We start from the raw sequence: 57,671 nt of genomic DNA, 5'->3' as shown, positions 1-57,671 counted from the left end.
CCCGCCCCCCGAGGGAGCCCATGGACCGGGGCGGCAGCGGCTCCGGCGAACCCTTCGCGAGCTGCGGCGGCTGAGGAAAGCAGCCCCCTGGCCGCAACTCGCCCCTCCGGGCCCCGTCGGGGACCAGCCCCAGACGAGACGGCCGGACGCCGGGACCAGAGAGGCACGTAGCGATCTGACGCGCCCACCCGCTTCCCTCGCCGCCCTGGTCAACATGTGGTGCGGGTATCAGCCCCGGACGGCCGCCGGACGCCAAGCCGGGAGGAGCGCATAGCGATCTGATGCGCTTGGGTGCTCCGCAGGGGCCTGGCGGGCCCCGGATCCGGACATGGCCGACGCCCGGCCGCCCGCCTCACCGCTGAGGGACCCGCCCCTCCCCTTCTCCTGCCCCGTGACCGTTCCTTTGGGGGTTTCCCGGCAGTCCTTGTCTTTCCGGAGCGGGACGGGCTGTCAAGGGTGGCCGAAGGCCATCGCGTAGCGACGCGACGAAGGAGCGCCCTTGACGGGCCGGCACGAACCGGAAGGACGATGGGACTGACGGGAAACCCCCACACCAGCCCTGAGACCGCCCCACAGACACCCCGCCCCCAGCCCCGCCCCCTACGCCTCCACCACCTCCACCGCCTCCCCCACCCGCACCCGGCGCCGGTGGCGGGCCACCCGTTCCCGGTTGCCGCACAGTTCGCTCGAGCACCACCGCCGGCGGTGGCCGCGGGAGGTGTCCAGGTAGAGGCGGGCGCAGCCGTCGCGCTCGCAGGTGCGCAGGAGGGCCAGGTCGCCGGGGTCGGTGAGGAGTTCCACCGCGTCCCGGGCCACCGTGGCCAGCATCCCCGCGCACTCCACCCCGCCGCACAGTTCCCGGACGAGGTGGCCCTCCTGGTCCCGTACCGCGCACACGCCCGGCGGTGGTCCGGCGGCGGCGGCGTTCACCCGGGCCAGGGCGTCCTCCTCCGGGGCGGTGCCGGCCAGTTCGGCCCGTACGAGGGTGGCCACGTCGTGGCGCAGGGCGCGGAAGGCCTCCACCCAGTCGGGCCCGAGCCGGCCGAGCGGGGTCCGGTCGGGGACCAGCCCGGCGCCGACCAGCCACAGGCGCAGCTCGTCGCCGTCGCGGATGCCCTCCCGGCATCCGGAACCGGCCGTCTGGGACGCGTGGGTGGCCAGCAGGTCGAGACAGACCCGCCCGGAGTCGAACCACATGCCCGTCACCGCCTCGTCGCCGTGGGACTGGGTCGCCTCCCCAGAGTGCCGTCGGCGGACGCGAAGCGGAAGCCCCCGCGCGGGGCCCCGTGGACCTTCCCCCTGGGCCTGCCCCCTCCGCCTGCTCCCTCCCCCTACACCCTCCCCGGTGCCTCGTCGTGCAGCACCCGCTGGAAGAGGCGGTGGTCGCGCCAGGCTCCGTTGATGTGGAGGTAGCGGGGGGCGAGGCCGATCTCGGTGAATCCGGCCTTGGCCAGGACCCGCATGGAGGCGTGGTTGTCGACCAGAGTCTGGGCCTCGATGCGGTGCAGCCCGAGCTCGTGGCGGGCGGTGCGGCAGAGCTCCTCCAGCGCGGCGGTGGCCAGCCCCCTGCCGTGCCGGCGCGGGTCGATCCAGTAGCCGACGCCGCCGCTGCACAGCGGCCCCCGGGCGATGCCGCCCAGGTTCATCGCGCCGACGACCGCGCCACCCGCCACCTCGACGAGCACGTACGGCACGAGCCGTCCCCCGTCGCGCTCCTCGAGCATGCTCTCGATGCGGGCCCGCTGCCCCGCCTCGGTGTAGTACTCCTCGGGCCGCGTGGGCTCGTACGGCGCCATGTGCGCGCGGCTGCGCAGCAGTGCGTCGGCCAGCCCGGCGGCGTCCTCGGCCGCGAGCCCCCTCATCTCCACCCCGTCAATGATCATCCGGGAACGCTAACGGACCCCCGCGCCCGGGTTCCAGCCCTCGCCCTCCCCCGCGTCGAGGGAGAGCCGGTATCCCCGCTTGACCACCGTCTGGATCAGCCGGGGCATCCCCAGGGCCGCCCGCAGCCGGGCCATCGCGGTCTCCACGGCGTGCTCGTCGGTGCCCGCTCCCGGCAGCGCCCGCAGCAGCTCGGCCCGGGACACCACCCAGCCGGGCCGCCGGGCGAGTGCCGCCAGCAGGGCCATCCCGGCGGGCGGGACCGGGCGCAGCCCGTCGTCGACGAGGACGGCGTGCCCCCGGATCTCCAGCCGGTGTCCGGCGACGGGCAGCACCCGCGCCCGGCCGGGGAGTTCCTTGCACAGCACCTGCACCAGCGGCCCGAGCCGGAACCGCTCCGGCTGTACGGTCTCCACCCCCTCGGCCTGGAGCGGCAGCGCGGTGACGGGCCCCACGCACGCCGCGAGGACCGGCCCGCGCAGCGCCTCCAGTACGGCTTCGCGCAGGCCCCGTTCGGCCGCCCGGGACAGCAGGGAGGCCGCGGCCGGCGCCGAGGTGAAGCTGACGGCGTCCACCGCCCCGACGGCCACCGCGTCCAGCAGCCGGTCCAGCGGGGCGGGGTCCTCGGGCGGCATCCACCGGTACACCGGTACCGGCACCACCTCGGCCCCGCCGTCGCGCAGCGCCTCCACGAACCCGGGCAGCGGTTCCCCGTGCAGCTGGAGCGCGATCCGCCGCCCGGCGACGCCGCCGGACAGCAGCCGGTCCAGTACCTCGGCGAGGGATTCGGACCGCGGGGACCAGGTCTCCACGAGGCCGGCGGCCCGTACGGCGCCCTTGACCTTGGGGCCGCGCGCCAGCAGTTCGGTGGCGCGCAGCCGCTCCAGCAGTTCCTCGCCGACGCCCCAGCCGTCGGCGGCCTCGATCCAGCCGCGGAAGCCGATGGCGGTGGTGGCGACGACGGCGTCCGGCGGGCTGTCGACGAGTTCCTTGGTGGCGGCCATCAGTTCCGTGTCGTCGGCGAGCGGCACGATCCGCAGGGCCGGGGCGTGGATGACGGCGGCTCCGCGCCGGCGCAGCAGGGCGATCAGTTCGTCCGCGCGCCGGGCGGCGGTGACTCCGACGGTGAATCCGGCGAGGGGACCGTGCGTAGCGTCGTCCATCGTGGTGACCTGCCTTGCCCTGGGGGTTCGTGCGTCGGGGATGTGCCGAGCCTGCCAAGGCGTCGTGTCAGGCTCGGTTCCACCGTATTTCAAGCCAGTTAACCGGCCTGACCACCGCCTCACACCGAGGTGAGCTGCGCCTTCTCCTCGTCCCCGGCGACGGCGGGGGACGGTGCGGTCGCGGGGCGGCGAAGGTATACCGCCCAGGTGACCGCGCAGCACACCGCGTAGAAGCCGAGGAAGGTGGTGAAGGCGGCGGTGCCGGAGCCGGAGCTGGTGAAGGCTTCGCGGAAGACCAGGTTGATGGCGAGGCCGCCGAGGGCGCCGACGGCTCCGATCAGCCCCATGGAGGCCCCCGACAGGCGCCGTCCGTGTGCGGCGGCCGCCTCGCCGTCCAGGCCCCGGGCGAGGGCCTTGGCCTGGAAGATGCCGGGGATCATCTTGTAGGTGGAGCCGTTTCCGAGCCCGCTGAGCGCGAACAGGGCGACGAATCCGACGAGGAACACGGGCAGGGACTCCTGTACGGAGGCCAGCAGGACCACTCCGGTCGCCGCGGCCATCGCCACGAAGGCGGCCAGGGTGATCCGGGCGCCGCCGAAGCGGTCGGCGAGCGCGCCGCCGACGGGCCGGACGAGGGATCCGAGGAGGGGGCCGATGAAGGTGAGGGAGGCGGCCTGGAGCGGGGTGCGGCCGAACTGGGTCTGGAGGACGAGCCCGAAGGCGAAGCTGTAGCCGATGAAGGAGCCGAAGGTGCCGACGTAGAGGAAGGCCATGATCCAGGTGTGGGCGTCCCGGGCGGCTTCGATGACGGCGCCGCCGTCGTTCCGTACGGGCGCCAGGTTGTCCATGCGTACGAGGGCCAGTGCGGCGGCCGCCACGATCAGCGGGAGGTAGACCGCGAGCAGCAGCCGGGGGTGTCCGGCTCCGGCGGTGCCGATGACCAGCAGGGCGACGAGCTGGACCACGGGGACGCCGATGTTGCCGCCGCCCGCGTTGAGGCCGAGCGCCCAGCCCTTCTTGCGCAGCGGGAAGAAGGCGTTGATGTTCGTCATCGAGGAGGCGAAGTTGCCGCCGCCGACGCCGGTGAGCGCGGCCACGGCCAGGAAGGTGCCGTACGAGGTGCCGGGCTCCATGACGATCAGCGCGGCGACGGTCGGCGCGAGGAGCAGCAGGGCACTGACGACGGTCCAGTTGCGGCCGCCGAAGCGGGCGACGGCGAAGGTGTAGGGGATGCGTACGAGGGCCCCGACGAAGGTGGCGGTGCCGATGAGGAAGAACTTGCCGGCCGGGTCGATGCCGTACTGGGGTCCCATGAAGAGCACCATCACGGACCACAGCGACCAGATGGAGAAGCCGATGTGCTCGGAGAGCACGGAGTAGAGGAGGTTGCGGCGGGCGATCCGCTCCCCGCTCTCCCTCCAGAACGTCTCGTCCTCGGGCTCCCACCGCTCGATCCAGCGGCCCCCCTTGCGCGGTGCGGTCGTACCGGTCATCACACGCCTCCACAAGCTGTCGCGTCCGTGGTGACGAGGCTAGGAACGGCGCGTTTCGGCCCCGGTCCCCGCCGGATGACCGGCGGGAAACCTTGCACTCACCCGCCGTCCGGGCCGGGTGTGAGCGCTGCCGGGAGCCAGCTGTCCGGGGGGACTTCCAGCCAGCCGCCGGCGGTCTGGAGTTCGGCGGCCGCGCGGTCGAGGGCGTCGAGCCCGGGGTGGCGCATGCCCTTGCGCCACACCATCGACAGCGGGGACAGCGGTACGGGGTCCACGAGCGGCCGCTTCACGCAGCCGGGCATGTCGAGGAAGCCGACGGTCGCGAGGACGGGGTTGCGGGTCTTGGTCATGACCCGGCGGAACTCCTCCTTGCCGATGGCGACGGGGGCGGGCGGGGCGAGGGCGATGCCGCGCCCGGCGAACAGTTCGCGGGCCAGCCCGGTCCACTCCAGGGTCCGCGGGTTCCCCGCCCCGGCGTACACGGTCTCCCCGGCGAGCGCGGCCAGCGGTACGGCGTCCGACGCGGCCAGCGGGTGGTCCTCGGGCAGCACCACGGCGAGGGGTTCGTAGCGGACGGGGCGGTGGGCGAGCCGGGCGCGCAGGGCGGGTTCGAGCCCGGCGGCGTACCCGAAGGAGACGTCGAGCCGCCCGGCGGCGATCTCGGTGGCGGCGTGGGTGAGGCCGCTCTCGAAGCGGGCCATCAGCTCGCAGCCGGGGGCCAGTTCGCGGGCCCGTTCCAGGACCCGCCTGCCGCTGCTGGGGCCGTCGGTGTTCGTGTCGACGAGCAGGGCGCGAGGCGGCCCGGCGAAGGCGGCGGCGAGTTCCTCGTGGGCGCGCAGCACGTCGCGGGCGTGGGGCAGCAGCCGCTCCCCGTCGGCGGTCAGCTCCACCGCGCGGGTGGTGCGCAGGAACAGCGGTGCGCCCAGGGCCTGTTCGAGCCGACGGACGTCGCGGCTGAGGGCCTGCTGGGCGATGTAGAGGCGGGCGGCGGCGCGGGAGAAGTGCAGTTCCTCGGCGACCGCGAGGAAGCCGCGCAGCAGCCGGGGGTCGACGTCACGGGCGGTCATCCCCGGAGATTAACAACAGGAGGGCGTGAATGGTCCCGGAAGAGGTGTTGGACCGCTGCCGGGGACGGGCCGCAGGCTCGTGACATGCCGTACGAATCCCCGCTCATGGCCGTGACGGGCAGCACCCTGGTCCTGGCCGCCCCCTCCCCCGCCCCCGGGCCGGCGCCGTCCCGCAGCCGCCCCCGCGTCACCACCCCGCACGACGACGCCGCGGCCGCCCGCACCCGCGGCCCGTACGCCCGCCTGTTCACCCGCCCCGGTACGCGCGGGTTCACCGCCGGGAACCTGCTGGCCCGGCTCCCCATGGGCATGTTCGGGGTCAGCGCCGTGATGATGATCGCCGGGCAGCGCGGCTCGTACGCCCTCGCCGGCGCGGTCACCGCCACCGGCCTGGCCGCCACCGCCCTGGCCGCGCCCTGGACGGCCCGGCTGATCGACCGGTACGGGCAGGCCCGGATCGCCGTACCGGCCACGGTGATCGCCGTGCTCGGCTCGCTCTCCCTGATCGTGTGCGTGCGTACGCAGGCCCCCGCCTGGACCCTCTTCGCCTCGTACGCGGCCACCGCGACGACCCCCAACATCGGCGGCATGTCCCGGGCCCGCTGGACCCACCTGCTGCCCCCGGCCGAGCACCACACCGCGATGTCCCTCGAACAGGCCGCCGACGAGCTGTGCTTCATGCTCGGGCCGGTCCTCGCGGCCTTCCTGTGCACCGCCGCCTTCCCCGAGGCGGGCACCCTGACCGGGGCGGCCCTGCTGCTCACCGGGATGCTGGTGTTCACCGCGCACCGGGCCACCGAGCCCCCCGCCACCGGAACACCGGCCGCCTCGCACGGTCCGTCCCCGCTGCGCGCCCTGCTCCCGCTGCTCGGACTGCTCCTCGCCGCCGGGGCGGTGTTCGGCTCGATGGAGGTCGCCTCCATCGCCCACCTCGCCGTCCTGGGCCTCGGCGGCGCCTCCGGCGCGGTACTGGCCCTCCAGGCGGCCGGCTCCTGCGCCGCCGGCCTGCTGTACGGCACCCGGCGCCCCCGGAGCCTGCGCGCGTGCCTGCTCGCGCTGGCCGCGGCGATGACCCTGCCCTGGGCGGCGGCCGCCGGCGAGTCCCTGCCGCTGCTGGCACTGGCGCTGCTGCTGGCCGGCATGGCCACGGCGCCGGCGATGGTGAACGCCATGGCGCTGGTGCAGCGGGCCACTCCGCCCGGTCGCCTCAACGAGGGCATGAGCCTCGCCGTCACCGCGATCATGGCCGGGATCGCCGTCGGCTCCGCCGGAGCCGGGCAGGCCGTCGACCGCCTGGGCTCCACGGCGGCCTACGCCCTCCCGGCGGCCGCCGCCCTGCTCGCACTGTCCGTATCGGCCGCAACCTCCAGATTTATCCGTATTGTTCCGGCGAGTGGGTGACACGCCCGCGTGGTTGCGCACCGCGCCTCCGCGTGATCCCCCATAACTGGGGGTGCTTTCCCCAGCGCCCTTCCTTTCGCGGAGGAACTCCCCTTGCCTGCTTCACGTTCCGTCTCCTCGGCCCTCGTCGTCGCGGCCGTCACCGCGTCCTGCCTGGTGCCGGCCGTACCGGCCCTGGCCGACGCGTCCCCCCTCCGGTTCTCGCAGCCGTACGTCCCCTCCATCGCCCCCGGCAAGACGGGTCGCGTCGTCATCGCGGCCCTGAACGGCCAGGACCCGGCCCGCAGCAGCACCTTCCGGATCACCGCCCCCGAGCGGACCACGTTCCCCGAGGCCCGCTTCTACTGGAACGGCCAGCGGGCGGGAGGCTCGTGCACGCGTTCCACGGACGCGCGCCTGCTGACCTGCGACGCCGGAACCCGCGCCGGCTTCGCCTTCCCGGCGAACACCCAGACGCGACTGGCGGTGACCGTCCGGGTCGACCCGCACGCCCCCGAGGGCACCACGCTCGACGGCGGCGAGTGGGCCAACGGCCAGGACGCCCCGGCCCTGTTCGCCGTGGCGACCCCGGTCAGGGGCCCCAAGGGCGACGACGGGCGACCGGGCCACGACGGGCGACCGGGCCACGACGGCCACGACGGCAGGCCCGGCCACCACGGCAAGCCGGGCCGCCCGGGCCCGAAGGGCGAGAAGGGCGACAAGGGAGACAAGGGCGACAGGGGCGACAGGGGCGAACGCGGCCCCAAGGGCGACCGCGGCGACACCGGCCCCCAGGGCGTCCAGGGCCCCAGGGGCGACACCGGCCCCGCGGGCGGCCCGCAGGGCCCCAAGGGCGACAAGGGCGACCGCGGCGACACCGGCCCGAAGGGCGACCGCGGCGACACCGGTGAGCGCGGCCCCAAGGGCAACACCGGCGACACCGGCGCCCCCGGCGTCCCGGGCCCCAAGGGCGACACGGGTCCGGCCGGCCCCCGGGGCCCGCAGGGCGTGCGCGGCCCCCAGGGCGTCCAGGGCCCCAGGGGCGACACCGGCCCGGCGGGCGGCCCGCAGGGCCCCAAGGGCGACAAGGGCGACCGCGGCGACACCGGCCCGGCCGGCCCGCAGGGCCCCCGCGGCCCCAAGGGCGACACCGGCAAGCCCGGCCACTGCAAGAAGTGCGGCGCCCACCACGGCAAGGGCGACCACGGCAAGGACCACCACGGCAAGGGCGATCACGGCCAGGGCGGCGGCAGCCCGAAGGCCCGTATCGTCACCTCCGGCAAGGGCCTCGGCATCCGCTCCGGCCCGGGCACGCACCACACGAAGACCGGCAAGCTCCCGGACCGCACCGTGGTGAACCTCCAGTGCAAGGTCAAGGGGGAGACCGTGGGCGACAACGCGATCTGGTACAAGCTCGCCGACGGCCGCGGCTGGATCCCCGCGCGCTACGCCCTGAACCTCAACAAGATCCCGTACTGCTGACGGAAACCACCCGCCGGGCATGACGAAGCCCCCGCAGCCGACCGGCTGCGGGGGCTTCGCCCACATGGGATGAGTGGAGATGGCGGGAATCGAACCCGCGTCCAACGGTGCAGAAGCAGGGCTTCTCCGAGCGCAGTCCGCTGCGCTTTTCTCAGCCCCGGAGATCACACGGACAAGTCTCCGACGGGCTCAGTCACTGTTTGGTTTCCCTCCAACCCCCGTGACCGGGGCTAGAGGTTTAGATCCCTTGTTGACGCCAGGATCCGGACCGGGACCACTTCCGGGCTGACGCTCCTCACAGAGGCTTCAGCTCACTGTTATTAGGCAGCGAGGGTGAAGCGGGAGTTATCGCTCTTGGAGTTGGCGATTATTTTTTGCGACATGTGGTTAGCGAGATCATTGCCGCTTCCTCGGCTCGCTTCCCCTGCATCGACAGCCGCTGTCGAAACCGATCATCCCCATGTTCACTGTTCAGTTAGGTACTGCTGGGTACTGCTCCAAGCAGCGCCGCCCCCGGAGGGGTGGTGCTCACGCCATGGTACGCGAAGTGGACCACCGCGTGCCAGGAGATTAAACCGTGCCCCGCTGCTTGCGGCGCACCGCCGAGATCGCGCGCTGCGTCTCGCGCGTGTCCTGCTTCTCGCGCAGGGTCTGACGCTTGTCGAACTCCTTCTTGCCCTTCGCCAGCGCGATCTCGACCTTCGCGCGGCCGTCCTTGAAGTACAGGGACAGCGGGACGACCGTGTGGCCCGACTCCTCCGACTTGCGCCCCAGCTTGTCGATCTCCTCGCGGTGCATGAGGAGCTTGCGCTTGCGACGGGCGCTGTGGTTGGTCCAGGTGCCCTGGCTGTACTCCGGCACGTGCACGTTGTACATCCAGACCTCGCGGCCCTCCACCGACACGAAGCCGTCCACCAGCGAGGCGCGGCCCTGGCGCAGGGACTTGACCTCGGTGCCGGTCAGGACGATCCCGCACTCGTAGGTGTCGACGATCGTGTAGTCGTGCCGGGCCTTCTTGTTCTGGGCGATCAGCTTGCGCCCTTTTTCCTTAGCCATAGTGCGGTCATTTTCGCACTACGGACCCACCCCGAGGCCACTCAATACCGTACGGGCCCGCTCCTCCGCCCCGTCGCCGGCCGGCAGGTCCGGGGTGATGCCGCCGCCGTCGAGGCTGCGGCCCGCCGGGGTGCGGTAGGTGCCCACGGTCAGCTCCGCCACCGCGCCGCCCGGAAGCTCGGTCGGCATCTGGACCGAACCCTTGCCGAAGGTGCGGGTGCCGACCGTCACCGCGCGGCCCCGGTCCTGGAGGGCTCCGGCCACCAGCTCCGCCGCGCTCATCGTGCCGCCGTCGACCAGCGCCACCAGGGGCCGGGCGGTGTCCCCGCCCGGGTCCGCGTACAGCGCGCGCTCGGAGCCCCGTACGTCGTACGTCGTCACGAGCCCGCCGTCCAGGAACGCGGAGGCCGCCGTCACCGCCTCGGTGACCAGACCGCCCGGGTTGCCGCGCAGGTCCAGCATCAGCCCGTCGCCGGGCGGGGCCTCGCGGACGGCCGCCCGGACGCGCTCCCCCGAGCCCCGGGTGAAGGAGGTCACCTTGATCAGGGTGATGCCGCCCGCGAGGCGGCGTACGGTCACCGGTTCGGTACGCAGCTGCTCGCGCCGGACGGTCACGGTGCGGTCGGCGCCGTCCCGGCTGAGGCCGAGCACCACCTCGGTGCCCGCTTCCCCGCGCAGCAGGGCCACCACGTCGGCCACGGCCAGGCCGGTGACGCTCCGGCCGTCCACGCTCAGCAGCCGGTCCCCGGCGCGCAGTCCGGCCCGGTCCGCGGGGCCGTCCGGCTGGACGCGTTCGACCTCGACCCGGCCGTCGCGGCGGCGCCCGGCCCAGAGGCCGACCCCGGTCCAGCGGCCGTCGAGGTCCTCGGCGAAGGCGGCGTACTCGCCCCGGTCGTAGACGGTGCCCCAGCGGTCGCCGCTGCGGCTGACCACCTCCTGGGCGGCCTTCTTGCCCGACTTGCCCTCGGCGACGGCCTCGGCGGCGGCCCGGGCGACGGCCTCCCGGTCGGCGGTGCCCGCGCCGGCACCGGCGGGCGGGTCCTGGCCGGTGGTGCCCGTGAGGGCGGCGGCCGCGCGCGTCCCGTCCGCTTCGCGCGGCACCCAGCACCCCGCACCGGCGGCGGTGCCCACGCAGACGAGGAAGACCAGCGTCAGGACGGCCCCGCGACGCGGGTCGCGGGGCCGGAGACAGAAGGCGGGCAGACCCGGCATGCCGCCGAGTCTAGGACAAGCCCGGCCGCGGCAAGCCGTGTTGGCGACAGGCCGCAGGAGGCGTTCGTCATACCTTCAGATACTTGCGCAGCGCGACGAACGCGGCGAGCGAGGGCATCAACAGCCCGATGACCAGCACCAGCGGCAGCTTGGCGAGGACCGCGTCCCAGCCGATGAAATTGATCAGTTCGAGCTTCTCGCGGAGCGCGATGCCGTGGTCGATCACGAAGTACTGCCCCGTGCCGAGCATCAGGCAGGCGAAGACGGCACCGATGAGGCCCGCGACGGCGGCCTCCATGATGAACGGCACCTGGATGTAGAAGCCGGAGGCGCCCACCAGCCGCATGATCCCGGTCTCGCGCCGGCGGCTGAACGCGGAGACGCGCACCGTGTTGACGATCAGCAGCAGTGCCACGATCAGCATGACCAGCATGATGCCGAGGGCCGCCCAGTTGAGGGTGCCGAGCAGGGCGAAGAGGTTGTCCAGCTCCTGGCTCTGGTCGGCGACCGACTGGACGCCGTCGCGCCCGGCGAAGGCGGAGGTGATGACCTCGTACTTCTCGGGGTTCTTCAGCTTGACCCGGAAGGAGTCGGGCATCTGGTCGGGCGTGACCACGGCGGCCAGGGCGGTGTGACCGAAGCGCTCCTTGTAGTGCTTGTAGGCCTCGTCCGCGGACTCGTACATGACGGTCTGGACGAGGTCCATCTTCTTGAGCTCGGACTCGATGCCCTGCTTCTGCTCGGGGGTGACCGCCCCCTTGGAGCAGGGCCGGCCGGTGGCGGCCGGGGCTCCGGCGGCCGCGCCCGGGGCGGCGGCGCCCGCCGCGTCCAGGGCGTCGTTCTTGGTGCAGAGGTAGACGGTGACGTTGACCTTGTCGTACCAGTACCCCTTCATGGCGCTCACCTGGTCGCGCATGAGCAGGGAGCCGCCGAACAGGGCCAGGGACAGGGCCACGGAGATGATGACCGCGAAGGTCATGGTGAGATTGCGGCGGAGGCCGACGCCGATCTCCGACATGACGAACTGGGCGCGCATGACGTCTCAGGGCCTTTCAGTGCTGGTAGCCGTAGACGCCGCGCGACTGGTCGCGCACGAGCCGGCCCTGTTCGAGTTCGATGACGCGCTTGCGCATCTGGTCCACGATCTGCTGGTCGTGCGTGGCCATGATGACGGTGGTGCCGGTCCGGTTGATCCGGTCCAGGAGCTTCATGATGCCGACGGAGGTCTGCGGGTCGAGGTTGCCCGTCGGCTCGTCGGCGATCAGCAGGGCGGGGCGGTTGACGAAGGCGCGGGCGATGGCCACGCGCTGCTGCTCACCGCCGGACAGTTCGCCCGGCATGCGCCCCTCCTTGCCGCCCAGACCGACGAGCTCCAGGACCTGCGGGACGGCCTTGCGGATCTCCCCGCGCGGCTTGCCGATGACCTCCTGGGCGAAGGCGACGTTCTCGGCGACGGTCTTGTTGGGCAGGAGGCGGAAGTCCTGGAAGACGGTCCCCAGCTGGCGCCGCATGTGCGGGACCTTCCAGTTGGAGAGCTTCGCGAGGTCCTTGCCCAGGACGTGCACCTGGCCGTGGGTCGCCCTTTCCTCGCGCAGGACCAGCCGCAGGAAGGTGGACTTGCCGGAGCCGGAGGAGCCGACCAGGAAGACGAACTCGCCCTTGGCGATGTCGAGGGAGACATCTCTCAGTGCGGGCCGGTTCTGCTTCGGGTAGGACTTGGAGACGTTGTCGAATCGGATCACGGGAGCACCACGGTCGCCGGGAGTAGGTGACGGTGACCATACGCGACCGGACGCCGGGTGGGGACCCGTCATCCGGAGTTGCCCGATATATCCCCGGGTGGGGAAGGAGCCCGACCGTGATTGCCCGGACGGGCCGCGCCGAATGCCGATGGAGCTGGCACAGTGGTGGGGGGAACGTACTCCGTCCCCGCGCCGTTGACCCTGACGAGGGGACGAGAGGAGGAGCGCATGACATATGACCGGCTCGTGTGCGCGAACTGCGCCGCACCCGTCAGCCAGGGCCGCTGCCCGGTGTGCCGGGCGAACCGGGAGCGCCTCCAGCAGGAGGGCCCCTTCGCCGGGATGAACCCGGCGGCACTCATAGCGCTTCTGGTGGTGCTGGTGGCCGCGCTGGCGCTGGCGGCCCAGGCCGCGTAGGGCGCGCCGCGTCCCGATCGAGGCGCTCGCGGTGATCCCGGCGGATCACCGGCCACACGCGGATCAGGCGTCATGGATCACGCGTGAACGGATCACACGTAATGGGGAAGGGCCCGGACACCAGCTGGTGTCCGGGCCCTTCCGCGTCATCACGCGCCGCGCGTGCTACGCGGTCTGCTCCTGCTGCTTGCGCCAGCGGATGCCGGCCTCCAGGAAGCCGTCGATGTCGCCGTCGAGCACCGCCTGCGGGTTGCCGACCTCGAACTCCGTGCGCAGGTCCTTGACCATCTGGTACGGGTGCAGGACGTAGGAGCGCATCTGGTTGCCCCAGGAGCTGCCGCCGTCCTTGAGGGCGTCCATCGCGGCCTGCTCCTCCTGGCGGCGCCGCTCGAGCAGCTTGGCCTGGAGGACGTTCATGGCGCTGGCCTTGTTCTGGATCTGCGAGCGCTCGTTCTGGCAGGAGACGACGATGCCGGTCGGGATGTGCGTGATGCGCACGGCCGAGTCGGTGGTGTTGACGCCCTGGCCGCCGGGGCCGGAGGCGCGGTAGACGTCGATGCGCAGCTCGCCCTCGTCGATCTCGACGTGGTCGCTGGACTCGACGACGGGCAGCACCTCGACACCCGCGAAGGAGGTCTGGCGGCGGCCCTGGTTGTCGTAGGGCGAGATGCGCACGAGGCGGTGGGTGCCCTGCTCGACGGAGAGGGTGCCGTAGGCGTACGGGGCCTTGACCACGAAGGTGGTCGACTTGATACCGGCCTCTTCCGCGTACGAGGTCTCGTAGATCTCCGTCGGGTAGCCGTGGCGCTCCGCCCAGCGCAGGTACATGCGCTGGAGGCGCTCGGCGAAGTCGGAGGCGTCGACGCCTCCGGCCTCGGCGCGGATGTTGACCAGGGCCTCGCGCTCGGCGTACTCGCCGGAGAGCAGGGTCCGGACCTCCATCTCGTCCAGCGCCTTGCGCACGGACACCAGCTCGGCCTCCGCCTCGGCGAGGGTGTCCGCGTCGTCCATCTCCTGGGCGAGCTCGAACAGCACCGCGAGGTCGTCGATGCGGCCGCGCAGGGTCTCGGTCTTGCGGACCTCTGCCTGGAGGTGCGAAAGCTTGCTCGTGATCTTCTGGGCGGCTTCCGGGTCGTCCCACAGGGACGGCGCGGCGGCCTGCTCCTCGAGCACGGCGATATCTGCCCTCAGCTTGTCGAGGTCCAGGACGGCCTCGATCGACCCCATGGTCGAGGAGAGGGACTTCAGCTCTTCGGAAACATCGACGACTGCCACGGGTCAAGCCTAGCCGGTCCTCGGACGGCACTGTCCGGTCAGGCCGGATCGGACCGTACAGAGGAGCGTTGGTACGGGCGTACGCTCCTCGTATGACCGTTCCCCTCGTGAAGCGCCGCCATGTGGACCACATGCGTGTGACCACGACGAGCTGTCTGCCGCCGGACCCCGCACAAGCCTGATCCACCCCGATCCGACTTAGGTCCTGTACGCGGCCACCCCGCCCCGGCGCCATCCCTGCCGGGGGCGTGCTCCCTCCGCCTGCCCCGCCATCTCTGGGGCACAGGACCCTGTGACATCCGAAACGGAGCCGTCATGCCGTCCGCGCACCCTTCTTCTTCCACCACCTCCACCACCACCTCCGCCGCGCCCGCCGCGCCCGCCGCGCCCGCCGCGCCCGCCCTCGCCGTGATCGACCTCTCGCGGGCGGACGACCCCGCCGAGCGGCCCGGCTTCCTGGAGCAGCTGCACGCCGCGGCCCGGGACACCGGCTTCCTGTACCTGACCGGCCACGGAATATCCGAGGCGGAGACCTCCCGCATCCTGGAGCTGACCAGGGCCTTCTTCGCGCTGCCGGAGGCCGACCGGCTGGCCGTGAGCAATCTGAACTCCCCGCACTTCCGGGGCTACACCCGCATCGGGCACGAGCTGACGGGCGGCGCCTCCGACTGGCGCGACCAGCTGGACGTGGGCGCGGAGCGGCCGGCGCCGGTGCTGGGGCCGCAGGACCCCGCGTACCTGTGGCTGGAGGGCCCCAACCAGTGGCCGGCGGCGCTGCCGGAGCTGAGGGAGGCGGTCCTGGGATGGCAGGCGCGCCTGGCGGGGGTGGCGCACCGGCTGCTCCAGGAGCTGCTGGCCTCGATCGGCGCACCGCCGGACTTCTTCGACGCGGCCTTCGCGGACCGCCCCCACCTGCACACGAAGCTGATCCGCTACCCGGGGTCCGCCCCGTCGGGCGCCGACCAGGGCGTCGGCGCTCACAAGGACTACGGCTTCCTGACCCTGCTGCTCCAGGACTCGGTGGGCGGTCTCCAGGTCGTCCGGGACGGCGGCTACGTCGACATCGAGCCCCGGCCGGGGGCGTTCGTGGTCAACCTGGGCGAGCTGCTGGAGATCGCCACCGAGGGGTACCTGCGGGCCACCGACCACCGGGTGGTCAGCCCGCCGGGGGCGGTGGAGCGGTTCTCGGTGCCGTTCTTCTACAACCCGAGGCTGGACGCGGTGGTGGAGACCGTCCCCGGCGAGTACCTGCGCTCGGCGCCGGGCGTCGCGCACGACGCGTCGAACCCGCTGCACGCGGAGTACGGCCGCAACGAGCTCAAGGGCTGGGTCCGGGCCCATCCCAAGGTCGCCCGCCGCTGGCACCCGGACCTCACCTCCGTGTAGTCCGGGCGCGAGGGCCGCCGCCGCGCGGCCTACCGGGGGTGGGGCTGGGCCGACCGGCCGCCCTTGCCGTCCTGCGGCGGGGGCGCCGGGTCGTCGCCCGACAGGGCGAGCCAGCTGCCCAGGCCCACCGCCGTCACCAGGGCCAGCGCCGACGCGGAGAGCACCAGGCGCCGCTTGCGGGCGGCCTCGGCCCGGTGCCGGGCGGAGCCGGGGCGGTGTCCGCCGGCGGGGCGCGGGACGCGGGCGGTGCCCCGGGCCCCGCCCGCCAGCTCCTCCGGGCCCGGGACCCGCATGGAGGTGTGGGTGTCCCGGTTGGAGTCGGTGGCGGAGCCCGGGACCAGCGGGACCACGCCCCGCCTGCGCACCGGGTCGGCGGCGGTGTCGGGCTCACGCTCGGGCTCGGGCTCCGGGTCGGCGTCGTCCGGCTCGTCGACGTCGAGCGGGGGCATCCCGGCGAGCAGCGGCAGCAGGTCCCGCAGCCGGACCGACAGCTCGGAGGCGCGCAGCCGCGAGGCGGGGGCCTTGGCCAGGCACTGGACCATCAGCTGCCAGAGCTCGTCGGGGATGCCGGGCAGCGGGACCACGGTCTCCGTGACGTGCCGGCGCAGTACCGCGCCCGGGTGGCCGCCGCCGAAGGGGGTGAAGCCGGCCAGCAGCTCGTACAGCACCGTGGCCAGGGCGTATATGTCGACGGCCGCCCTCGGCGGCAGGCCCTCCACTATCTCCGGGGCCAGGTAGTCGGGTGTTCCGATGATCCGGGTGGTCGGGGCGGCGCTGCGGCCGCCGGCGGCCCGGCGCGGGGAGTCGATGAGCTTGGCGACGCCGAAGTCGGTGAGCAGCGCGGGGTGCGCGCCGCCGGGGCCGAGCGGTCCCTGCATGTCGAGCAGGACGTTCTCCGGCTTGACGTCGCGGTGGACGACACCGGCCGCGTGGGCGGCGGCGAGCGCGTCGGCGACGTCCGCGACGATGGCCACGGCCGCCTCGGGGGCGAGCCGGCGTTCGCGGTCGAGGCGCGTGCGCAGGTCCGTTCCGCGTACGAGGTCCATGACGAGGGCGAGGTCGTTGCCGTCGACGACGAGGTCGCGCACGGAGACGACGTGCGGGTGCTCCAGTCCGAGGAGCGCGCTGCGCTCCTGGACGAAGCGTCCGACCAGTTCCTGGTCGGAGGCGAGGTCCTCGCGCAGCAGTTTGACGGCGACGGGGCCGTCCGGCCCTTCGCCGAGCCACACCGTGCCCGCGCTGCCGCGCCCCAGGATCTGGTGGGCGGTGTACCGGCTGCCGATCTTCCGTGCCACGACTGCTCCCTCAGCGGCTGGCGTAACGGACCAAAGCTACGCGGCCGAGCGGGGGTTGGGGTCGCCGGATCGCGGCGACCTTCACTTCTGCGGGCGAAATCACGTCCTGGATGTCGACAAATCAACAAGGTCGGCACTACGGGGTGCCCGCGGGCGCCCCCGGGCGGAGTCCGGGGAGAGGCCCTCAGGAGGTTCCGCCGCCGCCGCTGTCCGTCGAGCCTCCGATGGAGCCGATGAAGTCGGCGACCTCGGTGCCCCAGCTCCAGATCTGGTCCCACCATCCCTTGCCGGTGCCCACCCACTCCTGGAGCGGGGTGAGCTCCCAGATCAGCCAGCCGCCCACGAAGAGCAGAAGGATCATCACCAGGCAGCCCTTGAGGCAGCCGAGGCCGGGGATCCGGACCGGGTTCGCGCTGCGGCGGCGCGGCTCGCGCGGCGGGCGGGGCTCGCGCGGGGCTTCCTGCTGCGGCCGGCGCTGCTGCCGCGCGGGCGGAGGCTGCGGCGGCTGCTGCTGGGGCTGGCGGTACTGCGGCTGCTGCTGGGGCGGTTGCGGCTGCTGGTACGGCTGGGGCTGGTAGTGCTGGGGCGGCTGCTGCGCGTACTGCTGCGGCGGGGGCTGCTGCTGGTACTGCTGCTGCGGCGGCGGGGCCGGGCGGTACTGCTGCCGGGGCGGCTGCTGCGGGGGCGGCGGCATCTGCGGTGCCGGGCGCTGGGGACGCCGGCGCAGCGGGTCCTCGGCGGGGTCGAGGTAGTGCATCTGCGTCTGCTCGTTGCGGTCGCGCGCGGCCCGCATCTGCGACTGCCACGGGTGCGGCGCGTCGGGCTGCTGCACCGGGGGCATGACGGAGGTCGGGTCGGGAGCGCCGGGGCCGCCCGGTGCTCCGGTGGCCGGCAGCACGGTGGTGGCGTCGGCCCCGCCGACCGGCGGGAGCACGCTCGTCATGGCGTTCGGGTCGTACGCGTCGGCGGGGGCGGCGGCCGGGCGGCCGGGCAGCACCTGCGTCGGGTCGGCGCTGCCGGGGTTCCCGGGACCGGCCGGGACCGGGGCGGGCGAGGGATCGGGCGCGAGCAGGGCGGCGACCCCGAGGGCGGCCTCGACCTCGTCGGGCGAGGAGTGGACGCGGATGCCCGCGGCGACCACGCGCAGGCCGCGGGCCAGGCTCTCGGCGCTGGGCCGCTCGTCTGGCTCCTTGCGCAGGCAGTGCTCGATGACGATCCACAGCGCCTCGGGCACGGCGGGGGGCCGCTGCGGCTCCTCGCTGAGGTGGCGGTGCAGGACCTCGAGCGCGGTGCCGCCGGCGAAGGGCGGGCGGCCGGTGACCAGCTCGTAGAGGAGGATGCCGGCGCCGTAGATGTCGACGGCGGAGGTCTGCGGGCGGCCCTCGGCGGACTCGGGGGCCACATAGGCGGGGGTGCCGACGAACTCGTGGGTGCGGGTCAGGCCCGGGGAGTCGGCCAGGCGCGCGATGCCGAAGTCGGTGAGCATCGGCTTCATCTGGCCGTTGCTCTCGTCCAGCAGCACGTTGGCGGGCTTCAGGTCGCGGTGGACCACGCCGTCGGCGTGGCTGGCGGCGAGCGCGTCCGCGATCTGGGCGGTCAGCAGGCTCGCCGCGACCGGGCTGAAGGGGCCGTTCTGGCGGATGTACTTGTGCAGGTCCGGGCCGTCGACGAGGTCCATGACCAGGGCGAGCAGATCACCCTCGACGACGAGGTCGCGGGTGCGCACGATGTTGGGGTGGGTCAGGCGCAGCAGGACGGAGCGCTCGCGCAGGAAGCGCATGACGATGTCCGCGTCCTGGGCCAGCTCCTCCTTGAGGACCTTGATGGCCACGGTCTCGCCGGGCTGGCCGGCGACGGCGGCCTCCGCGCCGGCGGTCTCCCGCTGGCGGGCACGCCAGACGGTGCCCGTGGCGCCGCGCCCGAGCGGCTCCTCGAGCAGGTACTTGCTGCCGACTGGCCGCACGTCTCGCGCTCCCTGCTGTCGTCTTTCCGGCTGATTCCACCGGGTGGGTTTCCGGCCCAACTCTAGGGGGTGTCCCGCTGGAAGACGCGGGTCGGCGGAGGTTGGTTGCCGCACATATGTGCGAAGGGTGAGTTTTGTGGGGTATGCCGGGGGCGCTTTTCCCCGTGTTTCCCCCGCCGGAGTGGCGCGTTCCTACCGGTGGGTGAACCGCGCCACCACGATCCAAGATCATTTATTGGCGGGTGCCGGGCGTGTTGCGGGCGACAGGTGCGAGGATGCACCCGTACGGAACGGCCGGGACGGGAGCCCTGCCTTCCGGCAGACCTGAACGGACGAGGCGTCCGTGCCGGGCGGGGGTGTCGATCGGGCGGGCAGGTCCCGCCACTGCCCCTGCCGGGCGCACGCACGCACCGCGCACTGCGCTCCGCGCAGAAGGGACCGCTGACGGCGATGCAGATCCGGCTGACCGTCCTCGGGTCGCGCGGCGGCCACCAGGCCGCCACCGCGCCCGCCGGCTGTGACGTGCTCGTCACCGCGCCCGCCGGGACCCCGCTGGCCGCGGTGGCCTCCGGACTCGCGGCGACCGCGGGCGGCCCCGACACCGGCGGCACCGTGGTGCTGTACGCCGGTTCCCGCCGCCTCGACCCCCAGCGCGCCGTGCTCGGCGAGCCGCCCCTGGTGGACGGGGCCGTACTGGCCCTGCACACCCCCGGGCCGGACACCGCCGCCGTCCCGACCGGGGACGGGCCGGGCACGCCGCAGCTGCACGTGGTGGCCGGACCGGACGCGGGCGGGGTCCACCTGCTGCACCCCGGGGCCGTGCGGATCGGGCGCTCGGCCGACGCCGACGTGCCGCTGGACGACCCCGACGTGTCGCGGCTGCACTGCGCCGTGACCGTGCTGCCGGACGGCCGGGTGACCGTGGCCGACCTCGGCTCGACGAACGGCACCACGCTGGACGGCGCCGAGGTCGGGGCGGGCGCCGTCCCGCTGGCGCCGGGCGCGCTGCTGCGGATCGGCGAGTCCACGCTCCGGCTCGCCCCGCCGGGCGGCGATCCGGTGCTGGCGGTCGTCCCGGACCTGGAGGGCCACCTCGGACTGGCGGGCCCCTCCCCCGACGGGGACGCCGCCCTCTCCCCGGCCCCCGCCCCCGAGGCGGCCGCGGAGCACCCCGCGGCCGGGGACGCCGGTGCCGGCCCGGGCTCGGGCTGCGGCTCCGGCTCCGGCTCCGGCTCCGGCTCCGGCGAGGGCCTCTCCCCGCACCCCGACGGCACCCCCGGCGAGGAGCCCGGCGCCGCACGGCGCCGGCGCGGCGGGATCGGCGCCTGGGCCCGCAAGTGGGTGCGCGGGGAGGAGGAAACCCCCGGACAGCCGGCCGGACCGGAGGCGCCCGCGGCCGCCGCGCCGGACGAGGACGACCCCGCGGCGCTGCTGCTGGCGGCGCTCGGGCCCACCGGGCGGCTGTGGTCGCGTGGCGCCGGACACCCCCGGTTCCTGCAGGCGGGGCTCGGCGCGGGCTGCCGGGTCGCCCTGCCCGAGTGCGGCTCGCTGGGCATCGCGGGGCCCCGGGCACGGCTGACGGGGGTGGCCCGGTCGGTGGTCGCCCAGCTCGCGGGACTGCACGCGCCGACCCGGCTGGAGGTCGTCCTGCTGGCCGCCGACCGCGCCCGCCCCCTGGCGGAGCGCCGCCGCGACTGGGGCTGGCTCGGCTGGCTGCCCCACGTACGGCCGGCGCACGGGCAGGACTGCCGGCTGCTGCTGGCGTACGACCGCGACCAGGCGGCGGCCCGCATCGCCGAGCTGACCCGGCGGCTGGACGACAGCCCGCTCGGCGCCGGCTGGGCCTCCGCCGGCCCGGCCGCGCTGCGGCAGGCCGCCGCCGCGTACGAGGGCCCGCGCACGCTCGTGGTGCTGGACGGCGACCCGGGCACGGCGGCCCTGCGCGACCTCACCGGACGGCTCGCCTCCCACGGGACCGCGGCGGGCGTCCACCTCCTGGTGCTCGCGGAGACCCCGGCCGCCACCGCCGCCTCCCCCGTGGCGGCGACGTACGAGGCGGCCTGCGCGGCCACCCCGGCGTTCCGCGACTGCGGCCGGATCGCCCTGCTCAGCGGCGATGTGGCCACGGCCGTACGGAGCTTCGCGGTGAACGGCGGCCACCCGGTCGCGGCGGGCCGTACGGCGGTGGCCGACGGCGTCTCGGCGGCCTGGGCGGAGCGGTTCGCCCGGGCCCTGGCCCCGCTGCGCGCGGACGGCACCCCGCCCGAGGGCGGCGCGTCCCGCCCAGCCGCGGCCACCCTCCCGGCGGCGTCCCGGCTCCTGGACGAGCTCGGGCTGGCCCGCGCCACCCCGGCGTCCCTGATGGCCCGCTGGGCGGAGGCCACCGACCAAGGCCAGGGCGTCGGCGGCCTCGCGGAGATCGTCCTGGGGACGGGCCGGCGCGGGGCGGTCGGCGCCGAGCTGGTCCACGACGGCCCGCACCTGCTGGTGGAGGGCCCCGCCGGGAGCGGCCGGACGGAGCTGCTGCGCTCCATCGCCGCCTCCCTGGCCGCCGCGGCCCGCCCCGACCGCCTCGGCCTGCTCCTCCTCGACGGCGCCGGCGGCGAGCGCGGCGACGGTCTCCAGCCGTGCACGGAACTCCCGCACGTGTCGGCCCACCTCGTGGCCTCCGACCCGCTGCGCATGCGGGAGTTCGCGCAGGCCCTCGGCGCCGAGCTCAAGCGCCGCCACGAGCTGCTGGACGGCGTCCCGTTCACCGAGTGGCACGCCCGGCGCGAGCTGTCGGAGCGGATGGTCTCGCCCCGCCGGCCCTCCCCGGGCGAGCTGCGCGGGGACCTCGACCCCTCCCCCGGCACCGCCGGCTGGGGGGACCCCGTGCGCACCGGCACCCTGCGGCTGCGGGCGGCCGCCACGCGTATCGAGCCGGCTGGCGGGCCGACGCCGCTGCCCCGGCTGGTGGTGCTGGTGGACGACTTCGACGCGCTGGTGGCCCCGGCGCTGGGCAGTCCGGGCCGGCAGGCCGCCGGTTCGGTGGTGCGGATCCTGGAGGGCGTGGCCCGCGAGGGCACCCGGCTCGGGGTGCACCTGGTGGTGGCCAGCGCCCGCCCGGAGCGGACCGCCGACACCGAGCCGGCCCGGCTGGCGACGCTGCGGGTGGAGCTGGACGCCCCCGACCAGCCGGGGCCGGGCCGGGGGCGGCTGCTGTACGCCGACGGCCGTGCGGTGCCCTTCCAGGCGGGCCGGGTCACCGGCCGGATCCCGCGCACGGCGACCCTGAGGCCGACCGTGGTGCCGGTGGAGTGGGAGCGGATGGGAGACCCTCCGGCCCGCCGTCCGGTGCGCGAGCTGGGCAACGGTCCGACCGACCTCGCGCTGCTGGCCAGCGCCCTCGACCGGGCCTCCCACCTGGTCTCGGCGATACCGGTGCCGTTCCCGCCGGCCCCCTGACGCTCCGCGGTTCCCCCGCCACGCGGTATTGCGGGGGTGCGCGGGTCGGCGTAGACCTTGTGGCACGCAGCACACCACGGGCACGACGGCATCGGGGGCGAGAGCATGCGGGCACAGCACGGAACCGGCCACACGAAACGTACGGCGGTCAGAGCCTGGACGGCGCTGGCCGCGGCGGGCGCGCTGGCGCTCACCGCCTGCGGCGGCGGGGGCGGTGACGGCGGCGGCAGGGGCGGGCCGTCGCAGGCCGGCCGGCAGGACGAGCGCACCGTCGAGTTACCGCAGCTGCCCGGCGAGAAGCTGTCGGTCGCGGCGGTCTGGACGGGACCGGAGCAGGCGAACTTCACGAAGGTGCTGAAGGAGTTCGAGAAGCGGACGGGGGCGAGCGTCACCTTCGTCCCGGCGCAGGATCCGATCGTCACCTTCCTCGGCACCAAGATCGCGGGCGGTCAGCCGCCGGACGTGGCGCTGTTGCCGCAGGTCGGGGCGCTGGTGTCGGCGGTGCGCAACAAGTGGGCGCAGCCGCTGGGTCCGGAGGCAGGGGCGCAGCTGGAGGCGAACTACTCGCCGGGCTGGCGCACGCTCGGCGCGGTCGACGGCACCCAGTACGGCGTCTACTACAAGGCGGCCAACAAGTCGCTGGTCTGGTACAACGCGAAGGCCTTCGAGGCGGCGGGCGTGAAACCCCCGGCGACCTGGAAGGACTTCCTCTCGGTGGCCGACACGCTGTCCGCGTCGGGCACCGCGCCGGTGTCGGTGGCGGGTGCGGACGGCTGGACCCTGACGGACTGGTTCGAGAACGTGTACCTCTCGCAGGCGGGTCCGGAGAAGTACGACCGGCTGGCCCGGCACGAGATCAAGTGGACGGACGACAGCGTCCGGCAGGCGCTGACCACCCTCGGGCAGCTGTTCGGCCGCAAGGACTTCCTGGCGGGCGGTCCGAGCGGGGCGCTGTCGACGGAGTTCGCGAAGTCGGTGACGCAGACCTTCACGGGCGGGGACCGGCCGGCGGCCGCGATGGTCTTCGAGGCGGACTTCGTGGCGGTGACCATCGCGCAGACCGGGGCGAAGGTGGGCGAGGACGCCTTGGTCTTCCCGTTCCCGGCGGTGGGAGCGAAGGCGCCGGTGGTGTCGGGCGGTGACGTGGCGGTGGCCCTGAAGCCGGGGAAGGGGGCGCAGGCGCTGCTGACCTTCCTGGCGTCGGCGGACGCGGCCCGGATCCAGGCCCGGGAGGGCGGGTTCGTGTCGCCGAACAAGGCGGTGGACTTCGCGGTGTACCCGAACGACATCCAGCGGGGCATCGCCAAGGCGCTGATCGCGGCGGGCGACGACTTCCGCTTCGACATGTCGGACCGGGCTCCGGCGTCCTTCGGCGGGACGCCGGGCGCCGGTATGTGGAAGGCGCTCCAGGACTTCCTGGCGAACCCGTCGGACGTGGCGGCGGTGCAGGAGAGGCTGGAGGCGGAGGCGGCCAAGGCGTACGGGAACTGACGCCGTGACGGTGAAGACGGCGGCGCGGCCCGGTGCCGCGGCCGGGGCGGGGGAACGGGCCCGCCGCAAGGACGTCTCGCGCCGGCGGCTGGTGGCCGCGGCGTTCCTGCTGCCCGCCCTGGTGCTGCTGGGCGCGCTCGTGGTGCAGCCCATCGGCTACTCCCTCTACCGCAGCCTCTTCGACCGCTCCGGCGACGCCTTCGTCGGGGCGGGCAACTACCGGCGGATCCTGGACGACCCGGTGATCGTCACGGCCCTGCGCAACACGGCGGTGTGGGTGGTGCTGGCCCCGGCCACGGCGACCGCCCTCGGGCTGGTCTTCGCGGTGCTGACGGAGCGGGTGCGCTGGGGGACTGCGTTCAAGCTGCTGGTGTTCATGCCGATGGCGATCTCGATGCTGGCGGCGGGGATCATCTTCCGGCTCGTGTACGACCACGATCCGCAGCGGGGCGTTGCCAACGCGGTGTGGGTCGGGGTGCACGACACCTTCGCGCCGTCCTCGGCCTTCCCGGGGGCCCGCCCGGGCCGGGACTCCCCGCTGGAGCCCGCCGCGGGCGGGGACCTGGTGACGCGCGGCCCGGTACGGGCGGGCGTGCCGGTGCTGCTGCCGCTGGTCGGGGTGGCGCCGGAGGCCCTGCCGGCGGGGTCCGGGACGGCGGGGAACGCCGGGGCGGTGCCGGGGAAGGTGACGGGGACCGTCTGGCAGGACTTCGCCCGGGGCGGCGGCGGGCGGGTGAACGTGGTCGACCCGGCGGAGCCGGCCCTGTCCGGGATGCGGGTGGAGGCGGTGAAGGACGGCCGGGTGGTGGCTTCGGCGAAGGCCGCGCCGGACGGCACCTTCACGCTGCCCGGCGAGGCGGACGGCGCGCTGCTGCGGCTGCCCGCGGCCAACTTCCGGGCGGCGTACGCGGGGGTCGAGTGGCTCGGGCCGGTGCTGGTGACCCCGGCGGTGATCGGGGCGTACGTGTGGATGTGGGCCGGGTTCGCGATGGTGCTGATCGCGGCCGGGCTGGCGGCGGTGCCGCGCGAGCTGCTGGAGGCGGCGCGGGTGGACGGGGCGGGCGAGTGGAAGGTGTTCCGCCGGATCACGGTGCCGCTGCTGGCGCCGGTGCTGGTGGTGGTCCTGGTGACGCTGGTCATCAACGTGATGAAGATCTTCGACCTGGTCTTCGTGATCGCGCCGGGGGCGGTGCAGGACGACGCGAACGTGCTCGCGCTCCAGCTGTACCGCACGTCCTTCGGGACGGACGCCGATCCGGGGCTGGGCAGCGCCATCGCGGTGCTGCTGCTGGTGCTGGTGGTGCCGGTGATGCTGCTCAATATCCGCCGGCTGCGGAAGGAGTCGTCCCGATGAGCGCCCCGGACACCGGCGCGAAGGCCGCCGGCGCCAAGAGAGCCGACGCGCAGAGAGCCGACGCGCGGGCCGCCGGCGCCGGGAGCCGGGTCGCCGGCCGGATCGCGGCGCGCGCCGCGTCCGGCGCCGTACGCGTCTTCCTGGTCCTGGCCGCCCTGTTCTGGCTGCTGCCCACGCTCGGGCTGCTGGTCTCCTCCTTCCTGGCCCCGGCCGACCTGGGCCGGGGCGGTTGGTGGCGGGCACTGACCGAGCCGTCCCGGCTGACGGTGTCGAACTACGCGCGGCTGCTGGCCAACGAGACGATCACCGGCTCGCTGCTGAGCACGGCGGCGATCGCGGTGCCCGCCACGCTGCTCGTCCTCGTCCTCGGCGCGTTCGCCGGGTACGCCTTCGCCTGGCTGGAGTTCCCGGGGCGGGACTGGCTGTTCCTGGTCGTGGTGGGACTGCTGGTGGTCCCCGTCCAGGTGGCGCTGATCCCGGTGTCGGAACTGTTCGGCTCCATCGGCCTGTTCGAGACGACGGCGGGGGTGGTGCTGTTCCACACCGCGTTCGGGCTGCCCTTCGCGGTGTTCCTGCTGCGGAACTTCTTCGCGCAGATCCCGGCCGAGCTGCTGGAGGCGGCCCGGCTCGACGGCGCCGGGGAACTTCGCCTGTTCGCCCGGGTGGTGCTGCCGCTGGGCGGCCCGGCGATCGCCTCGCTCGGCATCTTCCAGTTCCTGTGGGTGTGGAACGACATGCTGGTGGCGCTGGTCTTCGCCGATTCCGCGCACCCTCCCGTCACGGTGGCGCTCCAGCAGCAGGTGCGCCAGTTCGGGAACAACATCGACGTCCTGGCGCCCGGCGCCTTCCTGTCGATGGTGGTGCCGCTGCTGGTCTTCTTCGCCTTCCAGCGGCAGTTCGTGACGGGGGTGATGGCCGGAGCCGTCAAGTAGCCCACCGCCGACGGGGAAACCCGCTCCGACATGGGGCGTTGACGCTGCGTGACCCAAATGCCGTACGGAGCGTAACCCGATCGCCGCGCGCGGGGTTCCTGGGCCATATGCCCGCGCCGACCCCTGGATGTGCCGTGCCCCGGTTCAGCGTCATCGTGCCCGCGTACAAGGTTCAGGCGTACCTCCAGGAGAGTCTGGACTCGGTCCTGTCCCAGTCCTACCCGGATCTGGAACTGATCGCGGTCGACGACGCCTCCCCGGACGCGTGCGGCTCGATCATCGACGAGTACGCGGCCCGCGACCCCCGGGTCACCGCGGTGCACCTGGCGCACAACCTGGGCCTGGGCCCGGCCCGCAACGCGGGCCTGGCCCGGGCGAGCGGCGACTACCTCGTCTTCCTCGACGGCGACGACACCCTCGCGCCGGGCGCCCTCCAGGCCATCACCGACCGGCTCAAGGCCACCGGCTCCCCCGACGTCCTGGTGTACGACTACGCGCGCACCTTCTGGACGGGCGAGACCGTCCGCAACCGCCTCGCGCACCGGCTGTCCGAGGAGGGCCCCGCCAGCTTCCGGCTGGCCGACCGCCCGGCCCTCCTGGGCATGCTGATGGTGGTGTGGAACAAGGCGTACCGCCGCGAGTACGTGGAGCGCGAGGGCCTCGAATTCCCGCCCGGCTTCTACGAGGACACCCCCTGGACGTACCCGGCGCTGCTGTCCGCCGAGTCCGTGGCCGTCCTCGACCGGGTCTGCGTCCACTACCGCCAGCGGCGCACCGGCTCGATCCTGACCACCACCAGCCCGCGCCACCTGGACGTCCTCGACCAGTACGAGCGGGTCTTCGGCCACCTCGCCGCCCGCCCCGAGCTGGAGCGCTGGCGCCCCGCGGTGCACCGGCGGATGGCCGAGCACTTCTGCGCCGTGTACGCGGACCCGCGCCGCCTCCCGCGCGCCGCGCGCGCCGAGTTCTTCGCGCGGGCCTCGGCCCTGCTGCGCCGCCACCGCGTCCCGGGCGGGTCGGGGGCGCTGCCGCTGTCCCTGACCCGCACCGACCGGCTCCGGCACACCCTGATGCGGCTCGGGCTGCGGCGCTGCTACCGGCTGGGCTCCGTCCTGCGCGCGGCCGCCCTGTCGGCGGGCCGCACCGGCTCGGCGCTGGGGCGGGGGCTGCGCGAGAGCGCCCTGCGCCTGCACTACCGGGTCCAGCGGCTGCTCCCGCTGCGGCCCGAACTGGCGGTGTTCTCCGCGTACTGGCACGGCGGCTACGCCTGCAACCCGGCGGCGATCGAGGCGAAGCTGCGCGAACTGGCCCCGCGCATGCGCACGGCGTGGATCTGCGACCCCCGGTACGCCTCCACCCTGCCGCCCGAGACCACCCCGCTGCGGCCCGGCTCGGCCGCGTACTGGAGCGCCCTGGCCCGGGCCCGGTACCTGACGACGAACGTCAACTTCGACCGTGCCCTGGTCAAGCGGCCGGGTCAGGTCCTGCTGCAGACGCAGCACGGCACCCCGCTCAAGCGGGTGGGCCTGGACCTCCAGGACCGTCCGGCGGCCACCCCGACCACGGACTTCGAAGGGCTGCTGCGCGGCGCGGACCAGTGGGACTACCTGCTGTCCTCCAACCGCCACTCCACCCTGGTGTGGGAGAAGGCCGTGCCCGCCTCCTACACCACCCTGGAGTACGGCTACCCGCGCAACGACGCCTTCCACCGGGCCGGCCAGGCCGAGGTCCTCGCGCTGCGCGAGCGCCTGGGCATCGCGCCGGGCACCATCGCGGTCCTGTACGCCCCGACGCACCGGGACTACCGCCGAAGCCGGCCCGTGCACCTGGACTTCGAGCGGGTGCTGCGGGATCTGGGCCCGCGCTTCACCCTGCTCACGCGCACCCACCTGACGTACGCCGGCAGCCCCGGCGGCTGGGAGCCGCACCCGCGCCTGCTGGACGTCTCGGACCACCCGTCGGTGGAGGAGCTGTGCCTGGCCTCGGACGCGCTGGTCACGGACTACTCGTCCCTGATGTTCGACTACGCGGCGCTGGACCGGCCGATCGTGATCCACGCGGACGACTGGGAGGCGTACGAGGCCGCCCGCGGCACCTACTTCGACCTGCGCTCCTGTCCCCCGGGCGTGATCGCCCGCACCGAGGACGAGCTGGTGGACATCTTCGCCACCGGTCACTGGCGGGGCTCCCGCTCGGCGCAGCTGCGCGCCGCGTTCCGTTCTCGCTTCTGCTCGTACGACGACGGCCACGCCGCCGAGCGGGTGGTGCGCCGGGTCTTCCTGGGCCAGCCCGTCGCGGTCCCCGCGGTGGTCCCGCTGGAGGAGCGCCGGCCCGCGCCGGCCGCGCCGGCTCCGGACCTGGCCCCGCTGACGGCGGGGCTGTGGCCCTGAGGCGGGGGCGGGGGCGGGGGCCGCGGGGTCAGCCGGCGCGCAGGCCGGCCACGACGGAGCGGGCGAGCTCGTCGAGGTAGCCCGCCGGGACGGCGTCCCGTACCACCACCTGCCGCCAGTACAGCGGCCCGATCGCCAGGTCGAGGGCACGCTCGGGGGAGGCGGAGCCCGGCAGCTCGCCGCGGGCGACGGCCTCGGAGACGATGCCCTCGGCGAGCCGGCGCTGGCCTTCGAGCAGGGCGCCGCGCACCGCGTCGGCGATCTCCGGGTTCCGGGCGGCCTCCACCAGCAGGTCGGGGATGACCGCCGAGGCCACCGGGTGCCGCAGCACGTGTGACATGACCTCCAGCAGGGCGCGTACGTCCCCGTAGAGGGAGCCGGTGGCGGGCACGGGGATGCCGTCGGCGGCAACCGCCCCGATCAGGTCGAGCACCAGGTGCAGCTTCGACTTCCAGCGCCGGTACACGGCGGTCTTGCCGACGCCGGCGCGCCGCGCGATGCCCTCGATCGACATCCGGGCGAAGCCCACGGCCGCCAGCTCGTCCAGCACGGCCGCGCGGATCGCCTTGGTGACGTCCTCGCGCAGGACGGCGGCGCCGGCGGGGGCGCGGCGGGCGGCGGGAGCGGCGGCGGGCTCGTTGGTCATGCCCAGAGCATAGCGGCGAGGTCAGCCCCCGCACGTCACGACGATACGGTTGCGTTCCGACGCGCGGGCCCCTACTGTCGACGTCACGACGATACGGACCCGTCCCGTCGTCGCCCGGCCGGGAGGCTCCCGGCAGGCGACGCCCCCGACCCCGTCGAAAGCGATCCCGTGACCACCGTGACCCTCGCGGACCCCGCGCCGCCCTCCGCCGCCGAGCTGGCGGCAGCCCACGGCCTGACCGTCAGCGGCGCCCGCCCCTCCCTCCCCCGCTACGCCGCGCAGCTGTGGAACCGCCGCCACTTCGTGACGGCGTACGCGACCGCGCGGATGCACGCCACGTACAGCACGGCCAGGCTCGGCCAGGTCTGGCACCTGATGACCCCGCTGCTCAACGCGGCCGTCTACTACTTCGTCTTCGGCATCGTCATGCGCGCCAGCCACGGCGTCCCCGACTACGTGCCGTTCCTGATCACCGGCGTCTTCGTCTGGGACTTCATCGGCAGCTCCGTCAACGCCGGCACCCGCGCCGTCCACGGCAACCTCGGCCTGGTCCGCGCCCTGCACTTCCCCCGCGCCAGCCTGCCCATCTCCTCCGTGGTCCAGCTCTTCCAGCAGCTGCTCGTCACCATGGCGGCCCTCGTCATCCTGCTCCTGGCCTTCGGCCAGACCCCCTCCGCCTCCTGGCTGATCGCCGTCCCGGTGCTCTTCCTGATGGCCCTCTTCTGCACGGGCTGCGCGATGGCCATGGCCCGCATCGGCAGCAAGAACCCGGACGTCAGCCAGCTGATGCCGTTCGTGCTGCGCACCTGGATGTACTCCTCGGGCGTGATGTGGTCCATCGACTCCATGCTCAGCACGGACCACCTGCCCCAGTGGGTCTCGCTGGTGCTCAAGACCAACCCGGCGGCCGTCTACATCGACCTGATGCGCTTCTCCCTGATCGACAGCTTCACTGCGGACTCGCTCCCGCACCACGTGTGGCCGATCGCCATCGGCTGGGCGCTGCTCGCCGGCGTCGGCGGCTTCGTCTACTTCTGGAAGGCAGAGGAGGAGTACGGCCGTGGCTGACACCGACACCCGCGTCCCCACCGTCATCGCGGACGGGGTCCACGTCGTCTACAAGGTGCACGGGAGCGGCCGCAAGGGCGGCGCGACCGCCGCGCTCAGCCGGATCGTCTCGCGCCGCCCGGCCCCCGGCGTCCGCGAGGTCCACGCCGTCAAAGGCGTCAGCTTCACCGCGTACAAGGGCGAGGCGATCGGGCTGATCGGCTCCAACGGCTCGGGCAAGTCCACCCTCCTCAAGGCCATCGCCGGCCTCCAGCCGGTGGCCCGGGGCGCGGTCTACTCGCACGGCCAGCCGTCCCTCCTCGGAGTGAACGCCGCCCTGATGAACGACCTCACCGGCGAGCGCAACGTGGTCCTCGGCGGGCTCGCGATGGGCATGACCAAGCAGCAGATCCGCGAGCGCTACCGGGACATCGTCGACTTCTCCGGCATCAACGAGAAGGGCGACTTCATCTCCCTGCCCATGCGCACGTACTCCTCCGGCATGGGCGCCCGGCTGCGGTTCTCCATCGCCGCCGCCAAGGACCACGACGTCCTGATGATCGACGAGGCCCTCGCCACCGGCGACGCCGCCTTCCAGCGCCGCAGCCAGGCCCGCATCGAGGAGCTCCGCGCCCGCGCCGGCACGGTCTTCCTCGTCAGCCACGGCATCGGCACGGTCCGCGAGACCTGCGACCGGGCCATCTGGCTGGAGTCGGGCGTGCTGCGCATGGACGGCCCCTCCCAGGAGGTCTGCGACGCGTACGAGGCCTTCACCCGCGGCTGACACCGCGACGGGCCGGGCCCGGAACCCCACAAGGGGGGTTCCGGGCCCGGCCCGTGTCCGGCTCCGCCGGCGACTACGCGTGCGAGCGCAGCAGCGAGCGCATCGTCCGCATCGCCACCGACAGGTTCGCCAGGTCGAAGTCGTCCGAACCCCGGATCTCGTCCAGGGTCGTCCGGGCCCGGCCGAGGATCGCCGCGTTCTTCTCCTCCCACGCCTTGAAGCGCTCCGCGGGAGTGGAGGAACCGTCGCCCACGGCCAGCACGTCGGCGGTCAGCGCCGCGTGCGCCGCGAACAGGTCCTCGCGGATGGACGCGCGGGCCATCGACTGCCAGCGGTCGGACCGCGGCAGCTCGATGATGCGGTCCATCAGCTGCGTGATGTCCAGGCGGTCCGCGAGGTCGTAGTACACCTCGGCGACGGACAGCGGGTCCACGCCCGTCCGGTCCGCGATGGCGACGACGTCCAGCGTCGGGAAGGCGGACGAGAAACCGGCCACCTTCGCCGCGAGCTCCTCCGGCACGCCCTCACCGGTCAGCTCGTCCATGATCGACTGGTACCACTCCAGGTCCGCGCCGCGCACCAGCTTCGGCAGCTGCGCCCAGACCTCCGACACCCGGGCGCCGAAGAGCTCGATGGTCTCGGTGATCTGCAGCGGCTGCGGCCGGTTGTTCAGCAGCCAGCGCGTACCGCGCTCCACCAGGCGCCGCGAGTGCAGCCGCACCCGGGTCTGGACGTCGGCGGCGACCTGGTTGTCCAGCGCCTCCACCGCGTCCCACACCTCGGCCAGGCCGAAGATCTCGCGGGCCGCGAGCTGCGCCCGGACGATCTCCTCCGTGGAGGCGCCGGTCTCCTCCCGCAGGCGGTGCAGGAAGGTCGAACCGCCGGTGTTGACGGTGTCGTTGACCAGCAGGGTGGTGATGATCTCCCGGCGCAGCGCGTGCGCGTCGATCTGCTCGGGGAACTTCGCGCGCAGGGCGGCCGGGAAGTACGCGTGCAGCAGGCGGCGCAGGTACGGGTCTTCCGGCAGCGCGGTGTGGATGAGCTCGTCCGCCACCGTGATCTTGGTGTAGGCGAAGAGCACGGCCAGCTCCGGCTGGGTCAGGCCCTTGCCGGCGTTGAGCAGCTCGCGGATCTGCCGGTCGTTGGGCAGGAACTCCAGCTGGCGGTCCAGCAGTCCGTCCCGGCCCAGGCGGCGCATGAAGCGCTGCTGGGCGTGGAGCAGGCTGGGGGCCTGGGCGGAGCCGTTGGCCAGGGCCGTGTTCTGCGCGTAGTTGTTGCGCAGCACCAGGGAGCCGACCTCGTCGGTCATCTCGGCGAGCAGCTTGTTGCGCTGCTTGACGGTCATGTCGCCGTCCGCGACCACCGCGTTCAGCAGGATCTTGATGTTCACCTCGTGGTCGGAGGTGTCCACGCCCGCGCTGTTGTCGATGGCGTCGGTGTTGACCTTGCCGCCCTCGCCGCCGGCGCCGACGCGGGCGAACTCGATGCGGCCGAGCTGGGTCAGGCCCAGGTTGCCGCCCTCGCCGATGACCTTGGCCCGTACCTCGGCGCCGTTGACGCGGATGGCGTCGTTGGCCTTGTCGCCGACGTCCGCGTGCGTCTCGGAGGTCGCCTTGACGTACGTGCCGATGCCGCCGTTCCACAGCAGGTCCACGGGGGCCTGGAGGATGGCCTGCATCAGCTCGGCCGGGGTCATCTTGGTGACGCCCGCCTCGATGCCGAGGGCTTCGCGCATCTGCGCGTTCACCGGGATGGCCTTGGCGCTGCGCGGGTGGACGCCGCCGCCCGCCGACAGCAGGGCGGTGTCGTAGTCCGCCCACGAGGAACGCGGCAGCTCGAACAGGCGCCGGCGCTCCGCGTACGAGGTGGCCGCGTCCGGGGTCGGGTCGATGAAGATGTGCCGGTGGTCGAAGGCGGCGACCAGGCGGATGTGCTCGGAGAGCAGCATGCCGTTGCCGAAGACGTCGCCGGACATGTCGCCGACGCCGACGACCGTGAAGTCCTGGGTCTGGGTGTCGTGCCCCAGCTCGCGGAAGTGCCGCTTGACGGACTCCCAGGCGCCGCGGGCGGTGATGCCCATGCCCTTGTGGTCGTAACCGGCCGAGCCGCCCGACGCGAAGGCGTCACCCAGCCAGAAGCCGTACGACTCCGCGACGCCGTTGGCGATGTCGGAGAAGGTCGCGGTGCCCTTGTCGGCGGCGACGACGAGGTAGGTGTCGTCCTCGTCGTGACGGACCACGCCCTTCGGCGGCACGACCTCGCCGCCGACCATGTTGTCCGTGATGTCGAGCAGCGCCGAGATGAAGATCTTGTACGAGGCGATGCCCTCGGCGAGCCACGCGTCGCGGTCCACAGACGGGTCCGGCAGGTTCTTGGCGACGAAGCCGCCCTTGGCGCCGACCGGCACGATCACGGTGTTCTTGACCATCTGCGCCTTGACCAGGCCGAGCACCTCCGTACGGAAGTCCTCGCGCCGGTCCGACCAGCGCAGACCGCCGCGGGCGACCTTGCCGAAGCGCAGGTGGACGCCCTCGACGCGCGGGGAGTACACCCAGATCTCGAAGGCGGGGCGCGGGGCCGGCAGGTCGGGGATGGCCTGCGGGTCGAACTTCATCGACACGTAGGAGTGCTGGCGGCCCTCCTCGTCGAGCTGGAAGAAGTTGGTCCGCAGGGTCGCCTTGATCAGCGTCAGGAAGGAACGCAGGATGCGGTCCTCGTCCAGCGAGGCGACCTGGTCCAGGGCCCCGTCCAGCTCCTCCAGCATCGCGTCGATCAGCTCGGTGCCGGCGGCCTGGCGGCCGGGCGACAGCCGCGCCTCGAAGAGCGAGACCAGCAGCCGGGTGATGTGGACGTTGTTGCGGAGGGTGTCCTCCATGTAGTCCTGGCTGAAGGTGGACTTGGCCTGGCGCATGTACTTGGCGTACGCGCGCAGCACCACGGCCTGACGCCAGGTGAGGCCGGCGCCCAGGACGAGGGCGTTGAAGTTGTCGTTCTCGGCCTCGCCGGTCCACACGGCCGCGAAGGCCTCCTGGAACCGCTCGCGCGCGTCGTCGCCGAGGTACGCGTCGCCGTTGCCCGTGGACAGCGGCATCCGCAGGCCGAAGTCGTAGATCCAGGCGCTGACCCGGTCGGCGCGGCGCAGCTCGTACGGCCGCTCGTCGGTCACCTCGACGCCCAGGCGCTGGAGGACCGGGAGGACCGCGGAGAGGGAGACCTGCTCACCGGTGCGGTAGATCTTGAAGCGGCGCTCGCCGGGGCCCGCGCCGACGGGCTCGTAGAGGGACAGCGCGAAGGGACGGTCGCTGGCGGAGAGCTTCTCCAGGTGGCACAGGTCCGCCACGGCCGCGCGCGGCGAGTGGTCCGCCTTGTAGCCCTCGGAGAAGGAGGTGCCGTACTTGCGCATCAGCTCGGCGGCACGCTCCTCGCCCAGCTCGGCCGTCAGCGCCTCGCCGAAGCCGTCGGCCCAGGAGCGGGCGGCCTCGACCAGACGGGCCTCGACGCGCTCGACGTCGGCATCGGTCAGCAGCGGCAGCTCGGTGCCCTGCGGGACGCGGACGACGAAGTGGATGCGGGAGAGGATCGACTCGGTGTTCCAGGCGGTGAAGTCGACGCTGGTGCCGCCGAGCTCCTCCTTCAGGATGTCCATCAGGCGCAGCCGGACACCGGTGGTGAAGCGGTCGCGCGGCAGGTAGACCAGCGCCGAGTAGTAGCGGCCGTACTCGTCCTGGCGCAGGTACAGCCGCAGTCGGCGGCGCTCCTGCAGGTACAGCACGGAGGTGGCGATCTCGCGGAGCTTGTCGACCGGGGTCTGGAACAGCTCGTCGCGCGGGTAGGTCTCCAGGATCTGGAGCAGGTCGCGGCCGTCGTGGCTGGACGGCGCGAAGCCGGCGCCCTCCAGGACCTCGCTGACCTTGCGGCGGATCACCGGGACGCGGCGCACGGACTCGGTGTACGCGGCGGAGGAGAACAGGCCGAGGAAGCGGCGCTCGCCGACGACGTTGCCGTTGGCGTCGAACTTCTTCACGCCCACGTAGTCGAGGTACGAGGGGCGGTGCACGGTGGCGCGGCTGTTCGCCTTGGTCAGCACCAGCAGACGGTGCTCGCGCGCCTTGGCGCGGGCGTCGGCGGGCAGCCGGTTGAAGGACGGCGAGACGGGGTGCGCGTCCTCCTGGCCGTGGTGGAGCGGGTCGGAGCGCAGGATGCCGAGGCCGGTGCCGGGCACGGCGGACAGGGCGTCGCCGTCGACGAGGTCGTACTCGCGGTAGCCGAGGAAGGTGAAGTGGTCGTCGGCCAGCCAGCGCAGCAGCTCGCGGGCCTCTTCGAGCTCGTACTCGCGCAGGTCCGGAGCGGTGGGCTCGTTCGGCAGCTCGTCGGCGATGCGCAGCGCGGCGTCGCGCATCTTCTCCCAGTCCTCGACGGCCTCGCGGACGTCGGACAGGACGCGCAGCAGATCGCCGGTGATCTGCTTGAGGTCGGCCTTGTCGGTCTCGCGGTCGATCTCGACGTGGATCCAGGACTCGACGAGGGAGTCGTGCGGGCGCGCGGTCCGGGGGCCGTGGGCGTCGCAGTCCGGGCCCAGGATCTCGATCAGCTTGCCGGTGACGTCACGGCGCACGACGACCTGGGGGTGGACCACGACGTGGATGCCGCGGCCCTGGCGGGACAGCTCGTTCGTCACGGAGTCCACGAGGAAGGGCATGTCGTCGGTGACCACTTCGACGACCGAGTGGCTGGAGGTCCAGCCGTTCTCCTCGACCGTGGGCGTGTGCACGCGGACGTTGGCGGTGCCCTGGGGCCGGTTCTCGGCGAGCCGGTAGTGGGAGAGCGCCGCGCCGAACACGTCGACCGGGTCCCGGTCGGCGAGGTCCTCGGGGGCGGTGTGCAGGTAGTAGCGCTGGAGGTAGGCGAGCGTCGCGCCCTGGCCAGGACGCTCCCCCTGTTCGGACCCAGTCGGAAGTAGCCCCCCGGCCGGGCTGTTCTCAGCTACCCGTGCCGCCCGCGCGAGCAGCTCGGCCTTTGCTTCGTCCAGCTTGGTCTGCATGTCCTCTGGCTCCCTGTCAACGCGCCATTGCGTGACGTAGGTGGTGAAGGAAGGAATGACAAAGCGCCGCTATGAGGCGGGATGTCCGTCCGGATCGGATGTGACGCCGTGGCGTCGGAAGAGCCGCCCGGGAAGGCTTCGACCATGATCGACAGGTCCCGGCGGCGGGGATCAGCGAGGGCCCGGCCGCGAGGACGCGCCGGGCGCGGGCCGGGGGCATCAGTGCCCCCGAGGACTATCGCGCTGATCACGGGTACAAGGCTATCTCGCCCCACCCCCCGGTCGTCATTCACTGCATCTGTACAAAACCGGGGTCAAAACCTGGACAGTGTGGCCAGCCGCGTGGCCGGATCCTCCCGCCCACCGCCTATCCGGCCAGCTCACGGGCCATCGCCACGGCCTCGGCGAGGCTGTCCACCACGGGCACCCCGGCCGACTCCAGGCTGGCTCGGCTGTGCGAGCCCCCCGTGTACAGGACGGCGTGCGCCCCCACGTGCTGCGCGGCCGTCGCATCGTCCACGGCGTCCCCCACGAGGACCGTACGGCTGACGGTCACACCGGCTGCTTCCAATGCCTCCATATGGCGTACGAGGTGCCCCGCCTTCGAGGTGTGCGAGGGCCCGGTACGCCCGTCGACGCGCAGGAAGTGCTCGTGTATGCCGTGCGCGCGGACCAGGGGCACCAGCTTCTCGTGGGGCGCGAGGGACAGCAGGGACTGGGTGAGCCCGTCCGCCCGCCAGTCCCGGAGCAGCTCCAGCGCACCCTCGGCGAGCCCCGCGTTCTCGGCGGCGGCCCAGTAGTGGCGGTGGAAGGCCTCGTCCATGACGACCCATTCGGCGTCGGTGGGCAGCCTGCCCATCATCCGCTCGTAGAACTTGGGCACGGGGACGACGTACAGGTCGCGGTAGCGCTCCAGCGTGATCGGGGGGAAGCCGAGCTCCGCGAAGGAGGCGTTGGTGGCGACCATGACCGCGTCGATGTCGTGCAGCAGCGTCCCGTTCCAGTCCCACACGATGTGGGCCGTACCCGTTCTCATGCCAGCAGCCCGGGGATCTCCTGGATCCCGAACCAGAGCAGCTCGTGGTCCTCGGCGCCGTCCACGGTGAACCGCGCGTCGTCGTCCCCCGCGTCGGCGGCCTCCAGCGCCGCTGCGGCCGCGGCGACGTCGCCCTCGGCGTCCTCGGCGTCGACGTGCACGGCCGCGGCCGCCGCGAGGCGCACGGGGGCCGCGAGGGTGACCTGCCCGAGGGTGGCCTCGTCCAGCCCGGGCACGGCGGTGACGGCCTTGTCGTCGACGTCGAGCGCGACGACGACCCGCCTGCGCGGAGCGGCCGGGTCCGCGGCCAGCATCCGCAGCGAGGCGAGCGCGGCCCGCCCGAGGGCGGCGTACTCCAGCTCCTCGATGTCGTCCGACACGTACCACTCCCGCAGCGCGGGGGTCACGGCGTACGCACGGACCGGGGCGGGCCCCAACTGCCCCGCCTTGTGCGCCTCGGCGAGCCCGGGGAGGGTCAAAGGGACGTACAAGCGCATGGCCGGCTGCTTTCGGTAGTCGGAAACGCCCTCAGGATACGACTGGCGGGACCGTCGGCGGGGAGGGGTACCCGCGGGTCCCGGCGGGGGCGGCCCGGCGGGCGCTACGGCCGCGGGCCGCGGATCTCGACGGCGGCGCAGCGCCAGCGGCGGTCGGGGCCCTGCTCCAGCCGGAAGGCCATCGCCGAGACCCGGTCCCCCGTCGCGATGCGGGCGAAGGCCTCGATCACCCCGGGGCCGGGGTGGAAACGGCCGCAATGGCGCAGCACCGGGCGCAAGCGGTCGCGCAGCGGTCCGGCGGGCGCCAGGGTCACCAGCTGTTCGTACGCCTCGCCCACGGTGAGACCGAGCAGCGAATGGACGGGGCGCTGACCGCTCAGCACGGCCAGCAGGCGCTCCGCGAACCAGTCGTGCGGGGCGAGCCGGCGCACCTGCCGCGGCCCCCCCGCCGGACGCCGCTGGTCCCGCCGGCCGGCGGGCCGGGTCCGGCTCCCCCCTCCGGGCCTGCTGCGGCTGCCCTCGCCGCCGATGGTGCCGCGCGTGGTGGTGTCCATGGCGATTCCCCCGATCAGACCGAGCCCGGCGGTACCAGGCGGTAACTTGATGCGGGATTTCTACGACCGCCGAACACGCTCCGCAACCGCCCCCGGGCCCCGGCGAAAACCCCGCCCAGGTTCACCTATCCGTGCGACGGCCCCCCACCGCAAAGCCCCGGGCCCCTGCCGGAAAGGGCCCCAGGTGGACGCCGGAACCCGCCGCCCGGGCCGCCCGATGGGGGACGGCCGGTCACCCTTGCGGCGGCAGGGGGAGTGGGGCGGGGCGGGGTGCTGGGGGGCGGGGTTCCGGCGGGGCCGCCTCAGGGCTGGTGCGGGGGTTCCCGTCAGTCCCATCGTCCTTCCGGGGCGTGCCGGTCCCTCAAGGGCGCTCACTTCGTTCGCGTCGCTACGCGATGGCCTTCGGCCACCCTTGACCGACCGGCCCGCCCCGGAAAGCCGAAAGACTGCCGGGAAGCCCCCGAAGGAACGGTCACGGGGCAGGGGAAGGGGAGCAGCTCCCTCAGCGAGGAGACGGCGGGTCGGGCGTCGGCCTGTCCCGCATTCGGGTCTGTGCCCTGCCCGGCCGGGAGCCCGGCCACCCGCACCACACGCCCACCAGACCAGCACGGAAGCCGGTAGGCGCGTCAGATCGCTACGCGCTCCTCCCGGCTTGGCGTCCGACGCCCGTCCTGGGCTGGTACCCGCACCACATGACGACCACAGCCCCATCCGGGAGCGGCGAGCGCGTCAGATCGCTACGCGCTCCTGCCCGAGAGGCGTCTGCGGGCCGCCTGGGGGGACCATGAGCCGCCAGCGCGGAGGATTATCCCTTTTGCTCACATTTGCCAGGCATGGCCGAGACCTGAACAGCTCTTGTCGGAGTCTGCGGTTGAAAAAGGCATTCCCAGACTCCGACAGACGGCCGAGAGGCCCACGAGATGCCTCCGGACGGTCCGTTTCCGCCTCGAAGGACCCCCAAAACTCCTGCGGCGACCCTCTCAGCCCCAGACGGCAATCAGCCGCCGCGAAATGAGGAGCACGTAGCGATCTGACGCGCCTACCGGCTTCCTGTGCTGGTCTGGTCAACATGTGGTGCAGGTATCAGCCCCGGACGGCCGCCGGACGCCAAGCCATGAGGAGCGCGTAGCGATCTGACGCGCCGGGGTGGACCGCCGAGGGTCTTTGGGAGCCCGGATGCCCGGCGGACCGGCACCCGGCCCCTCGCCTCATCACTGAGACACCCGCCCCTCCCATTCCTGCCCCGTGACCGTTCTTTTGGGGGCTTCCCGGCAGTCCTTGTCTTTCCGGGGCGGGACGGCCTGTCAAGGGTGGAGCGAAGCGACATCGCGAAGCGACGCGACGAAGGAGCGCCCTTGAGGGGCCGGCACGAACCGGAAGGACGATGGGACTGACGGGAAACCCCCAAACCAGCCCCGACACCGCCCCGCCGGAACCCCGCCCCCGAAACGCCGACCGACCCCCGCACGCAACCAGGGCCGGACACCCAAGGTGCCCGGCCCCGACCGCCTACTACCTGCTACCTACTACCTGCTACCTACTACCTGCTGCCTGCTGCCCTACCTACCGGCTACTTCTTACGCCGCCGACCGCCCGAGGCCTTCTGCGCCTTGCGGCGCTCCGCGCGGGTCATGCCGTCGCCGCCCGCGGCGTCCGCGTCGAAGTCGCCCTCGATGACGCCGCCCTCACCGTCGACCGTCGGGGCGGAGAAGTGCAGCCGGTCCGGGCGCTGCGGGGCCTCCAGGCCCTTGGCGCGGATCTCCGGGCGCGCCGCCGGGACCGGCTCCTTCACCATGGACGGCGCCGCGGCCTGCACCGGGAGCTCCTCGACCTGCTGCTCGACCTGGACCTCCAGGTTGAACAGGTAGCCGACGGACTCCTCCTTGATGCCTTCCATCATGGCGTTGAACATGTCGAAGCCCTCCCGCTGGTACTCGACCAGCGGGTCCTTCTGGGCCATCGCCCGCAGGCCGATGCCTTCCTGCAGGTAGTCCATCTCGTAGAGGTGCTCGCGCCACTTGCGGTCCAGCACCGACAGCACCACGCGGCGCTCCAGCTCGCGCATGACCTCGGAGCCGAGGGTCTTCTCGCGCGCCTCGTACTGCTGGTGGATGTCGTCCTTGACGGACTCGGCGATGAACTCGGCGGTGATGCCCGCGCGGTCGCCGGCCGCCTCCTCCAGCTCCTCCACCGTCACCTTGATCGGGTAGAGCTGCTTGAAGGCGCCCCACAGACGGTCGAGGTCCCACTCCTCGGCGAAGCCCTCGACCGTCTCGGCCGCGATGTAGGCGTCGATGGTGTCGTCCATGAAGAAGCGCACCTGCTCGTGCAGGTCCTCGCCCTCCAGGACGCGGCGGCGCTCGCCGTAGATGACCTCGCGCTGGCTGTTGAGGACCTCGTCGTACTTCAGGACGTTCTTGCGGGTCTCGAAGTTCTGGGTCTCGACCTGCGACTGGGCGGACGCGATCGCGCGCGTCACCATCTTGTTCTCGATCGGGACGTCGTCCGGCACGTTGGCCATGGACATGACCCGCTCGACCATCTGCGCCTTGAAGAGGCGCATCAGGTCGTCGCCGAGCGACAGGTAGAAGCGGGACTCGCCCGGGTCGCCCTGTCGGCCTGAGCGGCCGCGGAGCTGGTTGTCGATGCGGCGCGACTCGTGGCGCTCGGTGCCCAGCACATACAGCCCTCCGAGCTCCTTTACCTCCTCGAACTCGGCCTTCACGGCCGCCTCGGCCCTGGCGAGCGCCTCGGGCAGGGCGTGTGCCCACTCCTCGATGTGCTCCTCCGGGTCGAGGCCGCGCTGGCGCAGCTCCGCCTCGGCGAGGTCGTCCGGGTTGCCGCCGAGCTTGATGTCGGTACCGCGGCCGGCCATGTTCGTGGCGACCGTGACGGCGCCGCGGCGGCCGGCCTGGGCGACGATCTGTGCCTCGCGCTCGTGCTGCTTGGCGTTGAGCACCTCGTGCGGGATGCCGCGCTTGGAGAGCTGCTGCGAGAGGTACTCGGACTTCTCGACCGAGGTGGTGCCGACGAGGATCGGCTGGCCCTTCTCGTGCTTCTCCGCGATGTCGTCGACGACGGCGGCGAACTTGGCGACCTCGGTGCGGTAGATGAGGTCGGGCTGGTCCTTGCGCTGCATCGAGCGGTTGGTGGGGATCGGGACGACGCCGAGCTTGTAGATCTGGTGGAACTCGGCGGCCTCGGTCATGGCCGTACCGGTCATGCCGGAGAGCTTCGAGTAGAGGCGGAAGAAGTTCTGCAGGGTGATCGTGGCGAGGGTCTGGTTCTCGTCCTTGATGTCCACCCCTTCCTTCGCCTCGATCGCCTGGTGCATGCCCTCGTTGTAGCGGCGGCCGGCGAGGATGCGACCGGTGTGCTCGTCGACGATCATGACCTCGCCGTCGATGACGACGTAGTCCTTGTCGGCCTTGAAGAGTTCCTTGGCCTTGATCGCGTTGTTGAGGTAGCCGACGAGCGGGGTGTTCACCGACTCGTAGAGGTTGTCGATGCCGAGCCAGTCCTCGACCTTGGCGACACCGGCCTCGTGGATGGCGACGGTGCGCTTCTTCTCGTCGACCTCGTAGTCGCCGGTCTCCTCGATGCCCTTGAGCGGGTTGCCCGCCTCGCCCTTGGTCAGGCGGGTGACCAGCTTGGCGAAGTCGGCGTACCACTTGGTGGCCTGGTCGGCCGGGCCGGAGATGATCAGCGGGGTGCGGGCCTCGTCGACGAGGATCGAGTCGACCTCGTCGACCACGGCGAAGTTGTGGCCGCGCTGCACCAGCTCGTCCTTCGACCACGCCATGTTGTCGCGCAGGTAGTCGAAGCCGAACTCGTTGTTCGTGCCGTACGTGATGTCGCAGTCGTACTGCTCGCGGCGCTGGGCCGGCGACATGTTGGCCAGGATGCAGCCGACGTTCAGACCGAGGAACTTGTGAACCCGGCCCATCATCTCGGAGTCGCGCTCGGCGAGGTAGTCGTTCACCGTGATCAGGTGGACGCCCTTGCCCGAGAGGGCGTTCAGGTAGGCGGGGAGGGTGCCGACGAGGGTCTTGCCCTCACCGGTCTTCATCTCGGCGACGTAGCCGAGGTGCAGCGCCGCGCCACCCATGATCTGCACGTCGTAGTGCCGCTGGCCGAGGACGCGCTTGGCGGCCTCGCGGACCGTCGCGAAGGCCTCCGGCAGCAGGTCGTCGAGGCTCTCGCCGTCCTGGTAGCGCTGCTTGTACTCGTCCGTGAGCGCGCGCAACTCGGCGTCGGAGAGGTTGACGAAGTCCTCTTCGATGGAGTTGACCTGGTCCGCGATGCGGTGCAGTTTGCGCAGGATCTTGCCTTCGCCTGCACGCATGAGCTTGTTGAAGACGGACACTGAGGCTGGTCTCCTTGCCGGTCGGGCCTGGGCACTTTACGTAGCCGGGCACGGCAGGTGGGCCCCACCGCAACGGCCATCGTAAGCGAGGACGTGGTCGCGTCGGGAGGTCCGCCGTGTCCGCAGGGCACGGGCGCCCGGAATGAGAACGTACGGGGACCGCATTCGGTGCCGGTGCGAACGAAAACCCCTCGCCCGGGTTACCCCGCTCCGCCACACTCCGTTCATGGAGCCCGTCACGCTGACCACCGAACGCCTCCTGCTGAGGCCCTTCGCCCCCGACGACGCGGAGGAGGTGTACGCCGCCTGCCAGGACCCCGACATCCAGCGCTGGACGGTCGTGCCCTCCCCGTACGAGCGGGCGCACGCGCGCGCCTGGGTGGACGAGATCTCCCCCGGCGGCTGGCGCGAGGACCGCGAGTACGGCTTCGCGGTGCGGCTCGGGGCGCGGGGCCCGCTGGTCGCCGCCGTGGGCGTGCACGTGCGCGGCCCCCAGACGTACGAGGTCGGCTACTGGGCCGCCGCGGAGCACCGCGGCCGCGGCTACATGACGGAGGCCCTCGGCGGGGTCGCCCGCTGGCTGTTCACCGAGGTCGGCGCCGGCCGGCTGGAGTGGCGCGCCGCCGTGGGCAACGCGGCCTCGCGGGCCGTCGCGGAAAGGGCCGGTTTCCGCGTCGAGGGCACCCTGCGCGCCGCGCTCGACCTGCGCGGCACCCTGCGCGACTGCTGGGTCGGCGCCCTGCTGCCCGGCGACCTCGGCCTGCCCTCGCCCCTCCCGTACCTGCCCGCTGTCAGTGCCGCCCCCTAGGCTCGCGGCATGACGATGCTCTCGCTGTCCGCCGACGAGGCGCGCCGGATCGCCCTGCGTGCGCAGGGGTTCCTCGGGGCGCCCGACCGCCGGGGCGGCGTCCGGGGGGTGCTGCGCCATCTGGGCGCCGTGCAACTGGACACCATCTCGGTACTGGCCCGTTCGCACGAGCTGATCCCGTACGCGCGCCTGGGCGCGGTGGGCCGGGAGGCGGTGGAGAAGGCGTACTGGAGCGACAGTCACGCCTTCGAGTACTGGTCGCACGCGGCGTGCATCCTGCCGATCGAGGAGTGGCCGCACTTCGCGTTCCGCCGCCGGGAGCGCCGGGCGCGCGGCCACCGCTGGCACGTGCTCCAGGACAAGGAGCTCTCGACGCGGGCGGTCCTGGACCGGCTGAAGGCGGACGGCCCGCTGACCTCCACCGAGCTGGGCGGCGCGAAGAACGGCGGCGAGTGGTTCGAGTGGTCCGAGACCAAGATCGCCGTGGAGTGGCTGCTCGACACCGGTGAGGTGGTCTGCTGCGAGCGGCGCGGCTGGAAGCGGGTCTACGACCTGGCCGAGCGGGCCGTGCCGGACGCCCTGCTCCACGACGACCTGGACGACCGCGAGTGCCTGCGCCGCCTGGTCGCGCTGGCCGGGCAGTCCCTGGGGGTGGGCACCCGCGCCGACATCGCGGACTACCACCGGCTCAAGGGGGAGCAGGTCGACGCGGTGATCGCGGACTCCGGGCTGGTGCCGGTGACGGTGGAGGGCTGGGGCAGGCCCGCCTGGGCGGATCCCGCCGCGCTGGCCACCGCCCCGCGCGGCCGCCACCGTACGACGCTGCTGTCCCCGTTCGACTCGCTGGTGTGGGACCGTCCCCGCACCGAGCGGATCTTCGGGTTCACGCACCGCCTGGAGGCGTACGTCCCCAAACCGAAGCGGATACACGGGTACTTCGCGATGCCGCTGCTGGCCGGCGGCCGGCTCCAGGGGCGCGTCGACCCGGGCCGTGAGGGCCGCACGCTGGTGGCCCGCCAGCTCTCGCTGGCCTCGCCCGGGGCGGCGGGCGCGATGGCCGAGGCCCTGTGGGAGGCCGCCCGGTGGGTGGGGTGCGAGGAGGTACGGGTGGAGCGCGCGCAGGACGCCCGGGAGGCGGCGGCCGTCTCGGCGGAACTGGCCGCCCGGCGGCCCTGAGGGCTGCCCCGGGGCGGTTAGCGGATCTCCAGGATCTTCTCCCGCATCGCGTACACGACGGCCTCCATCCGGGAGTGCAGCTGGAGCTTCTCCAGGATGTTGCGCACGTGGTTCTTCACGGTGTTCTCGGAGATGAACAGCTGTTTGGCGATGTCCCGGTTGTTCATCCCCGTGGCCACCAGCTTGAGGACCTCCAGCTCCCGGTCGGTCAGCCGCGGTGCCGGGACCAGCCGCCGTTCGTCGGTGCGCTGGATCATCGACTTGAACTCGGTGAGCAGCTTCGACGCCATGGAGGGGCTGATCTGCGACTGCCCGTCGGCGACCGCGCGGATCGCCGTGGCGACCTCGTCCGTGGAGATCTCCTTGAGCAGGTACCCGGTGGCGCCCGCCTTGATGGCGTCGTAGAGGTCCGCTTCCTCGTCGCTGATCGTCAGCATGATGATCTTCGCGGAGGGGGCGACCTCCTTGATCGAGGTGCACGCCTCGATCCCGCCGCGCCGCGGCATCCGTACGTCCATCAGCACGATGTCCGGCAGCAGGTCGGCGGCCTTGTCCACGGCCTCCGCCCCGTCCCCGGCCTCGCCGACGACCTGGATGTCCTCCTCCTGGGCGAGGACGATCTCCAGTCCGCGCCGGAAGAGGGCGTGGTCGTCGACCACGAGCACCCGGATCGGCTCACCGGCCGGGCCCTGCGCGCCACGGCAGCCGGCACCGTCGTCGTCACCGCGCGCCGGCCCGAAGCTGTCCGCCATCGTTCCTCCCCCTGCATGTGCTGAGCTGCTGGGCCAACCCGGCGGGGTCGGCCGCCGGTTGACTGCCCGACATGATTCCATGCCCGCGCTGCGGGTCGGGGTTCTGGCGAAATCCGTATGGCTCATACGAGTCATACGGGCGCCCCCGCGGAACGCCGTGCGTTCCGCGGGGGCAACGGTTGATTTTCAGCCTCCGAGCGCGCCGCCCGCGCCCGCTCCGGAGGGCTCCGAGCTCGACGCGCCGTCGGGGTCCACGTGGATCACGCCGTAGTCGTAGGCGTGGCGGCGGTAGACGACGCTGGGCATCTTGGTCTCGGAGTCGACGAACAGATAGAAGTCGTGGCCGACCAGTTCCATTTCGTACAGAGCCTGGTCGAGTGACATCGGCCGGGCCGAGTGGGTCTTCTCCCGGACGATGAGAGGGCCTTCGCCCTGGACTTCGAGGGAGCCGATCCGCTTGACCGGAACCCCTTCCTCCATGTCCTCGTAGACCGGCTCGCCGTTGCTGTTGAGGGTGGCGACGCCCGGCACGCGGTCGGCGACCTCGGCCGCCGAGAGCCGTCCGGTGCCACGGCGGGTGAAGCGCTTGTCGTGCTGCTTGCGCAGCCGGGCCTCCAGCTTGTCCTGTGCCAGGTCGAGCGCCGCGTACGGGTCGGCGGCGGCGGCCTCGGCACGGATCACCGGGCCCCGCGAGTGCAGAGTGATCTCCACGCGGTCGGAACGGTCGGCCTGCCGCGGGTTGTGCTCCTTGGACACCTCGACGTCCAAGCTGATCACCTTGGCGTCGAGCTTCTGGATCCGCTCCGGATTCAGCTTCTCGGCCACGTGCTTGCGGAACCGCTCGGGCACCTCGGTCTTGCGGCCCTTGACGACGATGTCCACGCAGAACTCCGTTCCCGGAGACCTCCGCCACCAACGGCGAAGCGTCTCCCTTTCGCACCAGGCTCCGGTGAACACCGGAGCCTCGGACTTGGCGACTTTCACCTCCTCCTCCCCCATCGGCAAGATCTACATCCCACCGACTTCGGAGTAGAGAGAGCCCCCCTCACAGGTACTGATACGAAGATTCCAATAAACAGACGGACTGGTGCTCCGATACCCGGGGCCGAAGGATCGCCAGTTCCTCACAACCGAACATATCTCTCAAAGGCGGTTCTCGGCACCCGCTACCGGAACGTACCTCCGATCAGGTGGGCGTTCCCTCTTACTACCTGCAACGATGCGCATTCCCCCGGGGTTCCAAATCTATTCACGGGTTTGTGCTCTGTCCGGGTTGCCGTCCGGGCCGCGGCCGCCCGGGACCCCCGGGAAGGACCGCGCGGGCGCCGCCACCACGGCCGCCGCGTCCGCCCGCAGGCCCGCCGCGCGCAGCGCCCGGGCCGCCTCCGCGAGCGTCGCTCCGGTGGTGATCACGTCGTCCACGAGCACGATCCGAGCGCCGGCGGCCAGCGCGGCCCCGCCCGGACGGACCTCCAGTGCGCCCGCGAGGTTCTCCTGCCGCTCCCGCGCACCCAGCCCCGCCTGGTCCGCGACGGCCCGCCGCAGCCGCAGTACGGGCGCCACGCGCGCGGGCGCCCCGGCCCGGCGCAGCCGCGCGGACGCGGCCAGGGCGATCCGCCGCGCCGGGTCGTGCCCGCGCGCCCGCACCGCCCGCCGCGCGGACGGCACCGGGACCAGGACGAGCTCCGCCCCGCGCGCCCCGCCGTCCCCCGCACGGGCCACGGCCGCCGCGAGGGCGGCCCCGAGCGGGCCGGCCAGGGGCAGTGCCCCGCGCTCCTTGTGGGCCAGTACGACGGCCCGTACGGCCCCCTCGTAGCGGGCCCCCGCGTACACCGCGGGCAGCCCGGCCGGGCCCCGGGGGCGCGCCACCGGACGCACCCTCCCCGCGCCCGTCCCGCTCAGGGCGTACCGGCACGCCCCGCACAGCAGCACGCGCCCGGCCCCGCAGCCGGCGCACTCCGCCGGCAGGACCAGCCCGGCCAGCTCCCGCCACCACTCCCGCACCCGTCCACCCTGACGGGCCGCGCGCAAGCCCGCGACCCCTGTGGACGGCCGCCGCGGCGGGGTGCCGCCCCGCACGTCAGCCCGGGTACACCGGGGCCCGGGCTCCCGCCGCCACGGTCCGCCACTGCGCGCCCGACGGCAGCCACACGATGCCGTCCTCGCTGGAGGCGGCGACCACGGGCTTGCTCTCGTCCTCCGAGGCCGCGATCGCGCTCAGCCCCGTGGCCCCGGGCAGGCTCGCGGCGACCATCGATCCGTCGGCCAGCATGTAGCGGGCCTGGTCGACGCCGCCGCTCTCGCGGCCCACCACCAGCAGCCGGCCGTGCGGCGCCCAGCTCATCGCCGTCACCTCCGCCATCTGGGGAGCCGCGGGGCGCAGCTCGCGCACCGAGACCCGCGAGGAGTCCCCCTTGCCCTCGGGCCGCTCGATCCGCCCGATGAACAGGTTCTTGCGGCCGCCCTCCTTCTCCACGAGCAGCGCGATGCGCACCCCGTCGGAGGAGGCCTTCAGCCCGCTGATCCGGCCACCGTCGAGCCCGGTGACGTCCACCTTCTGCGGGGTGCCGGTACCACCCGGCACCCGCCACAGGCCCTGGCTCTGCGGGTCGAGGTCCGCGATCCACAGGTCGCCCCGCGCGTCCCAGCTCGGCGCGGTGAGCTTCCCGGACTTGCTGGACAGCAGCGGCTGCTGCGGCATGGGGCCCGCCGTCGTCAGGGTCACCACGAACAGGTTGTGCCCGTCCCGGGAGACGACCGCGGCACGCTTCTCGTCGTACGTCACGGCCGCCGACCCCACTTTGAAACCGGCGGCGGTGGCCAGCGGACCGGGGGCCGGCTCCGGCTTGTCCTGCTGCTGCTCCTCGCTGTTGGCGTCGAGCATCAGCCGCACGAGCCTGTCGTCCTTGTCGACGTAGTACTGGTGCTCGGGCGCCGGCGGGCGGTTGGCGATGCCCGCGGCCGCCGAGCCGGTGACCCAGCACGCCGATGCCTTGCCGTCGGGGCGCAGCAGTTCGACCCGGTCCAGCTTGGAGCTCGTCAGGTCACGGACGGTGTAGAGGATTTGGGTGGCCATCTTCTGGCACTGCGGCTGCGCGACGTTCGCGGCGATGGGGTTGAGCGGGACGCGCAGGGTGTTCTGGCCGTCGTACGAGAGCGACTTGGTGCCCTCGCGCAGTTCGCTGCCGGTGGGGAAGGCGGTGGAGACGACCGGGCCGAGCCACTTGGAGGGCCCGGCCAGCAGGGACTGGACGGTCTGCGTGGTCGGGTCCCGGCGGGAGTCGGGGTCGGTGCGCTGGCGCACGTACACCGGGTCGGTGACGAGCGAGTTCCCGGCGAAGTAGTACTTGTTGACGGGCTTGTAGATGCGCTGGAAGTCGGACTCGCTCAGGACGAGGCCGCTGGGCGGGGTCGCGATCCGCCACTGCTTGTTGACCTGGACCAGCTGGAGGTACTCCTCGTAGCGTCCGCCGCCGGTCTCCGGCTGGTACGCGCTGCGCTCGTCCACGGTCGCGAGCTTCTTGCCGTAGATCTTCCAGCGCGGTTCCTCGGACTCCTTGTCCCCCGGGGCGGGGACCCGGCCGAGGCCCGCCGAGAGCACGGTGACGGCCGAGCCGGGCCGCCAGTTGTCCGCGGCGTCCTGGGTGAGGTACTTGCGGGCGGTCGCCAGCTGCGGGTCGTCGCTGGTCATGGCCTCCAGGAAGCCGTCGACGATGTCGGCCGGGCTGGCCTTGTCGGCCGGCGGCACACCGAAGACGCGGACCTGCGAGTCGACGCCCTGGGAGGCCTCCACCCGGCGGATCTCGCCCCGGTCGGGCATGGAGGCGCAGCCGCCGATCAGCAGTCCGACGGCCGCCAGGGCCGGCGCGACCAGGGCGCCCCGGTGCCGCCGGGCCGTCCCGGCCCGTTCGCCCCGTAGGCGGCCCCGTACGCCTGCCGGCGCGCGCTCAGCGTCCTCCACCGGATCCATCCTCCTGTGCTGCGCTCTGATCGGCGGGCCTGGCCACGACCCGGGAGCCGTTGCCGGGCAGCGCCGTGGGGTCGGCGGGCACCGGCTGGGCGGTGGCGACCGCCGGCCTGGGCGGTATCGGGTCGCGGTCGGGCCGCTCGGTGCGGCCGTCGGGCTTCGTGCCGGGTCCGCCGGGCCCGCCCGCGCGTCCGGGGTCGCCGGCGGCGGCCTTGGCGCGGTTGGCCCGGGAGTCCTCGGGCTCCAGCGGGATCGGGGATCCGCGCAGGGGCTCGTCGGCGGTCCGGGGCAGGGTCAGGCGGAACTGGGAGCCCCCGCCGGGCTCGCCCCAGGCCTGGAGCCAGCCGCCGTGCAGGCGGGCGTCCTCGACGGCGATGGACAGGCCGAGGCCGGTGCCGCCGGTCGTGCGCGCCCGCGCCGGGTCGGCCCGCCAGAAGCGGTTGAAGACGCGGGTGGCCTCGCCGGGCTTGAGCCCGACCCCGTAGTCGCGGACGGCGACCGCGACGGCCCCGCCGGCCGAGGCCAGCCGCACCACCACGTCGCGGCCCTCGCCGTGCTCGACGGCGTTGACCACGAGGTTGCGCAGGACCCGCTCCACGCGCCGGGCATCGGCCTCGGCTATGACGGGCTGGGTGTCGCCGAGGACCCGGATCCGGGTGCCCTTGTGCTCCGCGAGCGGTTCGGCGCCGTCGATGACGCGGCGTACGACGTCCCGCAGGTCGATGGGCTCGGCCTGGAGGTCGGCGGCGCCCGCGTCGAAGCGGCTGATCTCCAGCAGGTCGGCGAGCAGAGACTCGAACCGGTCGAGCTGCCCGGCCAGGAGTTCGGCGGAACGGGCGGTGACGGGGTCGAAGTCGACCCGCGCGTCGTGGATGACGTCGGCGGCCATCCGGACCGTCGTGAGGGGGGTCCGCAGCTCGTGCGAGACGTCCGAGACGAACCGGCGCTGCAGCCGGGACAGGTCCTCCAGCTGCTGGATCTTGCTCTGGAGGTTCTGCGCCATCTTGTTGAAGGCCTCGCCCAGACGGGCGATGTCGTCCTCGCCGGTGACCTTCATCCGCTCCTGGAGCCGCCCGGCCGAGAGCCGCTCGGCGATCCCGGCGGCCATCCGGACCGGAGTGACGACCTGGCGCACCACGAGCCAGGCGATGGCGCCGAGCAGCACGACCACGAACACGCCGGCCGTGGCGATGGTGACCTTGACCAGGTTGAGGGACTCCTCCTCCTGGGTCAGCGGGAAGAGGTAGTACAGGTCGTACGGGTCGCCGTTGATGTCGGTGAGCCGCTTGCCGATGACCAGCGCGGGCGCCGGGGGCTTCTCCCCGGCCCCGGCGGTGTACCGGATCTGCCAGAACGTCTTGAAAGTGCCGGTGGCGTGGTTGACGGAGCGGCGCAGCGCCGGCGGGACGCTCGCGGTCGGATCGACGTTCCCGGAGGCGCGGGCGCCCTTGACTCCCTGGGCGCCCGGTGCGGCCTGCTCGCCGGTGCCGGCGCCGAGCGCGACCACCTCGAAGGCGGTCTGGCCGCCGCTGGCGAGCTGTTTGACGAGCGAGTTCATCCAGGTGCTGGCGTCCCTGCCGACCTTGTTGTCGGTGGCGTCGGGCCCGTCGGCGGCGAAGGGGGTGTTGGCCTTCTCCTGTGCGACCGCGAACCCTCCGGCGGCCTGGCTCTGGGCGGCTTCCTCCTTGGCGTCGAGGAGCCCCTTGGAGACCTGGGCGATGACGACGAAGCCGAGCGCGAGGACCACGGCGAGCGACATCAGCAGGGTGGCGGCGACCACCCGGAGCTGGATGTTGCGCCGCCAGATCCGGACAGCCGGAAGCAGCGGCCGGCGTACGAGGCGTACGCACAGCCGCAGGAGGGGGCCGCCGGGTGCTCCGTCCTGGAGCAGCCGGGCGCCCCGCAGGGCTCCCCGGCGGGAGCCGCCCCGGGCCTTGCCGGGCTGCACGTCAGCTGGGTCCGGCCTTGTAGCCGACACCGCGCACCGTCACGACGATCTCGGGGCGCTCCGGGTCCTTCTCGACCTTGGAGCGCAGGCGCTGCACGTGCACGTTGACCAGGCGGGTGTCCGCCGCGTGCCGGTAGCCCCAGACCTGCTCCAGCAGCACCTCGCGGGTGAAGACCTGCCAGGGCTTGCGGGCGAGGGCGACCAGCAGGTCGAACTCCAGCGGAGTCAGCGCGATGGAGGCGCCGTCGCGCTTGACCGAGTGCCCCGCCACGTCGATGACCAGGTCACCGATGGCGAGCTGCTCGGGCGCGGGCTCCTCCGACCGGCGCAGACGCGCCCTGATACGGGCCACCAGCTCCTTCGGCTTGAACGGCTTGACGATGTAGTCGTCGGCGCCGGACTCCAGGCCGACCACCACGTCCACCGTGTCGCTCTTGGCGGTGAGCATGACAATAGGCACGCCCGACTCGGCCCGGATCAGCCTGCACACCTCTATGCCGTCCCGTCCGGGCAGCATGAGGTCGAGCAGCACGAGGTCCGGCTTGGCCTCCCGGAAGGCAGCCAGTGCCTTGTCACCGTCCGCTACGAACGACGGCTCAAAACCTTCTCCACGCAGCACAATGCCGAGCATCTCGGCCAGCGCGGTGTCGTCGTCGACGACAAGGACGCGTCCCTTCATGGTTGACATCATCCCATTAGCTAATCGTTACCCGGCGGTGAGCTGCCCCACAGCCAAAAGGGCTGGAAATCGCCCCTCGGACCTGCGTGGAGATCAGGACGCCCAGTCTGCCCCGGATCCGCGCGACAATTGAAGGGCGGGCGGAGCGGGATCCGGGGGACGGCCGGTCCCCGCGGAGCGCCCCCATGGCACGATGGCAGCCGACCAGCGCGCCCGCCACGGCAGGTGCACGTGAAGGAGCGACGATGAACGACTCTCCGGGCTGGGCCGCGCCCGGATCCCCGTCCGACGGCCAGGGCTCCGACGCCGGCCGGCCGGCCGCCCAGCCGTCCGGCACCGCCCCCGGCGAGGGCACCGGCTCCGGCGAGGGCACCGCCCCCGGCGCCGGCAGCAAGTGGTCCGCCGCCCAGCCGCCGCCCGGCCAGTGGTCGAGCCCCGCGCCCGGCCCCGCCCCGCAGCCCGCCCCGAACCCGCAGCAGCGGCAGAACCCCGGCTGGGGAACGCAGCCCGGCAACCCGTACCCGGGCGGCTGGGACAGCACCCCGCCCGCCGCCAAGCCCGGCGTGATCCCCCTGCGCCCCCTGGGCCTGGGCGAGATCCTCGACGGCGCGGTCAGCACCCTGCGCGGCCACTGGCGTCCCGTGCTCTCCGTCAGCCTGGTAGTCGCCGCCCTCACCCAGATCGTCCTGCTCCTCGTCCAGCGCGCCTGGCTGGACGGCCTCCCGGTCGCCGACGAAGACCTCACCCGGGCCCAGGCCACCGAGGTCATGGGCAACACCGCCCTGTTCTACGCCCTCCAGTACTTCCTGGAAATCCTCGGGCTGCTCCTGATCACCGCCCTGCTGGCACCCGTCGTCAGCCGCGCCGTCCTCGGCCAGGCGTCCACCGTCTCCGGCACCCTGAAGGCCGTACGCCCGCTCGCCCCCCGCATGCTCGCCCTGACCGGCCTGCTGCTCCTCGGCTCCGTCGCCGCCGTCCTGCTCCCGATGCTCCCGGGCATCCTCGCGGGCAGCGCCCTGCTGACCGCCCTCGGCGTCCCCTTCGGCTTCGTGCTCCTGGCCTGGTTCTACGTGACCTTCGCGCTGGCCCCGCCCGCGCTGATGCTGGAACGCGGCTCGGCGGTCACCGCCCTCAAACGGTCCACGAAGCTGGTCAAGGGCTCCTGGTGGCGGATCTTCGGCATCAGCCTGCTGATCTGGGCGATCCGCACCATCACCGCCATGGTGATCGTGACGCCCTTCGTGGGCGTCGCCCTCCTCGCCGCCCCCGAAGGCCTCACCAGCCTCTTCAACGGCTCCGCCGCACCGAGCTGGGCCTTCCTGATCATCAGCGCGATCGGCGGGGTCGTCGGCGCCACCGTCACCGTGCCCATGCAGACCGGCGTCACGACCCTCCTCTACATCGACCAGCGCATCCGCCGCGAGGCCCTCGACCTGGAGCTCGCCCGCGCCGCCGGCCTGGACGGCTACGGCGCCACGAGCCCCGCCGACCGGCCCGCGGGCTGACCCACCGATGAGCACGGGGGGACTCATCACCACCAGCACCGCGGCCCTGCTGCCCGCCGCCGAGACACCGCCGCTGACCACCCCGCGCGAGGCCGCCCGCGAGGCGGCCGAACGCGAGCTGGCCGAGCCCGCCTACCACCAGGAGGAGCCCGGGCTGCTGGAGCGCGCCCTGGACCGCTTCTGGGAGTGGCTCGGGGACGTCCTCGACGGGGCCTCCGGAGTCGCCCCCGGCGGCTGGGCCGGCCTCCTCGCCATCGCCGTGGTGCTCGTCCTCCTCATCGCCGCCCTCTGGTGGCGGCTCGGCACCCCCCGCCGCACCGCCACCGGCCCCGGCACCCTCTTCGACGAAGGCCCTCGCAGCGCCTCCGACCACCGCACCGCCGCCGACGCCCACGCCGCGGCCGGCCGCTGGAACGAGGCCGTCCAGGAACGCATGCGCGCCGTCGTCCGCTCCCTCGAGGAACGCACCCTCCTCGACCCCCGCCCCGGCCGCACCGCCGACGAAGCCGCCGCCGAAGCCGCCCGCTCCCTCCCCGAGCACGCCGCCGCCCTCCGCTCCGCCGCACGCGCCTTCGACGACGTCACCTACGGCGGCCGCACCGCCGACCCCGACGCCTACGCCCGCCTGCGCACACTCGACCTCGCCCTGGAACGCGCCAAGCCGCTCCTGACGGGACCCACCGTATGACCGGCCCCACGGACCCCACCCCGGCCCCCGCCACCCCGTACGGGCCCGGCAGGGGCGACGGTCGGACCTCCACCGCCCCCAGCGGCGCCCAGCTCTGGGCCCGCGCCCGCGGCCCGCTCCTCGCACTCGGCATCCTCCTCGCCGCCGCCGTCCTCCTCGCCGGACTCCAGGCCGGCGACCACCACGGCCGCCTCGACCCGCGCTCCGCCGACCGCGACGGCAGCCGCGCCATCGCCCAGCTCCTCAAGGAGCGCGGCGTCACCACCCGCGTGGTCACCAGCGCGACCGACGCCGCCGCCGCGGCCGGCCCCGGAACCACCCTGCTCATCACCGACCCCGACCTCCTCGGCGAACCCCAGCGACGCGCCGTCCACTCCGCCATGGACCGCTCCGGCGGCCGCACCGTCCTCATCGCCCCCAGCGGCCCCGGCCTCCCCGACCTGGCCCCCGCCACCCACACCGAGTCCTCCGCCCACGGCGACGACCTCGACCCCGCCTGCGCCCTGCCCGCCGCCACCACCGCCGGCCGCGCCGGCACCGGCGGCGGCCTCAGCTACGGAACCGGCCACCCCGGAGCCACCGCCTGCTACCCCAGCGACGGCCACCCCACCGTCCTCGTACTCCCCGGCACCGCCAAGGGTGGCGACACCGTCCTCCTCGGCTCCGAGAGGATCCTGCTCAACCGGCACCTCGCCGAGGAAGGCAACGCCTCCCTCGCCCTCCAGCTCCTCGGCTCCCGCCCCGGCCTCGTCTGGTACCTGCCCACCCTCGCGGACATGCCCGCCGACGGCCCCGCCGAGGAGAAGAGCCTCCTCGACCTCGTCCCGTCCGGCTGGCTCTGGGCACTGCTCCAGCTGTTCGTCGCCGCCGCCCTCGCCGCCCTCTGGCGCGCCCGCCGCCTCGGCCCCCTCGTCACCGAGAACCTGCCCGTCGCCATCCGCGCCTCCGAGACCACCGAGGGCCGCGCCCGCCTCTACCGCAAGGCCTCCGCCCGCGACCGCGCCGCCACCGTGCTGCGCGCCGCCGCCCGCGAACGCCTCGCCGCGCTGGTCGGCGTACCGCCCGCCCAGGCCCACGACCCCGCCGCCCTGGTCCCCGCCGTCACCGCCCGCCTGACCCGCACGGCCGGACCCGACACGGCCACCACCCTCTTCGGCACCACCCCCGCAGACGACGCGGCACTCGTCGCGCTCGCCGACCACCTCGACGCCCTCGAAAGAGAGGTCCGCACCTCATGACGGCCACCACGGACAGCGCCCGCTCCTCCCTGGAAGCGCTCCGCACCGAGATCGCGAAGGCCGTGGTCGGCCAGGACTCCGCCGTCACCGGCCTCGTCGTCGCACTCCTGTGCCGCGGCCACGTCCTCCTCGAAGGCGTCCCCGGCGTCGCCAAGACCCTCCTCGTCCGCGCCCTCGCGGCCTCCCTCGCACTCGACACCAAGCGCGTCCAGTTCACCCCCGACCTGATGCCGAGCGACGTCACCGGCTCCCTCGTCTACGACGCCCGCACCGCCGAGTTCTCCTTCCAGGACGGCCCCGTCTTCACCAACCTCCTCCTCGCGGACGAGATCAACCGCACGCCCCCCAAGACCCAGTCCTCGCTCCTCGAGGCGATGGAGGAGCGTCAGGTCACCGTCGACGGCACCCCGCGCCGGCTCCCCGAACCCTTCCTCGTCGCCGCCACCATGAACCCCGTCGAGTACGAGGGCACGTACCCCCTCCCCGAAGCCCAGCTGGACCGCTTCCTCCTCAAGCTCACCGTCCCCCTGCCCTCCCGCGAGGACGAGATCGGCGTCCTGACCCGGCACGCCGCCGGCTTCGACCCGCGCGACCTGCACGCGGCGGGCATCCGCCCCGTCGCCGGCGCCCAGGAGCTCGAAGCCGCCCGCAAGGCCGTCGAGGAGACCACCGTCTCCCCCGAGATCACCGCCTACGTCGTCGACATCTGCCGCGCCACCCGCGAATCGCCCTCCCTGACCCTCGGCGTCTCCCCCCGCGGCGCGACCGCCCTCCTGGCCACGTCCCGCGCCTGGGCCTGGCTCACCGGCCGCGACTACGTCACCCCCGACGACGTGAAGGCCCTCGCCCTGCCCACCCTGCGCCACCGCGTGCAGCTGCGCCCGGAAGCCGAAATGGAGGGCGTCACCGCCGACGCGGTCATCTCCGCGATCCTCACCCACGTCCCCGTCCCCCGCTGATGGCCCTCACCGGACGCGCCGCCCTGCTCGCGGCACTCGGCAGCCTCCCCGTCGGCATCCTCGAACCGAGCTGGACGGGCCTCCTCGCCGTCAACGGCACCCTCGGCCTCGCCTGCGCCGTCGACTACGCCCTCGCCGCCCCCGTACGCGGCCTGCGGCTCACCCGAACGGGTGCCACCACGGTCCGCCTCGGCGACACCGCCGACGTCCACCTCACCGTCACCAACCCCGGCACCCGCACACTGCGCGCCCGTCTCCGCGACGCCTGGCCCCCCAGCAGCTGGCAGCCCGGCACCGAGACGGCCGCCTCCCGCCACGCGCTGACCGTCCCCGCGGGGGAACGCCGCCGCCTCACGACCCGCCTGCGCCCCACCCGGCGCGGCGACCGCAAGGCCGCGCTCGTCACCGTCCGCTCGTACGGCCCGCTCGGCCTGTGGGCCCGCCAGGGCTCCCACGACGTCCCCTGGACGGTCCGCGTCCTGCCGCCCTTCACCAGCCGCAAGCACCTCCCGTCCCGCCTCGCGCGCCTGCGCGAACTCGACGGCCGCACCAGCCTGCTGACGCGCGGTGAGGGCACCGAGTTCGACAGCCTGCGCGACTACGTCCCGGGCGACGACACCCGCTCCATCGACTGGCGCGCCACCGCCCGCCGGCAGGAGGTCGCCGTCCGCACCTGGCGGCCCGAACGCGATCGCCACATCCTGATCTGCCTCGACACCGGCCGCACCTCGGCCGGACGCGTCGGCGACGCACCCCGACTGGACTCCGCCATGGACGCCGCCCTGCTGCTGGCCGCCCTGGCGACGCGCGCCGGCGACCGCGTCGACCTGCTGGCCCACGGCCGCCGCCCCCGCGCCCAGGTCCAGGGCCGCTCCGCCGCAGACACCCTCCCGGCCTTCGTGAACGCCATGGCCGGCCTCGAACCGGAACTCGTCGAGACCGACTCCCGCACCCTGGTCTCCACCATCCTCCGCAGCGCCCCGCGCCGCTCGCTGGTGGTCCTCCTGACGACCCTCGACGCGGCCCCCGTCGAAGAGGGCCTGCTGCCGCTCCTCCCCCGGCTCACCCAGCGCCACACGGTCATCCTGGCCTCGGTGGCGGACCCCCACATCGCCGCGATGGCCGCCGCACGCGGTTCCCTGGACGCCGTCTACGAGGCCGCGGCCGCCACCCAGACCCAGTCCCAGCGCCGCCGCACGGCGGAGCAGCTCACCCGCCACGGCGTCCACGTCGTCGACGCCACCCCGGACACCCTGGCCCCCGCCCTGGCGGACACCTACCTCGCCCTGAAGGCCGCCGGCCGCCTGTAGCCTCCGGTGGTGTTCGGTGACACCGATGGACAGGCTGGTCGGGCACCCACCAGAACGCCACGAACATGGGGGATCCGGTGACCGGCCTGACCAAGGTGGTGAAGCGGGCCGGCCACTCCGACGCCGGTACGGCGCCCGGAAAACGGCCCTGAACGCAGAAAAGCCCCGCACCAGAAGGTGCGGGGCTTTCCCACAATGATTGTTCGGCGGCGTCCTACTCTCCCACAGGGTCCCCCCTGCAGTA

General features: G+C 73.3%; 43 protein-coding genes and 1 other RNA gene (1 of these 44 running past the window's edge). 19 read left to right on the top strand and 25 right to left on the bottom strand.

Annotated features, from left to right (window positions below):
- Positions 1–74: the end of a TIGR04222 domain-containing membrane protein gene (locus tag ACFY7H_RS23245; RefSeq protein WP_388940863.1), read on the top strand. The gene continues 670 nt to the left of window position 1, outside the view; only the last 74 of its 744 coding nucleotides appear in the window; the start codon falls outside the window, past its left edge; its stop codon occupies positions 72–74.
- 526 nt (positions 75–600) lie between these two features.
- Here ACFY7H_RS23245 and ACFY7H_RS23240 read toward each other — a convergent pair.
- From ACFY7H_RS23240 to ACFY7H_RS23220, 5 genes are all read right to left on the bottom strand, one after another.
- Entirely contained in the window at positions 601–1,197 is a 597-nt protein-coding gene (locus tag ACFY7H_RS23240; RefSeq protein ID WP_388940861.1) for a CGNR zinc finger domain-containing protein, read from the bottom strand.
- Positions 1,198–1,331: 134 nt separating this feature from the next.
- A complete protein-coding gene (locus ACFY7H_RS23235) occupies positions 1,332–1,883 on the bottom strand; it encodes a GNAT family N-acetyltransferase (protein ID WP_388940858.1) in 552 nt (183 codons plus the stop codon).
- Between the two features lie 9 nt (positions 1,884–1,892).
- The gene (locus tag ACFY7H_RS23230) at positions 1,893–3,044 is read right to left on the bottom strand and encodes a uroporphyrinogen-III synthase (protein WP_388940856.1); all 1,152 of its coding nucleotides are present in this window, start codon (positions 3,042–3,044) and stop codon (positions 1,893–1,895) included.
- A 119-nt stretch (positions 3,045–3,163) separates the two neighbouring features.
- Entirely contained in the window at positions 3,164–4,537 is a 1,374-nt protein-coding gene (locus ACFY7H_RS23225) for a nitrate/nitrite transporter (protein ID WP_388940854.1), read from the bottom strand.
- 98 nt (positions 4,538–4,635) lie between these two features.
- Positions 4,636–5,604, bottom strand: a complete 969-nt coding sequence (locus ACFY7H_RS23220; RefSeq protein WP_388940851.1) for a LysR family transcriptional regulator — start codon at positions 5,602–5,604, stop codon at positions 4,636–4,638.
- Positions 5,605–5,688: 84 nt separating this feature from the next.
- On the opposite strand from ACFY7H_RS23220, the gene ACFY7H_RS23215 reads away from it, so the two are divergent.
- A complete protein-coding gene (locus ACFY7H_RS23215) occupies positions 5,689–7,005 on the top strand; it encodes an MFS transporter (RefSeq protein ID WP_388940849.1) in 1,317 nt (438 codons plus the stop codon).
- Between the two features lie 93 nt (positions 7,006–7,098).
- Positions 7,099–8,466: an SH3 domain-containing protein gene (locus ACFY7H_RS23210; RefSeq protein ID WP_388940846.1), complete on the top strand. Its 1,368-nt coding sequence runs from the start codon at positions 7,099–7,101 to the stop codon at positions 8,464–8,466.
- A 71-nt stretch (positions 8,467–8,537) separates the two neighbouring features.
- Here the strand turns inward: ACFY7H_RS23210 and ssrA are convergent.
- The 5 genes from ssrA to ftsE form a co-directional block, all read right to left on the bottom strand.
- Positions 8,538–8,926, bottom strand: a transfer-messenger RNA (tmRNA) gene (gene ssrA / locus ACFY7H_RS23205).
- A gap of 110 nt (positions 8,927–9,036) precedes the next feature.
- The gene (smpB, locus tag ACFY7H_RS23200) at positions 9,037–9,522 is read right to left on the bottom strand and encodes an SsrA-binding protein SmpB (RefSeq protein WP_388940842.1); all 486 of its coding nucleotides are present in this window, start codon (positions 9,520–9,522) and stop codon (positions 9,037–9,039) included.
- Between the two features lie 18 nt (positions 9,523–9,540).
- The gene (locus tag ACFY7H_RS23195) at positions 9,541–10,734 is read right to left on the bottom strand and encodes a S41 family peptidase (protein ID WP_388940840.1); all 1,194 of its coding nucleotides are present in this window, start codon (positions 10,732–10,734) and stop codon (positions 9,541–9,543) included.
- Between the two features lie 67 nt (positions 10,735–10,801).
- On the bottom strand, positions 10,802–11,770 hold the full coding sequence (gene ftsX / locus ACFY7H_RS23190) for a permease-like cell division protein FtsX (protein WP_388940837.1): 969 nt from the start codon (positions 11,768–11,770) through the stop codon (positions 10,802–10,804).
- A gap of 16 nt (positions 11,771–11,786) precedes the next feature.
- Positions 11,787–12,476, bottom strand: coding sequence for a cell division ATP-binding protein FtsE (ftsE, locus tag ACFY7H_RS23185; RefSeq protein WP_007264414.1), 690 nt, complete (start codon positions 12,474–12,476; stop codon positions 11,787–11,789).
- Positions 12,477–12,704: 228 nt separating this feature from the next.
- On the opposite strand from ftsE, the gene ACFY7H_RS23180 reads away from it, so the two are divergent.
- A complete protein-coding gene (locus ACFY7H_RS23180; protein ID WP_388940834.1) occupies positions 12,705–12,893 on the top strand; it encodes a hypothetical protein in 189 nt (62 codons plus the stop codon).
- Positions 12,894–13,058: 165 nt separating this feature from the next.
- Here ACFY7H_RS23180 and prfB read toward each other — a convergent pair whose 3' ends face one another.
- The gene (gene prfB, locus ACFY7H_RS23175; RefSeq protein ID WP_388940832.1) at positions 13,059–14,168 is read right to left on the bottom strand and encodes a peptide chain release factor 2; all 1,110 of its coding nucleotides are present in this window, start codon (positions 14,166–14,168) and stop codon (positions 13,059–13,061) included.
- Positions 14,169–14,483: 315 nt separating this feature from the next.
- Here prfB and ACFY7H_RS23170 point away from each other — a divergent pair, with 315 nt between their 5' ends.
- Positions 14,484–15,554 (top strand): isopenicillin N synthase family dioxygenase, encoded by a 1,071-nt coding sequence (locus tag ACFY7H_RS23170; RefSeq protein WP_388940830.1) that lies wholly within the window; start codon positions 14,484–14,486, stop codon positions 15,552–15,554.
- A 29-nt stretch (positions 15,555–15,583) separates the two neighbouring features.
- Here the strand turns inward: ACFY7H_RS23170 and ACFY7H_RS23165 are convergent, their stop codons facing one another.
- Entirely contained in the window at positions 15,584–16,849 is a 1,266-nt protein-coding gene (locus ACFY7H_RS23165) for a serine/threonine-protein kinase (RefSeq protein ID WP_388940828.1), read from the bottom strand.
- A gap of 184 nt (positions 16,850–17,033) precedes the next feature.
- Positions 17,034–18,812: a serine/threonine-protein kinase gene (locus ACFY7H_RS23160; RefSeq protein WP_388940825.1), complete on the bottom strand. Its 1,779-nt coding sequence runs from the start codon at positions 18,810–18,812 to the stop codon at positions 17,034–17,036.
- 450 nt (positions 18,813–19,262) lie between these two features.
- Here ACFY7H_RS23160 and ACFY7H_RS23155 point away from each other — a divergent pair, with 450 nt between their 5' ends.
- From ACFY7H_RS23155 to ACFY7H_RS23135, 5 genes are all read left to right on the top strand, one after another.
- Entirely contained in the window at positions 19,263–22,259 is a 2,997-nt protein-coding gene (locus ACFY7H_RS23155; RefSeq protein WP_388940822.1) for an FtsK/SpoIIIE domain-containing protein, read from the top strand.
- A 105-nt stretch (positions 22,260–22,364) separates the two neighbouring features.
- Positions 22,365–23,750: an ABC transporter substrate-binding protein gene (locus ACFY7H_RS23150; RefSeq protein WP_388940818.1), complete on the top strand. Its 1,386-nt coding sequence runs from the start codon at positions 22,365–22,367 to the stop codon at positions 23,748–23,750.
- Positions 23,751–23,754: 4 nt separating this feature from the next.
- Positions 23,755–25,104, top strand: coding sequence for a carbohydrate ABC transporter permease (locus ACFY7H_RS23145; RefSeq protein WP_388940815.1), 1,350 nt, complete (start codon positions 23,755–23,757; stop codon positions 25,102–25,104).
- On the top strand, positions 25,101–26,036 hold the full coding sequence (locus ACFY7H_RS23140) for a carbohydrate ABC transporter permease (protein WP_388940813.1): 936 nt from the start codon (positions 25,101–25,103) through the stop codon (positions 26,034–26,036). The genes ACFY7H_RS23145 and ACFY7H_RS23140 overlap by 4 nt, the downstream gene beginning before the upstream one ends.
- A 134-nt stretch (positions 26,037–26,170) precedes the next feature.
- Entirely contained in the window at positions 26,171–28,426 is a 2,256-nt protein-coding gene (locus ACFY7H_RS23135) for a CDP-glycerol glycerophosphotransferase family protein (RefSeq protein ID WP_388940810.1), read from the top strand.
- A gap of 28 nt (positions 28,427–28,454) precedes the next feature.
- Here ACFY7H_RS23135 and ACFY7H_RS23130 read toward each other — a convergent pair whose 3' ends face one another.
- Positions 28,455–29,072 carry a TetR/AcrR family transcriptional regulator gene (locus ACFY7H_RS23130; protein WP_388940806.1) on the bottom strand — a complete coding sequence of 206 codons (618 nt, stop codon included), beginning with the start codon at positions 29,070–29,072 and terminating at the stop codon, positions 28,455–28,457.
- Between the two features lie 168 nt (positions 29,073–29,240).
- Between ACFY7H_RS23130 and ACFY7H_RS23125 the strand changes: the two genes are divergently transcribed.
- The gene (locus ACFY7H_RS23125) at positions 29,241–30,140 is read left to right on the top strand and encodes an ABC transporter permease (RefSeq protein ID WP_388940803.1); all 900 of its coding nucleotides are present in this window, start codon (positions 29,241–29,243) and stop codon (positions 30,138–30,140) included.
- On the top strand, positions 30,133–30,903 hold the full coding sequence (locus ACFY7H_RS23120) for an ABC transporter ATP-binding protein (protein ID WP_388940801.1): 771 nt from the start codon (positions 30,133–30,135) through the stop codon (positions 30,901–30,903). The genes ACFY7H_RS23125 and ACFY7H_RS23120 overlap by 8 nt, the downstream gene beginning before the upstream one ends.
- A gap of 73 nt (positions 30,904–30,976) precedes the next feature.
- On the opposite strand, the gene ACFY7H_RS23115 is transcribed toward ACFY7H_RS23120, so the two are convergent.
- The 5 genes from ACFY7H_RS23115 to secA form a co-directional block, all read right to left on the bottom strand.
- Positions 30,977–35,944, bottom strand: coding sequence for an NAD-glutamate dehydrogenase (locus ACFY7H_RS23115; RefSeq protein ID WP_388940798.1), 4,968 nt, complete (start codon positions 35,942–35,944; stop codon positions 30,977–30,979).
- Between the two features lie 367 nt (positions 35,945–36,311).
- Positions 36,312–36,980, bottom strand: a complete 669-nt coding sequence (locus ACFY7H_RS23110; protein ID WP_388940795.1) for an HAD family hydrolase — start codon at positions 36,978–36,980, stop codon at positions 36,312–36,314.
- The gene (locus tag ACFY7H_RS23105) at positions 36,977–37,477 is read right to left on the bottom strand and encodes a DUF6912 family protein (protein ID WP_388940793.1); all 501 of its coding nucleotides are present in this window, start codon (positions 37,475–37,477) and stop codon (positions 36,977–36,979) included. The genes ACFY7H_RS23110 and ACFY7H_RS23105 overlap by 4 nt, the downstream gene beginning before the upstream one ends.
- A gap of 104 nt (positions 37,478–37,581) precedes the next feature.
- A complete protein-coding gene (locus tag ACFY7H_RS23100) occupies positions 37,582–38,031 on the bottom strand; it encodes an Rv3235 family protein (protein ID WP_388940790.1) in 450 nt (149 codons plus the stop codon).
- Positions 38,032–39,601: 1,570 nt separating this feature from the next.
- Entirely contained in the window at positions 39,602–42,397 is a 2,796-nt protein-coding gene (gene secA / locus ACFY7H_RS23095) for a preprotein translocase subunit SecA (protein ID WP_388940787.1), read from the bottom strand.
- 226 nt (positions 42,398–42,623) lie between these two features.
- Between secA and ACFY7H_RS23090 the strand changes: the two genes are divergently transcribed.
- Together ACFY7H_RS23090 and ACFY7H_RS23085 are read left to right on the top strand one after the other, a co-directional pair.
- Positions 42,624–43,205, top strand: a complete 582-nt coding sequence (locus ACFY7H_RS23090) for a GNAT family N-acetyltransferase (protein ID WP_388940785.1) — start codon at positions 42,624–42,626, stop codon at positions 43,203–43,205.
- Positions 43,206–43,220: 15 nt separating this feature from the next.
- Positions 43,221–44,381: a winged helix-turn-helix domain-containing protein gene (locus tag ACFY7H_RS23085; RefSeq protein WP_388941240.1), complete on the top strand. Its 1,161-nt coding sequence runs from the start codon at positions 43,221–43,223 to the stop codon at positions 44,379–44,381.
- A gap of 17 nt (positions 44,382–44,398) precedes the next feature.
- Here the strand turns inward: ACFY7H_RS23085 and ACFY7H_RS23080 are convergent, their stop codons facing one another.
- From ACFY7H_RS23080 to mtrA, 6 genes are all read right to left on the bottom strand, one after another.
- Positions 44,399–45,133: a response regulator gene (locus ACFY7H_RS23080; protein WP_388940782.1), complete on the bottom strand. Its 735-nt coding sequence runs from the start codon at positions 45,131–45,133 to the stop codon at positions 44,399–44,401.
- 186 nt (positions 45,134–45,319) lie between these two features.
- On the bottom strand, positions 45,320–46,015 hold the full coding sequence (gene hpf / locus ACFY7H_RS23075) for a ribosome hibernation-promoting factor, HPF/YfiA family (RefSeq protein WP_007264438.1): 696 nt from the start codon (positions 46,013–46,015) through the stop codon (positions 45,320–45,322).
- A gap of 363 nt (positions 46,016–46,378) precedes the next feature.
- On the bottom strand, positions 46,379–47,137 hold the full coding sequence (locus ACFY7H_RS23070; RefSeq protein WP_388940778.1) for a ComF family protein: 759 nt from the start codon (positions 47,135–47,137) through the stop codon (positions 46,379–46,381).
- 76 nt (positions 47,138–47,213) lie between these two features.
- On the bottom strand, positions 47,214–49,094 hold the full coding sequence (locus tag ACFY7H_RS23065; RefSeq protein WP_388940776.1) for an LpqB family beta-propeller domain-containing protein: 1,881 nt from the start codon (positions 49,092–49,094) through the stop codon (positions 47,214–47,216).
- Positions 49,081–51,048, bottom strand: a complete 1,968-nt coding sequence (gene mtrB / locus ACFY7H_RS23060; protein WP_388940773.1) for an MtrAB system histidine kinase MtrB — start codon at positions 51,046–51,048, stop codon at positions 49,081–49,083. Before mtrB ends, ACFY7H_RS23065 begins: the two co-directional genes overlap by 14 nt.
- Before the next feature lies 1 nt (position 51,049).
- Positions 51,050–51,739, bottom strand: a complete 690-nt coding sequence (mtrA, locus tag ACFY7H_RS23055) for a two-component system response regulator MtrA (protein WP_189747360.1) — start codon at positions 51,737–51,739, stop codon at positions 51,050–51,052.
- 233 nt (positions 51,740–51,972) lie between these two features.
- Here mtrA and ACFY7H_RS23050 point away from each other — a divergent pair, with 233 nt between their 5' ends.
- From ACFY7H_RS23050 to ACFY7H_RS23030, 5 genes are read left to right on the top strand one after another with little or no spacing between them, the layout of a single operon-like run.
- Positions 51,973–53,232, top strand: coding sequence for a hypothetical protein (locus ACFY7H_RS23050; RefSeq protein ID WP_388940767.1), 1,260 nt, complete (start codon positions 51,973–51,975; stop codon positions 53,230–53,232).
- A gap of 7 nt (positions 53,233–53,239) precedes the next feature.
- Positions 53,240–53,920, top strand: coding sequence for a DUF4129 domain-containing protein (locus tag ACFY7H_RS23045; RefSeq protein WP_388940764.1), 681 nt, complete (start codon positions 53,240–53,242; stop codon positions 53,918–53,920).
- Complete coding sequence (locus ACFY7H_RS23040) at positions 53,917–55,158, top strand: DUF4350 domain-containing protein (RefSeq protein WP_388940761.1); 1,242 nt, start codon at positions 53,917–53,919, stop codon at positions 55,156–55,158. The genes ACFY7H_RS23045 and ACFY7H_RS23040 overlap by 4 nt, the downstream gene beginning before the upstream one ends.
- Positions 55,155–56,117 carry an AAA family ATPase gene (locus ACFY7H_RS23035; RefSeq protein WP_388940759.1) on the top strand — a complete coding sequence of 321 codons (963 nt, stop codon included), beginning with the start codon at positions 55,155–55,157 and terminating at the stop codon, positions 56,115–56,117. The genes ACFY7H_RS23040 and ACFY7H_RS23035 overlap by 4 nt, the downstream gene beginning before the upstream one ends.
- Complete coding sequence (locus tag ACFY7H_RS23030; protein WP_388940756.1) at positions 56,117–57,427, top strand: DUF58 domain-containing protein; 1,311 nt, start codon at positions 56,117–56,119, stop codon at positions 57,425–57,427. Before ACFY7H_RS23035 ends, ACFY7H_RS23030 begins: the two co-directional genes overlap by 1 nt.
- Positions 57,428–57,671 lie beyond the last annotated feature (244 nt).

The sequence above is a fragment of the Streptomyces sp. NPDC012794 genome, from assembly GCF_042901085.1.
Taxonomy (GTDB): Bacteria; Actinomycetota; Actinomycetes; order Streptomycetales; family Streptomycetaceae; genus Streptomyces.
This window is presented reverse-complemented; position numbering and strand designations above follow the sequence as displayed.

Coding starts and splice junctions, on each gene's coding strand:
- ACFY7H_RS23080 (WP_388940782.1), bottom strand. CDS start 45,133: ATGGCGGACAGCTTCGGGCCGGCGCGCGGTGACGACGACGGTGCCGGC.
- ACFY7H_RS23040 (WP_388940761.1), top strand. CDS start 53,917: ATGACCGGCCCCACGGACCCCACCCCGGCCCCCGCCACCCCGTACGGG.
- ACFY7H_RS23180 (WP_388940834.1), top strand. CDS start 12,705: ATGACATATGACCGGCTCGTGTGCGCGAACTGCGCCGCACCCGTCAGC.
- smpB (WP_388940842.1), bottom strand. CDS start 9,522: ATGGCTAAGGAAAAAGGGCGCAAGCTGATCGCCCAGAACAAGAAGGCC.
- ACFY7H_RS23140 (WP_388940813.1), top strand. CDS start 25,101: ATGAGCGCCCCGGACACCGGCGCGAAGGCCGCCGGCGCCAAGAGAGCC.
- ACFY7H_RS23050 (WP_388940767.1), top strand. CDS start 51,973: ATGAACGACTCTCCGGGCTGGGCCGCGCCCGGATCCCCGTCCGACGGC.
- ACFY7H_RS23155 (WP_388940822.1), top strand. CDS start 19,263: ATGCAGATCCGGCTGACCGTCCTCGGGTCGCGCGGCGGCCACCAGGCC.
- ACFY7H_RS23235 (WP_388940858.1), bottom strand. CDS start 1,883: ATGATCATTGACGGGGTGGAGATGAGGGGGCTCGCGGCCGAGGACGCC.
- ACFY7H_RS23150 (WP_388940818.1), top strand. CDS start 22,365: ATGCGGGCACAGCACGGAACCGGCCACACGAAACGTACGGCGGTCAGA.
- ftsX (WP_388940837.1), bottom strand. CDS start 11,770: ATGCGCGCCCAGTTCGTCATGTCGGAGATCGGCGTCGGCCTCCGCCGC.
- ACFY7H_RS23170 (WP_388940830.1), top strand. CDS start 14,484: ATGCCGTCCGCGCACCCTTCTTCTTCCACCACCTCCACCACCACCTCC.
- ACFY7H_RS23230 (WP_388940856.1), bottom strand. CDS start 3,044: ATGGACGACGCTACGCACGGTCCCCTCGCCGGATTCACCGTCGGAGTC.
- mtrA (WP_189747360.1), bottom strand. CDS start 51,739: ATGATGTCAACCATGAAGGGACGCGTCCTTGTCGTCGACGACGACACC.
- ACFY7H_RS23085 (WP_388941240.1), top strand. CDS start 43,221: ATGCTCTCGCTGTCCGCCGACGAGGCGCGCCGGATCGCCCTGCGTGCG.
- ACFY7H_RS23215 (WP_388940849.1), top strand. CDS start 5,689: ATGCCGTACGAATCCCCGCTCATGGCCGTGACGGGCAGCACCCTGGTC.
- ACFY7H_RS23195 (WP_388940840.1), bottom strand. CDS start 10,734: ATGCCGGGTCTGCCCGCCTTCTGTCTCCGGCCCCGCGACCCGCGTCGC.
- ACFY7H_RS23225 (WP_388940854.1), bottom strand. CDS start 4,537: ATGACCGGTACGACCGCACCGCGCAAGGGGGGCCGCTGGATCGAGCGG.
- ACFY7H_RS23220 (WP_388940851.1), bottom strand. CDS start 5,604: ATGACCGCCCGTGACGTCGACCCCCGGCTGCTGCGCGGCTTCCTCGCG.
- ACFY7H_RS23045 (WP_388940764.1), top strand. CDS start 53,240: ATGAGCACGGGGGGACTCATCACCACCAGCACCGCGGCCCTGCTGCCC.
- ACFY7H_RS23100 (WP_388940790.1), bottom strand. CDS start 38,031: ATGGACACCACCACGCGCGGCACCATCGGCGGCGAGGGCAGCCGCAGC.
- ACFY7H_RS23240 (WP_388940861.1), bottom strand. CDS start 1,197: ATGTGGTTCGACTCCGGGCGGGTCTGTCTCGACCTGCTGGCCACCCAC.
- ACFY7H_RS23090 (WP_388940785.1), top strand. CDS start 42,624: ATGGAGCCCGTCACGCTGACCACCGAACGCCTCCTGCTGAGGCCCTTC.
- ACFY7H_RS23105 (WP_388940793.1), bottom strand. CDS start 37,477: ATGCGCTTGTACGTCCCTTTGACCCTCCCCGGGCTCGCCGAGGCGCAC.
- ACFY7H_RS23115 (WP_388940798.1), bottom strand. CDS start 35,944: ATGCAGACCAAGCTGGACGAAGCAAAGGCCGAGCTGCTCGCGCGGGCG.
- ACFY7H_RS23035 (WP_388940759.1), top strand. CDS start 55,155: ATGACGGCCACCACGGACAGCGCCCGCTCCTCCCTGGAAGCGCTCCGC.
- ACFY7H_RS23030 (WP_388940756.1), top strand. CDS start 56,117: ATGGCCCTCACCGGACGCGCCGCCCTGCTCGCGGCACTCGGCAGCCTC.
- ACFY7H_RS23130 (WP_388940806.1), bottom strand. CDS start 29,072: ATGACCAACGAGCCCGCCGCCGCTCCCGCCGCCCGCCGCGCCCCCGCC.
- ACFY7H_RS23110 (WP_388940795.1), bottom strand. CDS start 36,980: ATGAGAACGGGTACGGCCCACATCGTGTGGGACTGGAACGGGACGCTG.